This is a genomic window from Kluyvera sp. CHPC 1.2972, assembly GCF_036759925.1.
Lineage (GTDB): Bacteria > Pseudomonadota > Gammaproteobacteria > Enterobacterales > Enterobacteriaceae > Kluyvera.
Window position 1 is genome coordinate 1 of sequence record NZ_JAPKIB010000013.1, and the last position, 57671, is coordinate 57671.

Annotated in this window: 51 protein-coding genes and 1 riboswitch (1 of these 52 running past the window's edge); of the genes, 25 read left to right on the forward strand and 26 right to left on the reverse strand. The window is 55.5% G+C overall.

What is annotated here, in order from left to right:
- Nucleotides 1–201: 201 nt before the first annotated feature.
- Together murI and btuB are read right to left on the reverse strand one after the other, a co-directional pair.
- Complete coding sequence (murI, locus tag V6944_RS17645) at nucleotides 202–1059, reverse strand: glutamate racemase (protein ID WP_333499905.1); 858 nt, start codon at nucleotides 1057–1059, stop codon at nucleotides 202–204.
- Nucleotides 1004–2887 carry a TonB-dependent vitamin B12 receptor BtuB gene (gene btuB, locus V6944_RS17650; protein ID WP_333499906.1) on the reverse strand — a complete coding sequence of 628 codons (1884 nt, stop codon included), beginning with the start codon at nucleotides 2885–2887 and terminating at the stop codon, nucleotides 1004–1006. Before btuB ends, murI begins: the two co-directional genes overlap by 56 nt.
- Before the next feature lie 65 nt (nucleotides 2888–2952).
- A riboswitch (cobalamin riboswitch) is annotated at nucleotides 2953–3141 on the reverse strand.
- Between the two features lie 114 nt (nucleotides 3142–3255).
- Between btuB and trmA the strand changes: the two genes are divergently transcribed.
- Entirely contained in the window at nucleotides 3256–4356 is a 1101-nt protein-coding gene (trmA, locus tag V6944_RS17655) for a tRNA (uridine(54)-C5)-methyltransferase TrmA (protein ID WP_333499907.1), read from the forward strand.
- Between the two features lie 34 nt (nucleotides 4357–4390).
- On the opposite strand, the gene V6944_RS17660 is transcribed toward trmA, so the two are convergent.
- Both V6944_RS17660 and fabR read right to left on the reverse strand, forming a co-directional pair.
- The gene (locus tag V6944_RS17660; RefSeq protein ID WP_185668784.1) at nucleotides 4391–4747 is read right to left on the reverse strand and encodes a YijD family membrane protein; all 357 of its coding nucleotides are present in this window, start codon (nucleotides 4745–4747) and stop codon (nucleotides 4391–4393) included.
- 15 nt (nucleotides 4748–4762) lie between these two features.
- The gene (gene fabR / locus V6944_RS17665) at nucleotides 4763–5398 is read right to left on the reverse strand and encodes an HTH-type transcriptional repressor FabR (RefSeq protein WP_185668785.1); all 636 of its coding nucleotides are present in this window, start codon (nucleotides 5396–5398) and stop codon (nucleotides 4763–4765) included.
- 197 nt (nucleotides 5399–5595) lie between these two features.
- On the opposite strand from fabR, the gene sthA reads away from it, so the two are divergent.
- Complete coding sequence (sthA, locus tag V6944_RS17670; RefSeq protein ID WP_064540302.1) at nucleotides 5596–6996, forward strand: Si-specific NAD(P)(+) transhydrogenase; 1401 nt, start codon at nucleotides 5596–5598, stop codon at nucleotides 6994–6996.
- On the opposite strand, the gene oxyR is transcribed toward sthA, so the two are convergent.
- From oxyR to argC, 4 genes are all read right to left on the reverse strand, one after another.
- On the reverse strand, nucleotides 6979–7896 hold the full coding sequence (gene oxyR, locus V6944_RS17675; RefSeq protein ID WP_333499908.1) for a DNA-binding transcriptional regulator OxyR: 918 nt from the start codon (nucleotides 7894–7896) through the stop codon (nucleotides 6979–6981). The two genes, sthA and oxyR, sit on opposite strands and share 18 nt — an antisense overlap.
- Nucleotides 7897–8190: 294 nt before the next feature.
- On the reverse strand, nucleotides 8191–9564 hold the full coding sequence (gene argH, locus V6944_RS17680) for an argininosuccinate lyase (RefSeq protein ID WP_333499909.1): 1374 nt from the start codon (nucleotides 9562–9564) through the stop codon (nucleotides 8191–8193).
- A 111-nt stretch (nucleotides 9565–9675) separates the two neighbouring features.
- Nucleotides 9676–10449 (reverse strand): acetylglutamate kinase, encoded by a 774-nt coding sequence (argB, locus tag V6944_RS17685; RefSeq protein ID WP_185668789.1) that lies wholly within the window; start codon nucleotides 10447–10449, stop codon nucleotides 9676–9678.
- 12 nt (nucleotides 10450–10461) lie between these two features.
- A complete protein-coding gene (gene argC, locus V6944_RS17690) occupies nucleotides 10462–11466 on the reverse strand; it encodes an N-acetyl-gamma-glutamyl-phosphate reductase (protein WP_333499910.1) in 1005 nt (334 codons plus the stop codon).
- A gap of 153 nt (nucleotides 11467–11619) precedes the next feature.
- Between argC and argE the strand changes: the two genes are divergently transcribed.
- From argE to V6944_RS17705, 3 genes are all read left to right on the forward strand, one after another.
- Nucleotides 11620–12771 carry an acetylornithine deacetylase gene (argE, locus tag V6944_RS17695; RefSeq protein WP_333012782.1) on the forward strand — a complete coding sequence of 384 codons (1152 nt, stop codon included), beginning with the start codon at nucleotides 11620–11622 and terminating at the stop codon, nucleotides 12769–12771.
- A 311-nt stretch (nucleotides 12772–13082) separates the two neighbouring features.
- On the forward strand, nucleotides 13083–15734 hold the full coding sequence (ppc, locus tag V6944_RS17700; RefSeq protein ID WP_333499911.1) for a phosphoenolpyruvate carboxylase: 2652 nt from the start codon (nucleotides 13083–13085) through the stop codon (nucleotides 15732–15734).
- A gap of 164 nt (nucleotides 15735–15898) precedes the next feature.
- Nucleotides 15899–16738, forward strand: a complete 840-nt coding sequence (locus V6944_RS17705) for a helix-turn-helix transcriptional regulator (protein ID WP_333499912.1) — start codon at nucleotides 15899–15901, stop codon at nucleotides 16736–16738.
- Here the strand turns inward: V6944_RS17705 and V6944_RS17710 are convergent.
- From V6944_RS17710 to V6944_RS17720, 3 genes are all read right to left on the reverse strand, one after another.
- Nucleotides 16725–17081, reverse strand: a complete 357-nt coding sequence (locus tag V6944_RS17710; protein WP_442910752.1) for a PTS fructose-like transporter subunit IIB — start codon at nucleotides 17079–17081, stop codon at nucleotides 16725–16727. The genes V6944_RS17705 and V6944_RS17710 overlap by 14 nt on opposite strands.
- 92 nt (nucleotides 17082–17173) lie before the next feature.
- Nucleotides 17174–17494, reverse strand: coding sequence for a PTS fructose-like transporter subunit IIB (locus V6944_RS17715; protein ID WP_333499913.1), 321 nt, complete (start codon nucleotides 17492–17494; stop codon nucleotides 17174–17176).
- An 18-nt stretch (nucleotides 17495–17512) separates the two neighbouring features.
- Complete coding sequence (locus tag V6944_RS17720; protein ID WP_333499914.1) at nucleotides 17513–18592, reverse strand: PTS fructose transporter subunit EIIC; 1080 nt, start codon at nucleotides 18590–18592, stop codon at nucleotides 17513–17515.
- A gap of 312 nt (nucleotides 18593–18904) precedes the next feature.
- Between V6944_RS17720 and ptsP the strand changes: the two genes are divergently transcribed.
- Genes ptsP through gldA form a run of 3 tightly spaced genes read left to right on the forward strand, consistent with a single transcriptional unit; the run spans nucleotide 18905 to nucleotide 23193 of the window.
- Entirely contained in the window at nucleotides 18905–21406 is a 2502-nt protein-coding gene (gene ptsP / locus V6944_RS17725; RefSeq protein ID WP_333499915.1) for a phosphoenolpyruvate--protein phosphotransferase, read from the forward strand.
- 11 nt (nucleotides 21407–21417) lie between these two features.
- The gene (gene fsa, locus V6944_RS17730) at nucleotides 21418–22080 is read left to right on the forward strand and encodes a fructose-6-phosphate aldolase (RefSeq protein WP_333499916.1); all 663 of its coding nucleotides are present in this window, start codon (nucleotides 21418–21420) and stop codon (nucleotides 22078–22080) included.
- 9 nt (nucleotides 22081–22089) lie between these two features.
- On the forward strand, nucleotides 22090–23193 hold the full coding sequence (gene gldA / locus V6944_RS17735) for a bifunctional L-1,2-propanediol dehydrogenase/glycerol dehydrogenase (RefSeq protein WP_333499917.1): 1104 nt from the start codon (nucleotides 22090–22092) through the stop codon (nucleotides 23191–23193).
- A 141-nt stretch (nucleotides 23194–23334) separates the two neighbouring features.
- Here the strand turns inward: gldA and katG are convergent, their stop codons facing one another.
- The 3 genes from katG to V6944_RS17750 form a co-directional block, all read right to left on the reverse strand.
- Nucleotides 23335–25509, reverse strand: coding sequence for a catalase/peroxidase HPI (gene katG, locus V6944_RS17740; protein WP_333499918.1), 2175 nt, complete (start codon nucleotides 25507–25509; stop codon nucleotides 23335–23337).
- Nucleotides 25510–25843: 334 nt separating this feature from the next.
- On the reverse strand, nucleotides 25844–26731 hold the full coding sequence (gene metF, locus V6944_RS17745; RefSeq protein ID WP_185668801.1) for a methylenetetrahydrofolate reductase: 888 nt from the start codon (nucleotides 26729–26731) through the stop codon (nucleotides 25844–25846).
- Nucleotides 26732–26925: 194 nt separating this feature from the next.
- Complete coding sequence (locus V6944_RS17750; protein WP_333499919.1) at nucleotides 26926–28482, reverse strand: bifunctional metallophosphatase/5'-nucleotidase; 1557 nt, start codon at nucleotides 28480–28482, stop codon at nucleotides 26926–26928.
- Nucleotides 28483–28615: 133 nt separating this feature from the next.
- Here V6944_RS17750 and V6944_RS17755 point away from each other — a divergent pair, with 133 nt between their 5' ends.
- From V6944_RS17755 to malI, 3 genes are all read left to right on the forward strand, one after another.
- On the forward strand, nucleotides 28616–29734 hold the full coding sequence (locus V6944_RS17755) for a cytoplasmic protein (protein ID WP_333499978.1): 1119 nt from the start codon (nucleotides 28616–28618) through the stop codon (nucleotides 29732–29734).
- Between the two features lie 209 nt (nucleotides 29735–29943).
- On the forward strand, nucleotides 29944–31443 hold the full coding sequence (locus V6944_RS17760) for a PTS transporter subunit EIIC (protein WP_185668802.1): 1500 nt from the start codon (nucleotides 29944–29946) through the stop codon (nucleotides 31441–31443).
- A 90-nt stretch (nucleotides 31444–31533) separates the two neighbouring features.
- Nucleotides 31534–32550 carry a Mal regulon transcriptional regulator MalI gene (gene malI, locus V6944_RS17765; protein WP_333499920.1) on the forward strand — a complete coding sequence of 339 codons (1017 nt, stop codon included), beginning with the start codon at nucleotides 31534–31536 and terminating at the stop codon, nucleotides 32548–32550.
- Here the strand turns inward: malI and V6944_RS17770 are convergent.
- Entirely contained in the window at nucleotides 32523–33431 is a 909-nt protein-coding gene (locus tag V6944_RS17770) for a LysR family transcriptional regulator (RefSeq protein WP_333499921.1), read from the reverse strand. The two genes, malI and V6944_RS17770, sit on opposite strands and share 28 nt — an antisense overlap.
- Nucleotides 33432–33519: 88 nt before the next feature.
- On the opposite strand from V6944_RS17770, the gene V6944_RS17775 reads away from it, so the two are divergent.
- Nucleotides 33520–33900 carry a carboxymuconolactone decarboxylase family protein gene (locus V6944_RS17775; protein ID WP_333499922.1) on the forward strand — a complete coding sequence of 127 codons (381 nt, stop codon included), beginning with the start codon at nucleotides 33520–33522 and terminating at the stop codon, nucleotides 33898–33900.
- On the opposite strand, the gene V6944_RS17780 is transcribed toward V6944_RS17775, so the two are convergent.
- Both V6944_RS17780 and metB read right to left on the reverse strand, forming a co-directional pair.
- Nucleotides 33901–36333 (reverse strand): bifunctional aspartate kinase/homoserine dehydrogenase II, encoded by a 2433-nt coding sequence (locus V6944_RS17780; RefSeq protein WP_220439083.1) that lies wholly within the window; start codon nucleotides 36331–36333, stop codon nucleotides 33901–33903. It abuts the gene before it with no gap.
- A 2-nt stretch (nucleotides 36334–36335) separates the two neighbouring features.
- Entirely contained in the window at nucleotides 36336–37496 is a 1161-nt protein-coding gene (metB, locus tag V6944_RS17785) for a cystathionine gamma-synthase (protein ID WP_333499923.1), read from the reverse strand.
- 260 nt (nucleotides 37497–37756) lie between these two features.
- On the opposite strand from metB, the gene metJ reads away from it, so the two are divergent.
- Nucleotides 37757–38074, forward strand: coding sequence for a met regulon transcriptional regulator MetJ (gene metJ, locus V6944_RS17790; RefSeq protein WP_012907792.1), 318 nt, complete (start codon nucleotides 37757–37759; stop codon nucleotides 38072–38074).
- 307 nt (nucleotides 38075–38381) lie between these two features.
- Here metJ and rpmE read toward each other — a convergent pair whose 3' ends face one another.
- Nucleotides 38382–38594 carry a 50S ribosomal protein L31 gene (rpmE, locus tag V6944_RS17795; protein ID WP_234507856.1) on the reverse strand — a complete coding sequence of 71 codons (213 nt, stop codon included), beginning with the start codon at nucleotides 38592–38594 and terminating at the stop codon, nucleotides 38382–38384.
- 197 nt (nucleotides 38595–38791) lie between these two features.
- On the opposite strand from rpmE, the gene priA reads away from it, so the two are divergent.
- The 7 genes from priA to rraA all read left to right on the forward strand — a co-directional run bounded on the left by priA (nucleotide 38792) and on the right by rraA (nucleotide 46776).
- Nucleotides 38792–40987: a primosomal protein N' gene (priA, locus tag V6944_RS17800; RefSeq protein ID WP_333499924.1), complete on the forward strand. Its 2196-nt coding sequence runs from the start codon at nucleotides 38792–38794 to the stop codon at nucleotides 40985–40987.
- A gap of 150 nt (nucleotides 40988–41137) precedes the next feature.
- Nucleotides 41138–42160, forward strand: a complete 1023-nt coding sequence (gene cytR / locus V6944_RS17805; protein WP_185668808.1) for a DNA-binding transcriptional regulator CytR — start codon at nucleotides 41138–41140, stop codon at nucleotides 42158–42160.
- A gap of 98 nt (nucleotides 42161–42258) precedes the next feature.
- Nucleotides 42259–43230, forward strand: coding sequence for a cell division protein FtsN (gene ftsN, locus V6944_RS17810; RefSeq protein WP_333499925.1), 972 nt, complete (start codon nucleotides 42259–42261; stop codon nucleotides 43228–43230).
- A 101-nt stretch (nucleotides 43231–43331) separates the two neighbouring features.
- The gene (gene hslV, locus V6944_RS17815) at nucleotides 43332–43862 is read left to right on the forward strand and encodes an ATP-dependent protease subunit HslV (RefSeq protein ID WP_185668810.1); all 531 of its coding nucleotides are present in this window, start codon (nucleotides 43332–43334) and stop codon (nucleotides 43860–43862) included.
- Nucleotides 43863–43871: 9 nt separating this feature from the next.
- Nucleotides 43872–45203, forward strand: coding sequence for an HslU--HslV peptidase ATPase subunit (hslU, locus tag V6944_RS17820; protein ID WP_220439076.1), 1332 nt, complete (start codon nucleotides 43872–43874; stop codon nucleotides 45201–45203).
- A gap of 68 nt (nucleotides 45204–45271) precedes the next feature.
- Nucleotides 45272–46198, forward strand: a complete 927-nt coding sequence (gene menA / locus V6944_RS17825) for a 1,4-dihydroxy-2-naphthoate polyprenyltransferase (RefSeq protein ID WP_333499926.1) — start codon at nucleotides 45272–45274, stop codon at nucleotides 46196–46198.
- A 92-nt stretch (nucleotides 46199–46290) separates the two neighbouring features.
- Nucleotides 46291–46776 (forward strand): ribonuclease E activity regulator RraA, encoded by a 486-nt coding sequence (gene rraA, locus V6944_RS17830; RefSeq protein WP_035892355.1) that lies wholly within the window; start codon nucleotides 46291–46293, stop codon nucleotides 46774–46776.
- 82 nt (nucleotides 46777–46858) lie between these two features.
- Here the strand turns inward: rraA and pfkA are convergent, their stop codons facing one another.
- From pfkA to cpxP, 5 genes are all read right to left on the reverse strand, one after another.
- Nucleotides 46859–47821, reverse strand: a complete 963-nt coding sequence (pfkA, locus tag V6944_RS17835; protein WP_333499927.1) for a 6-phosphofructokinase — start codon at nucleotides 47819–47821, stop codon at nucleotides 46859–46861.
- 200 nt (nucleotides 47822–48021) lie between these two features.
- Nucleotides 48022–48915, reverse strand: coding sequence for a CDF family cation-efflux transporter FieF (gene fieF, locus V6944_RS17840; RefSeq protein WP_035892352.1), 894 nt, complete (start codon nucleotides 48913–48915; stop codon nucleotides 48022–48024).
- Between the two features lie 131 nt (nucleotides 48916–49046).
- On the reverse strand, nucleotides 49047–49385 hold the full coding sequence (locus tag V6944_RS17845) for a helix-turn-helix domain-containing protein (RefSeq protein ID WP_333499928.1): 339 nt from the start codon (nucleotides 49383–49385) through the stop codon (nucleotides 49047–49049).
- Nucleotides 49382–49723: a type II toxin-antitoxin system RelE/ParE family toxin gene (locus V6944_RS17850; protein WP_333499929.1), complete on the reverse strand. Its 342-nt coding sequence runs from the start codon at nucleotides 49721–49723 to the stop codon at nucleotides 49382–49384. The genes V6944_RS17845 and V6944_RS17850 overlap by 4 nt, the downstream gene beginning before the upstream one ends.
- A gap of 180 nt (nucleotides 49724–49903) precedes the next feature.
- The gene (gene cpxP / locus V6944_RS17855) at nucleotides 49904–50410 is read right to left on the reverse strand and encodes a cell-envelope stress modulator CpxP (RefSeq protein ID WP_185668815.1); all 507 of its coding nucleotides are present in this window, start codon (nucleotides 50408–50410) and stop codon (nucleotides 49904–49906) included.
- Nucleotides 50411–50559: 149 nt separating this feature from the next.
- Here cpxP and cpxR point away from each other — a divergent pair, with 149 nt between their 5' ends.
- Both cpxR and cpxA read left to right on the forward strand, forming a co-directional pair.
- Nucleotides 50560–51258, forward strand: coding sequence for an envelope stress response regulator transcription factor CpxR (cpxR, locus tag V6944_RS17860; protein ID WP_185668816.1), 699 nt, complete (start codon nucleotides 50560–50562; stop codon nucleotides 51256–51258).
- Complete coding sequence (gene cpxA, locus V6944_RS17865) at nucleotides 51255–52628, forward strand: envelope stress sensor histidine kinase CpxA (RefSeq protein ID WP_185668817.1); 1374 nt, start codon at nucleotides 51255–51257, stop codon at nucleotides 52626–52628. The genes cpxR and cpxA overlap by 4 nt, the downstream gene beginning before the upstream one ends.
- Before the next feature lie 42 nt (nucleotides 52629–52670).
- On the opposite strand, the gene yiiM is transcribed toward cpxA, so the two are convergent.
- Nucleotides 52671–53405, reverse strand: a complete 735-nt coding sequence (yiiM, locus tag V6944_RS17870; RefSeq protein WP_333499930.1) for a 6-hydroxyaminopurine reductase — start codon at nucleotides 53403–53405, stop codon at nucleotides 52671–52673.
- 6 nt (nucleotides 53406–53411) lie between these two features.
- Entirely contained in the window at nucleotides 53412–54032 is a 621-nt protein-coding gene (gene sodA, locus V6944_RS17875; RefSeq protein WP_035892347.1) for a superoxide dismutase [Mn], read from the reverse strand.
- A gap of 318 nt (nucleotides 54033–54350) precedes the next feature.
- Between sodA and V6944_RS17880 the strand changes: the two genes are divergently transcribed.
- From V6944_RS17880 to V6944_RS17890, 3 genes are read left to right on the forward strand one after another with little or no spacing between them, the layout of a single operon-like run.
- The gene (locus V6944_RS17880; protein WP_333499931.1) at nucleotides 54351–55331 is read left to right on the forward strand and encodes a TRAP transporter substrate-binding protein; all 981 of its coding nucleotides are present in this window, start codon (nucleotides 54351–54353) and stop codon (nucleotides 55329–55331) included.
- A 16-nt stretch (nucleotides 55332–55347) separates the two neighbouring features.
- Complete coding sequence (locus V6944_RS17885; RefSeq protein WP_333499932.1) at nucleotides 55348–55845, forward strand: TRAP transporter small permease; 498 nt, start codon at nucleotides 55348–55350, stop codon at nucleotides 55843–55845.
- A 1-nt stretch (nucleotide 55846) separates the two neighbouring features.
- Nucleotides 55847–57154, forward strand: coding sequence for a TRAP transporter large permease (locus V6944_RS17890; RefSeq protein WP_333499933.1), 1308 nt, complete (start codon nucleotides 55847–55849; stop codon nucleotides 57152–57154).
- 123 nt (nucleotides 57155–57277) lie between these two features.
- Here the strand turns inward: V6944_RS17890 and V6944_RS17895 are convergent, their stop codons facing one another.
- On the reverse strand, nucleotides 57278–57671 hold the 3' portion of the coding sequence (locus V6944_RS17895) for an oligogalacturonate-specific porin KdgM family protein (RefSeq protein ID WP_333499934.1). 278 nt of this gene lie beyond the right edge of the window; only the last 394 of its 672 coding nucleotides appear in the window; its start codon lies beyond the right edge, outside the window — the gene reads right to left on this strand; its stop codon occupies nucleotides 57278–57280.

A 57671-nucleotide genomic window follows, 5' to 3' on the forward strand; every position in this document is an offset into this window, starting at 1 on the left:
GGATGTGCATATTACGCTTTCCCGCTTGAGAGTCAAGCATTTATTTTCGCTTTCGCCTCTCGAGATTCTCAGGAGAACCTCGCTGACCCGGCGGCTTATTTGCCGTTGTTCCGTGTCAGTGGAGGCGCATTATAGGGAGTTCTGAGACGTTGACAAGCCCTGTTTTAAAAAAACTTTTCAACCGTCTCTTTTTTGCTCAAATCAGGCTGAAACAGGCAGTTTTTCGAGCGTTTCAAAGCCGTAACGCTGTAAAACGGGTAAAAGTTGCTCAGTTTCTGTCGTCAACGCCATGCAGTAAGCCAGATTTGCATCGCTGGATTTCGCATCCGGCGCTTCATGTTCCAGCAACCAGGCTGTACGACGCGCAATTGCCGCACCGGAATCTACCAATCGGGTACCTTCGGGAAGCACCTGCAGTAACTCATCCTGTAATAGAGGGAAGTGAGTACAGCCGAGCACGACGGTATCCGGCGGTTCCTGCATACGCAGCCATGGACGCAGAATACGGCGCAGCTCTTCCAGAGGAACCGGCTCACCGTGCAGCTTCGCTTCCGCTAACTCCACCAGCTCGGCAGAACCCAGCATCTCGATACGACACTCATTGGCAAAGCGCGCAATCAGTTCATGGGTGTAAGGACGTTTAACCGTACCCCGCGTTGCCAGTAAACCCACAATACGGTTAGCCGACAGACGCGCTGCCGGTTTGATAGCCGGCACAACGCCCACAACCGGGAAGGCAAACTTGTCACGCAGCGCGGGCAAAGAGACCGTACTGGCCGTGTTACAGGCAATCACCGCCAGGGAAAGCGGGTAACGTGCCTGTACCGCAGTGACAATTTCAACAACGCGCTCAACGATAAACGCTTCGCTCTTCTCCCCATAGGGGAAAGCGACGTTATCGAAGGCATAGATGTAATGGAGATCCGGCAAGAGATGCCGGATCTCATCGTAGACCGACAACCCACCGACACCGGAGTCAAACACCAGTACGGTAGGACGTGGTTCAGAAGGTGTAGCTGCCAGACAAGGTGTATTCCCGTCCTGCAGTTGGGTAGCCATATGCTGTCTCGTAATCTTTATCGAACAGGTTGGCTATTTTACCACGAACGGTCAGGTGTGAGGTGACAGGATATGACAATCCGATATCCCACAGACTTACACCGCCCATTTTAACCCGACTAGAGGTACTTGTTGTCTCGTCATAGTTGTTGTCATAGCGCTGACCTAAATATTGGTAAGCAATATTCCAGCCGAGATCGTAAACCTGCCCGGTTACCTCATACTTCACCTGCTGTTTCGCACGACGAGCAAGAACCTGATTGGTTTCATCATCACGCGGATCAACATATTGCAGCGTCAGGTGATGTTCTACCGGCCCCGTTGTGATGTTCCCCGTCCACTCCAGACCTTTGATGGTGGCCGACTTCACGTTGATATACTGGTTGAAGTTGTTCGAACTTTTATAATCAATCAGGTTTTGAATTTCATAGTGGTACGCAGAAAGCCTCCAATCCAGCGATCCCGTAATCCCGTCAATCCCCGCTTCCCATTGTTTAGACTCTTCCGGTTTCAGATTCGGGTTTGCTGCAATACCTGAATAATATGGCGATGCATAACGTGTCGCACCGAATTGCTGCCCCAGAGACGGCGCCAGGAAGCTGGTACCATAAGAAAGCGTTGCGCGATAGCCATCAACAAACTCCCAACCTGCAGCGGTCTGCCATGTACCGTGCCAGCCAAACTGTTCATCGTGGTCTTCACGACCCGATGCTTCAAGCGTGACGGTATCGATCTGCTGCTGCCCCGTCAGGTAAACCCCCGTGGTATCGCGTTTATAAACATCAGAGTTCGTCGTGCTGCTGGATGTCAGCTTTTCCTGCTTCCAGTCAACGCCACCGCTGATCGCGCCGTGTCCAACCTCAACGTTGTTACCCCACTGGATGTAACGCTGCTCCATGTTATCCAGCGTGGCTTGACCAGCGTAGCGCCCAAGATTGCTGCTGTAGTTATAGTCTTTAAGGTGCTGATAGTTAGCGATAAGCTGGGTAGAGTAGATGCCAGAATTATAACGCAGCCCGGTGTCCCAGGATTGATTATAGTTCTGCCCTTCATCATTACCTTCAGGAGAACCGTATTTCGTATCCTGATCGTAATCGTTATTTGCCGTGTATCCATAGCCACGGAAGAATCCCGAGAAGCTATCGTCAAATTTGTGCTGCACGGCACCCCAGAACAGTTTATTGCGATAACCATCGCGGTCGCTATCGCCACTATAAGGAGAGCCCGGTTTAACGTTAAAACCTTTGGTCGTCTGGTAAGCGCCTGCCGCCGTCACCATCGTGTCACCAAAACGTTTATTCACCGCGCCGTCATAAGTCTGGTAGCCATTCGACCCCATTCCGGCATTGATCTGCGCACGTTCATCGTCACTCATCGTAATGATGTTCACCACACCACCAATTGCCCCGGAACCATAAACTGCCGAACGCGGCCCGCGGATATATTCGACACGCTGCACCAGGGATACCGGAATCTGGCCAATATCAATAGCGTTACCAATACCTGCCCTTGCCATCGGAATACCGTCGATCAGCACCAGCACATGGCGCGCTTCAGTGCCGCGCACAAATAGAGAAGAGCTACTCCCCATCCCACCGGTCTGCGAAATATCCACCCCCGGCAGACGACGCATCACGTCATTGAGATCTTTAGACTGCCAGCGTTGAATATCCTCACGCGTGACCACATCAGTAGGCGCCAACACCGTATTGACCGGCTGCTGAAAACGGTTAGCGGTTACCACCATCGAGTCTGAATTGCTGTCTTGCGCCCAGCCGGAAAATGCCGTGACGGATAACGCCGTCATCAGCGAAGCTTTTTTAATCATTTTTAAAAGCATCCAAATAGAAAAGGGATGCCGCAGGTTTTATCAGTTGCTCGCGACGATAAAACCCCATGCGACGTTATCCGGCAGGTCTTCGGGCTTGGAGGCTATATATAAAGAGGCGATGACTTCCCACGGCACGCCGCAGTGTCTGCATTAAATGCGCTCATCTCTTACCTTCCTTACCGCTGCGCGTCAGCCCCAGATTTACACTGGGTTCCCTTTTAACTCACAGGACCGGTACAGGGATGCTACATTTAGTTACATATAGATGTCCAGACTGCTATTTATGATTTTCACCGTCATCGGCGCTGGACATCCCCTGAACAAGCCCTACAATCCCCGCGTACTTTTATTATTCAGGATGCATCATGACCCCCGAACATCTCCCAACCGAACAGTACGACGCTCAGCTCGCCGAGAAAGTCACTCGCCTGCAAACGATGATGACGCCGTTTAGCGCGCCTGCGCCGGAGGTGTTTCGCTCGCCGGTCAGCCACTACCGGATGCGCGCGGAATTCCGCATCTGGCACGATGGCGATGACCTGTACCACATTATGTTTGACCAGCAGACCAAGAGCCGCATCCGCGTAGACGCCTTCCCTGCGGCAAGCCAGCTTATCAACACGCTGATGACCGCCGTGCTTGATGCTGTGCGTGATAACCGCGCGCTGCGCCACAAGCTGTTCCAGATTGACTACCTCACCACTCTAAGCAATCAAGCTGTTGTCTCGCTGCTGTACCATAAAAAGCTCGATGACGAATGGCGTGAGCAGGCCGAAGCGCTGCGTGACGCACTGCGCGCCCAAGGGCTGAACGTGCACCTGATTGGCCGCGCAACCAAAACCAAAATTGAGCTGGACCAGGACTATATCGATGAACGTCTGTTGGTTGCAGGTAAAGAGATGGTCTACCGTCAGGTGGAAAACAGCTTTACCCAGCCGAACGCTGCCATGAATATTCAGATGCTGGAGTGGGCGCTGGATGCTACGCAGAATTCACACGGTGACCTGCTGGAGCTGTACTGCGGTAACGGTAACTTCTCGCTGGCGCTGGCACGCAACTTTGACCGCGTTTTGGCAACTGAAATTGCCAAACCGTCCGTAGCTGCCGCGCAGTACAACATCGCCGCTAACCAGATAGACAACGTGCAGATCATCCGCATGGCGGCAGAAGAGTTTACTCAGGCGATGAACGGCGTGCGGGAATTTAACCGTCTGCAGGGCATTGACCTGAAAAGCTACCAATGTGAGACGATTTTCGTCGATCCGCCGCGTAGCGGGCTGGACAGCGAAACCGAGAAGATGGTGCAGGCGTATCCGAACATTCTGTACATCTCCTGTAACCCTGAGACGCTGTGCCAGAACCTGGAAACGTTGAGCCAGACGCACAATGTGACACGCCTGGCGCTGTTCGATCAGTTCCCGTATACCCATCATATGGAATGCGGTGTGCTGTTAACGAAGAAGTAAGACTGAAAGCAGGCCGGATAATCCGGCCTACAACTTATTGCTGTTCCTGCTTGCGGCTCCGCAACTTCACGCCAATCCAGAAGACCATCGCCACCGACAGTACCGCCGGGAAGAAATTAGAACCGATATCCGGGTACTCTGCGCGTACCACGGTGCTGTACAACAGCACGCCAAGAATAAAACAGGCGGCCGCCAGGCCCGGTAACCCGACCGGCATCGTACGATTCTGGTAACGTTGATGCAGGCAGTAAACCGTCAGCACCAGCGCAATAATAGGGAATATAGAGAAAGGTACGATGGAGCTGAACAGTGCCGCAAACGTCCCGTTAATCGATAAGCCAGCCAACAGCGCCAGCAGCAGCGTACCTTTATCTTGACCTGACTGTTTCATTGCTCGTCTACCACCTTATTCGGATTGATGTGTCATCTTCTCTTGTTCACGGCGATACCAGTAGTATGCGCCCTTGGAGATCATCCGTAACTGCAGCACCAGCCGCTCTTCCAGCTGTCGGCGCTGCTCAGGGCTTACATCCAGAGCCTCTGCACCCGCGCTAAATACAATAGTCACCATCGCCTCAGCCTGCGCTTCCGTGAACGCACGAGGCATATGGTTTTCGATTTCCAGATAGTCGGCAAGTTCCGCGATAAAATGCTGAATTTCGCGGGCGACCGCGGCACGAAATGCCGCAGAGGTGCCTGAACGCTCGCGCAGCAGCAGGCGGAAGGCGTTCGGGTTATTGCCGATAAATTCCATAAAGGTTGAGACGGAGGTGCGGATAACGCTGCCGCCTTTGGCGATACGCTGGCGCGCCTGGCGCATCAGTTGACGCAGCATCAGGCCGCTCTCGTCGACCATGGTCAGCCCAAGCTCATCGACATCGCGGAAATGACGATAAAAGGAGGTTGGCGCAATTCCCGCCTCGCGCGCGACTTCGCGCAGGCTCAGGCTGGCAAAGCTACGTTCGGCGCTCAATTGACTAAATGCCGCTTCCACCAGCGAACGCCGGGTTTTTTCTTTTTGTTGCGCTCTAACACCCATCACGATGACTGAATCCTTCCACAAGCCGTGCTGGCACTATACCAGAGATTAAAACGAATCGACTTACGCAGCTTTGTTAATGATTGTTTACATGCTATTTATGCTATTTCGTATGAAAAAAGCCCAACGATAATTGGGTTATTACTTCTATGATGTTATGATTCTGTTGCTTTTATGTATAAGAACAGGTAAGCCTTACCATGCCACATTCCTACGATTATGATGCAATAGTAATTGGTTCCGGCCCCGGCGGCGAAGGTGCTGCTATGGGTCTGGTGAAGCAAGGAGCCCGTGTCGCCGTTATTGAGCGTTATCATAATGTCGGCGGCGGCTGTACCCACTGGGGTACCATCCCGTCCAAAGCCCTTCGCCACGCCGTTAGCCGTATTATCGAATTCAACCAGAACCCTCTCTACAGCGACCACAGCCGACTTCTCCGCTCCTCATTTGCCGACATCCTGAATCATGCCGATAGCGTAATCAATCAGCAAACGCGCATGCGCCAGGGTTTTTATGAGCGTAATCACTGTGAAATGCTGCAGGGCGACGCTCGCTTCGTCGATGAACACACCATCGCGCTGGAGTGCCCGGACGGTTCCGTCGAAACGCTCACCGCTGATAAGTTCGTGATAGCCTGCGGCTCACGCCCTTATCGCCCGGCGGACGTCGACTTTACCCACCCGCGTATTTACGACAGCGACTCGATTCTCAGCCTGCACCACGAACCTCGCCACGTGATTATCTACGGTGCAGGGGTTATCGGCTGCGAATATGCGTCTATCTTCCGCGGAATGGACGTTAAGGTTGATCTCATCAACACCCGCGACCGTCTGCTGGCCTTCCTCGACCAGGAAATGTCAGATTCGCTCTCTTACCACTTCTGGAACAGCGGCGTCGTGATTCGCCACAACGAAGAGTACGAGAAGATTGAAGGCGTGGACGACGGCGTGATCATGCACCTGAAGTCCGGCAAGAAGCTCAAAGCGGACTGCCTGCTGTTCGCCAACGGTCGCACCGGTAACACCGATTCGCTATCGCTGGAAAACATCGGGCTACAGGCCGATGGCCGCGGTCAGTTGAAAGTGAACAGCATGTACCAGACCGCGCTGCCGCACGTCTATGCCGTCGGCGACGTTATCGGTTATCCGAGCCTGGCTTCTGCTGCCTACGATCAGGGCCGTATTGCCGCGCAGGCGCTGATGAAAGGTGAAGCCACCGCGCATCTGATTGAAGACATCCCGACCGGTATCTATACCATTCCGGAAATCAGCTCCGTCGGTAAAACCGAACAGCAGCTGACCGCGATGAAAGTGCCGTATGAGGTAGGTCGTGCGCAGTTTAAACACCTGGCGCGAGCGCAAATCGTCGGTATGAGCGTGGGAAGCCTGAAGATCCTGTTCCATCGTGAGACCAAGGAGATCCTCGGTATTCACTGCTTTGGCGAGCGAGCGGCCGAAATTATTCATATCGGCCAGGCGATTATGGAGCAGAAAGGTGGTGGTAACACCATTGAGTACTTCGTTAACACCACCTTTAACTACCCAACCATGGCGGAAGCCTATCGGGTAGCGGCGCTAAACGGCTTAAACCGCCTGTTTTAACGCGTTGTCAAAATGGCCGTCCATCGTTTCGCGGACGGCCTCTGCCAGCTGCTCATAGCGGCCGCGTAGAGGCGAACCCGGGCGATAGACCAGGCCAACGGTGCGGCGTGGTTCCGGCTTAATGCACGGCAGGTACACAACGCCATCGCGTTGGCGTTCCTGCGGCACGGCTAGCGCTGGCAGCAGCGTAATCCCGCTTCCCGCCGCCACCATATTGCGCAGCGTTTCCAGGCTGGTTGCGCGGAAATGCGTATCTTCATCCGCACCCGCCTCAAAGCAGAAGCCCATCGCCTGGTCACGCAGGCAGTGCCCGTCTTCCAGCATCAGCAGCTTCTCACCGGCAAGATCCGACATCGGCACGCGATCGCGCTCCGCCCATGGGTGATCGGCATAGATCGCCAGCATCATCGGCTCGTCGAACAGCGGCACCTCAATAAAGGCTTCACTCTCTTTCACCAGCGCCAGAATCGCACAGTCCAGCTTACCGCTGTCGAGCTGCGCCAGCAGTTGATGGGTCTGCGCTTCATGCAGGTACATTTCGAGCTTCGGGAAGGTCTGGTGCAGCATGGGAATAATATGAGGCAGCAGATACGGGCCAACGGTTGGGATCAGGCCGATATGCAACGGGCCGGACATCGTCTCCCCCTGCTGACTTGCCATCTCCTTCAGCACTTTGACCTCGCGTAACACGGTACGCGCCTGGTCCACCAGCAGCAGCCCCGCCTGGGTGAACAGCACTTTGCGGCTGGTTCGCTCCAGCAGCATGACGCCCAGTTCATCTTCCAGCTTACGAATCTGCCCACTCAGGGTTGGCTGACTGACATGGCAGGAATCTGCCGCCCGGCGGAAGTGCCGGTGTTCAGCTAACGCCACCAGGTATTCAAGATCACGAATATTCATTATTCATCCTCCATCGCCACGATAGTTCATGGCGATAGATAGAATAGCAATGAATGATTATCCCTATCAAGCGTTCTGTTCAATAATACAGCACAGAAACAGGTGACCCTTGTTTAACCCTTGAAGTCGTCACACTGATTCGGAGTTTCTCTCAAACTCGACAAATAAAGCCAACATGAACGTTTGCGGGCCCCGTGCCCGCTTTTTTTTGGCCGTAAAAAACCCGGCGTCGCTGCGCTCGGCCGGGCTACATGCTCCCCTCGCCCTGTGGGAGAGGGACTGGGGCGCAGAGGATTAACCCAAGCGCGTCTTCGCGTCGCTAATCGCCTGCGCCACCTGCTTCGGCGACACGCCGCCTTTTGCTGCACGCTTATCAAGGCAGGATTGCAGCGACAGAATTGGGTAAACATCGTCGCCAATCACCGCGCTGAATTTTTGCAGATCAGCCAGCGCCAGATCCTCCAGCGGTTTGCCCTGAGCAATGGCTTCGACCACCGCTTCGCCCACGATATGGTGCGCTTCACGGAACGGAACGCCTTTCGCCACCAGATAATCCGCCAGTTCGGTGGCGTTCGCATAACCCTGCTGCGCCGCTTCCTGGCAACGTGGACGCTTCACCTGAATACCGTCCAGCACCAGCGCCGCCATATGCAAGCAGTCCATCCAGGTATCGAGCGCATCGAATACGCCCTCTTTGTCTTCCTGCATATCTTTGTTGTAGGCCAGCGGCAGACCTTTCAAGGTCATCATCATGCCGGTCAGCGCACCCTGTACGCGACCACACTTACCGCGGATAAGCTCGAGCGCATCCGGGTTTTTCTTCTGCGGCATCAGGGAGGAACCTGAAGTCACGCGGTCAGACAGCTCAACAAAGCCCGCTTCACCGGTATTAAAGAAGATCAGATCTTCAGCAAAGCGCGACAGGTGCACCATGCCGATGGACGCATCAGACAGCAGTTCCAGCACGTGGTCACGGTCAGACACGCTGTCCAGGCTGTTACGGGTGGCAGACGCAAAGCCCAGCCAGCCTGCCAGCTGTTCACGGTCGATTTCATAGGCGGTACCCGCCAGCGCGCCGCAGCCCAGCGGGCTCACGTCCAGACGCTTGAGGGTATCCTGCAGACGGCTTTCGTCACGCGCCAGCATCTCAACGTAGGCCAGGCACCAGTGCGCGAAGGTCACCGGCTGCGCACGTTGCAGGTGCGTATAGCCCGGCATCACCGCATCCTGGTTGGCCTGCGCGGTATCGACTAGCGCGCTTTGCAGCTGGCGAATAGCCGTCAGCAGCTCAGCAACGGTATCTTTGCACCACAGTTTGAGGTCGGTCGCGACCTGGTCGTTACGGCTACGGCCGGTGTGCAGCTTTTTACCCAACTGGCCCACTTTGTCGATAAGCTTGCCTTCTACCCAGCTATGGATATCTTCAGCATCGCTTTGCAGAATCTGCTGCGGGTTTGCCCGCACTTCTTCCAGCAGCACGCCCAGCGCGGCTTCCAGTTGAGATTGCTCTTCCGCCGTCAGAACGCCGACCGTCACCAGCGCTTTGGACCAGGCAACAGAGCCAACGATATCCTGCTCCGCCAGGCGATAGTCAAAGCGTAAAGAGTCGTTGAACTGTTTGAACCGCTGATCCGCTGCCTGAGTAAAACGCCCACCCCAAAGTGCCATAACATGCTTCCTTAAATTCGTTTATTTATGCCGGGTAGTCTCCGGCCTGAAAACAACCCTCACCCCGGCCCTCTCCCTGAGGGGAGAGGGTTAGGGTGAGGGGAAAATCACTTAAGCCAGAATACGCGTGCCAATCGGTGTGCCGTTAAACAGCGCCGGCAGTTGCTCCGCGTGACGCCATGAGGCGATATCCACCGGGCGGCCCAGGGTACGTGCCGCATCAAGCGCCGCGTTCACCTTCACAATCATCCCGTCGGTAATAATGCCCTGCTCGATCAACTGTTCTGCCTTCGCTGCGGTCATTTCCGCGATACGCTGGCCTTTACCGTCGAGAATGCCGCTCACGTCGGAGAGCAGAATCAGGTCTGCGCCAAGCGTAGCCGCCAGCGCGGTTGCCGCCTGGTCAGCGTTGACGTTCATCAGTTGCCCTTCGGCGGTCACGCCGATAGAGCTCACCACAGGCAGGAAACCACCTTCCAGCAGCAGATTAATCAGTTTAGGCGAACCCGGCTGCGCCAGACCCACGTGGCCCAACTCTTCATCCAGTTTGCTCACCTGCACGCTGTCGCCGTCGCCGAGGAACAGGCCAACGGAGGCGATATCATGCTTCTTCGCCCATGCCAGCAGCGTTTTGTTGGCGGTACCCGCCAGCGCGCCGGTAATAATGTCGATTTGATCGGCAGGCGTGACGCGCAGACCATTTTTCTTTTTCACCGGCAGGTTGAGCTGTTTCATCAGCTCATCCACTACGCAGCCGCCGCCGTGGACAATCACCAGCGGGCGCTGATGCGACTCGCGGTAGTTCACCAGTGCGGTAAACAGACGCTCCAGCGCCTCTTCGCTATCCAGTAACACACCGCCCAGTTTGATAATTAATGGATTCATCGTCATCACACCTTAAATAAGAGACTGCGTCTCAGCGAAGCCGAAACGGATATTGGCGCACTGCACGGCCTGTGCGGCAGCGCCTTTCAATAGGTTGTCTTCGGTCGCCACAACGATCAGGTGCTCGCCCTGCACGGCAAAACCGATATCGCAGAACGGCAGGCCGACCACGTTTTTCAGTGCCGGAACGCCCTTCTCGTATAAACGTACCATCGGCTTGTCACCGTAGGCCTGTTGTAAGGTTTCTGCCACCTGCGCGTAGGTCACGCCCGGCTTCAGACGACAGGTAATCGTCTCCAGAATACCGCGCGGGAAGTTGCCCAGATGCGGGGTGAAAATCACCTCTGTGCCCAGGTGGCTGGCGATTTCTGGCTGATGGCGATGAGTGAACACGCCGTACGGCTGCAGGCTCACTTCGCAGAAGCTATTGGAGATAGCGGCTTTGCGCCCGGCACCGCTCACGCCGGAAGTGGCGTTGATCACTGGCCACTGGTTGAGATCCAGGAGATCGGCATCAATCAGGGGTTTCAGGGAAAGCTGCGCCGCCGTCGGGTAACAGCCCGGCACCGCAATCAGGTTCGCCTCTTTCAACGCCTCGGCGCTCCACTCGGCCAGGCCGTACACCGCCTGCGCCAGCAGCTCAGGGTGCTGATGGATAAAGCCGTAGTATTTTTCATAGAAGGCGCCGTCGTTGACGCGGAACGCACCGGAAAGGTCGAATACTACGCAGCCTGCCGCGAGGAACTGCGGGGCCAAATCGTGACTCACTTCGTGGGCGGTCGCCAGGAACACCACATCAACACCGGCGCTGAATTCGCTGATGTCGGACATCGGCTGCAGCGGCAGATCGACAATCCCTTTCAGCTGTGGATGCAAATCGGAGATTAACTTTCCTGCATCATTGCTTTGCGCTGAGACCGTCAAAGCGGTTATGTTCATATGAGGATGGCGATTTACATAGGTCACAAGCTCTGCGCCAGCGTAACCGCTCGCGCCCACAATCAGCGTATTCAACATCGGGGCTGCTCACCTTCTTATGTCTGTTTGCCTGATTAAGCGTTTTCTATTCACCCTACCGTTGGTGGGTTTTCTTACGCCTAATGATAATGTATTTTTATTCACAAATACTGCATGAATATTGATACTATCATGACCCGAGGTGTGTCAACAATGAAAAACAATTTACCCCCATTTATCGAGATTTACCGTGCGTTGATCGGCACTCCTTCCATCAGCGCAACCGAAGAAGCGCTCGATCAGAGCAATGCGTCTTTAATCACTCTGCTTGCTGACTGGTTTGCCTCGTTAGGCTTCAACGTTGAGGTGCAGCCGGTTCCCGGCACGCGCAATAAATTCAACCTGCTGGCCAGCACCGGACACGGCGCGGGCGGGCTACTGCTGGCCGGTCATACTGATACCGTACCATTCGACGACGGGCGCTGGACCCGTGACCCGTTTACCCTCACCGAGCATGACAACAAGCTCTACGGTCTGGGCACCGCCGACATGAAAGGCTTCTTCGCCTTTATTCTGGATGCGCTGCGTGATGTTGACGTGACGACGCTGAAAAAGCCGCTCTATATCCTGGCCACCGCCGATGAAGAGACCAGCATGGCGGGGGCTCGCTACTTCTCCGAATCCACCGAACTGCGCCCGGACTGCGCCATCATCGGTGAACCCACCTCACTGCAGCCGGTGCGCGCGCATAAAGGTCATATGTCGAACGCCATCCGCGTGATGGGCCAGTCCGGCCACTCCAGCGATCCGGCGCGCGGCGTCAATGCCATTGAGATCATGCATGACGCGATTGGCCGCGTGATGCAGCTGCGCGACTCACTGAAAGAGCGCTATCACTACGACGCGTTCACCGTGCCGTATCCAACGCTCAACCTCGGCAGCCTTCACGGCGGTGACGCCTCTAACCGCATCTGCGCCTGTTGCGAACTGCACATGGACATCCGTCCGTTGCCGGGCATGACCTTGAACGATCTGAACGGCCTGCTCGACGAAGCCCTTGAGCCGGTCAGCGCGCAGTGGCCGGGCCGTCTGACCATTAGCGAACTGCATCCGCCGATTCCAGGCTACGAATGCCCGCCGGATCACCAGTTGGTTCAGGTGCTGGAAAAACTGCTCGGTACCAGGACCGAAGTGGTGAACTACTGCACCGAAGCGCCGTTTATCCAGACCTTGTGTCCAACCATCGTCCTGGGTCCAGGCTCAATTAACCAGGCGCACCAGCCGGACGAATATCTGGAAACGCGCTTTATTAAGCCGACGCGCGAGTTAATTACCCAGGTCGTGCATCACTTCTGCTGGCACTAATGAATTTTGCCCGGGGGCACCATGCTTACCGGGCCTACCCCACCTGTGGGCCGGATAAGCGCAGCGCCATCCGGCACCTTTCCGCCCCCGCGTTCCCGCGATCTCCTTCACATTTTCATAAGCATTTCTTATCTGGCACGATGCGAATTAACTTTCATAAATTGCCGCGATTTATTCGTTTGCTGAAGCGATTTCGCAGCAATTGACGTACGGGTTTTTACGTGGCTTTATAAAAGAGGTGTCTTTATCTCGCCCTTACGTTCCAGGGGTTGGGATATAACAAAATAAAATGAGATGGGGTGTCTGGGTTAATGAACGAACAATATTCCGCGTTGCGTAGTAATGTCAGTATGCTCGGTAAAGTGCTAGGCGATACCATCAAGGATGCGCTTGGTGAGAACATTCTTGACCGTGTAGAAACGATCCGTAAGTTGTCCAAATCTTCTCGTGCGGGCAATGAAGCCAATCGCCAAGAGCTGCTCACCACGCTGCAGAACCTGTCCAACGATGAGCTGCTGCCGGTCGCGCGCGCGTTCAGTCAGTTCCTGAACCTGGCCAACACCGCCGAGCAGTACCATAGCATTTCGCCGAAAGGCGAAGCGGCAAGCAACCCGGAAGTGATTGCTCGTACCCTGCGTAAACTCAAAGACCAACCCGATCTCAACGAAACGATCATCAAAAAAGCCGTTGAATCCCTGTCGCTGGAGCTGGTGCTCACCGCGCACCCAACTGAAATCACGCGTCGTACGCTGATTCACAAAATGGGTGAGATCAACAACTGCTTAAAGCAGCTCGATAATACCGATATCGCCGACTACGAACGCAATCAGGTGATGCGCCGTCTGCGCCAGCTGATTGCCCAATCCTGGCACACCGATGAAATTCGTAAACACCGCCCAAGCCCGGTTGATGAAGCCAAATGGGGCTTTGCGGTAGTGGAAAACAGCCTGTGGGAAGGCGTACCAAACTATCTGCGTGAGCTGAACGAACAGCTGGAAGAGAACCTCGGCTACCAGCTGCCGGTTGATTTCGTGCCGGTACGCTTCACCTCCTGGATGGGCGGCGACCGCGACGGCAACCCGAACGTGACCGCAGAAATCACCCGCCACGTCCTGCTGCTCAGCCGCTGGAAAGCGACCGACCTGTTCCTGAAAGATATTCAGATCCTGATTTCTGAACTGTCGATGGTTGAGTGCACCGACGAACTGCGCGAACTGGTTGGCGAAGCGGGTGCTACCGAGCCGTACCGTTTCCTGATGAAAAACCTGCGTACCCGTCTGCTGGCGACCCAGGCGTGGCTGGAAGCGCGCCTGAAAGGTGAGCGTCTGCCGAAACCGGCGGGCCTTATCAGCCAGAACGAGCAGCTGTGGGAACCGCTGTACGCCTGCTATAAATCACTGCAGGCCTGCGGGATGGGCATTATCGCCAACGGCGAACTGCTCGACACCCTGCGCCGCGTGAAGTGTTTTGGCGTGCCGCTGGTGCGTATCGACGTGCGCCAGGAAAGCACCCGTCACACCGAAGCGCTGGGCGAACTGACCCGCTATCTGGGCATCGGCGACTACGAAAGCTGGTCTGAAGCCGACAAGCAGGCCTTCCTGATCCGCGAACTGAATTCCAAACGTCCGCTTCTCCCGCGTAGCTGGGAGCCAAGCAACGAAACCCGCGAAGTCCTCAATACCTGTAAAGCGATTGTCGATGCGCCTATCGGCTCGGTCGCCGCCTACGTTATCTCCATGGCGAAAACGCCGTCCGACGTGCTGGCCGTTCACCTGCTGCTGAAAGAAGCGGGCATTACCTTCGCGCTGCCGGTGGCTCCACTGTTCGAAACCCTCGACGACCTGAACAACGCCGACGACGTCATGACTCAGCTGCTGAGCATCGACTGGTATCGCGGCTTTATTCAGGGCAAGCAGATGGTCATGATTGGCTATTCTGACTCCGCCAAAGATGCGGGCGTAATGGCGGCATCCTGGGCGCAGTACCAGGCGCAGGACGCCTTAATCAAAACCTGTGAGAAAGCGGGCATCGAGCTGACGCTGTTCCACGGTCGCGGTGGCTCTATCGGCCGCGGCGGCGCCCCGGCGCACGCGGCACTGCTCTCTCAGCCTCCGGGCAGCCTGAAAGGCGGCCTGCGCGTGACCGAACAGGGCGAGATGATCCGCTTCAAATACGGTCTGCCGGAAATCACCGTCAGCAGCCTGTCGCTGTACACCAGCGCCATTCTGGAAGCGAACCTGCTGCCACCGCCGGAGCCAAAAGAAGAGTGGCGCGGCATCATGGACGAACTGTCGGATATCTCCTGCGAGATGTACCGCGGCTACGTGCGTGAAAACAAAGATTTCGTACCGTACTTCCGCTCCGCCACGCCGGAGCAGGAGCTGGGCAAACTACCATTGGGTTCACGCCCGGCAAAACGTCGCGCTACCGGCGGCGTCGAGTCACTGCGTGCGATTCCATGGATCTTCGCCTGGACGCAAAACCGCCTGATGTTGCCAGCCTGGCTGGGTGCCGGCGCGGCGCTGCAAAAAGTGGTTGAAGACGGTAAACAGAGCAAACTGGAAGCCATGTGTCGCGACTGGCCGTTCTTCTCTACCCGCTTGGGCATGCTGGAGATGGTCTACTCGAAGGCTGACCTGTGGCTGGCGGAATACTACGATCAGCGTCTGGTGAAAAAAGAGCTGTGGGGTCTGGGCACCGAGCTGCGTGAGCAGCTGGAAGCCGACATCAAAGTGGTGCTGGATATCGCCAACGATGCGCATCTGATGGCCGACCTGCCGTGGATTGCCGAGTCTATCCAGCTGCGTAACGTCTACACTGACCCGCTGAACGTTCTGCAGGCCGAACTGCTGCACCGTTCACGTAAAGCGGAAGAAGAAGGTCTGGAGCCAAACCATAACGTTGAGCAGGCGCTGATGGTCACCATCGCGGGCGTTGCTGCGGGTATGCGTAACACCGGTTAATCTCCCCCCATGTAGCCCGGCCGAGCGAAGCGACGCCGGGAATATGCACGGTGCAGCCCCGGCGTCATCCGGGCGATCTGCACGCCAAAAGGCCACATTCTTTGTGGCCTTTTTTTATCCCCTCGGTTAAGGTTTCTGCGTTGTTCACCACGACAGGGAGCCCCATGCTTTTCGATATCAACCCGCTGCTTTCCCACATCGCCTCAGGCGCCACGCCGCTGCAAAAAATCTGGTTTGCCGGGAATCACGCGCCGGTGCCGGAGATGGCGTTTCAGGTTGACTTCCCCCGGCTGGAGATCCTGCTTGAAGGGCAGCTCACCGATGCTGCGCTGGGTGAGTCTATGCAGGCGCTGGATGCGCTCTACGTTCCCGCTGGCGGCTGGAATTTCCCGCAGTGGCAGAGTCCGGTCACCACGCTGAGCATCCTGTTTGGCAAGCAACAGCTGGGGTTTAGCGTGCAGCAGTGGGATGGGCATCAGTTGAAGAACATGACTAAGCAGCACGTCGCCCGCCGAGGCCCGCGCGTCGGCTCTTTCCTGCTACAAACCATGAGTGAAATTCAGATGCAGCCGCAGGAGCAGCAAACCGCCCGGCTGATTGCCACTAGCCTGATCAGCCACTGTGCCGACCTGCTCAGCAGCCAGATCCAGACCGCCTCGCGTAGCCAGGCGCTGTTCGACGCCATTCGCGAACATATCGATAGCCACTTCGCTGAGCCGCTGACCCGCGAATCAGTGGCGCAGGCGTTCTACATCTCCCCCAATTATCTGTCACATCTGTTCCAGAAAAGCGGAGTAATGGGATTTAACGAATACCTTAACCATACCCGACTGGAGCACGCCAGACGGCTGTTGAAGGGCTATGACCTGAAAGTCAAAGAGATTGCCCACGCCTGTGGGTTTGTCGACAGCAACTACTTCTGCCGTCTGTTCCGCAAGAATACTGACCGGTCGCCGTCAGAGTACCGCCGTCAGTACCATAGCCAGCTGACTACGACAGAATAATGTGCGTGTGCCGGGGCGCGGAGAGCAGCTTACGCACAGCGCTCATTACCTTTTGCGGTTCACGTAAAAAGGCGCTGATCCCAGACTGCACGTAGCGGCTCTGGATAAAACGGTCTGCGCCGTTGAGCTCAATATCGGTAATCAGCAGCACCGCATCAGCCCGGCGGATGTCGTCTTCCGTCAGCGCATTTTCAATGCCGAGTGCCCCCTGCGTTTCTATCTTTATGGTCCATTTTTCCTGCTGACAGAGTTTTTCCAGACGTTCCGCTGCCATGTACGTGTGGGCCACCCCGCTGACGCAGGCTGTTACCGCTACCAGCATTCTTCCGCTCATTACCGTCATCGTCTCCTCCTTGCAGAAAACAAACGCTGGCGGGCGCAAAAAATCCTTTCGCGCCCGCCAGTAGCTAAGTGTCTATTGTATCGGGATAAAACTTAGGCGCTCTGCGCTAAGTGTGCCTCGATCTTATTCATAATAGCGTCGGCGCGTTTAACCGCATCGCTAATATTAACCCGCACAATGGTTTTCCCGGCAAAACGCTCTTCCGCCTTGATGCCGATGTCTTTGGTCAGAATCACCATATCCGCTGCCGCCACATCGCTCTCCGTCAGCTCATTTTCCTGACCAATAGACCCCTGCGTTTCCACCTTCACGTTCCAGCCTTTTGATTTCGCTGCACTCTCCAGCGCTTCCGCTGCCATGTAGGTGTGTGCCACGCCGGAAGGACAAGCCGTTACCGCAATAATACTGGTCATAATCTTCTACCTTCTCAATTAGTTAATTTCGAAATCTAAATCCAGGTCGTCTTCTTTTTCGACAACCGCTTTCTTGTTCTTACGCGCCAGGCTCTTCAGGACGTTGACGCTCACCGCCGTCACCACCGCACCGACCACAATCGCCAGCAGGTAGCCCAGTTTGCCTTCAACCACCGGCAGGACAATCAGACCGCCCCACCCGGCGTAGCACTGCGCTCCCATCAGCGCGGCGGTCACCGTGCCACAGACAGAGCCCAGCATAATGGAAGGGATCACGCGCAGTGGGTCGGCAGCGGCGAACGGAATCGCCCCTTCGGTGACGCCAACGCAGCCCATGACCAGCGCAGCTTTACCCGCTTCACGCTCTTCGTTACTGAAGTTCTTACGATTAATCAGCGTTGCCAGGCCCAGGCCCAGCGGCGGAACGCAGATCCCCACGGCAGCAATCGCGACGACGGTATAGACGCCCTGAGAGACGCAGATCAGCATGAAGGCGTAGGCCACTTTGTTGACCGGGCCGCCCATATCGAATGCCAGCATCAGGCCCATAATCACCGCCAGAACCACAATGCTGCCAGCCTGCATCCCTTGCAGCCACTGCGTCAGGCTGGAGGTCAGCAGACCCACCGGCTCACCCAGCCCCCACATCATGATGCCTGCGGTAATAAAGGTGCCGACGATAGGAATCACGAAGATAGGCATCACCGAGCGCAGCACTTTGTGCACCGGGATCTTCTTCAGGTAGTGGACCACGATGCCGCCGATAATCCCGGCAATCAGCGCGCCGAAGAAACCCGCGCCAAAGCTGTTACCGACCCACGCGCCGATGGCGCAGGGCGCTAGCGCCGAACGTTCAGCAATGGAGTAACCGATGTAAGCCGCCAGGAACGGCACCATCAGCGTCAGGCCCGCGACGCCGATATCAAAAAGTTTTTTCAGGCTAGGGTCGGTTGCAGCATCAGGTACGGCCCCTTTGCCGTACAGCATGACGGAGACGGCCAGTAAAATACCGCCCGCAACCACAAACGGGATCATGTGCGACACGCCAGTCATCAAATGCTGACGGGTGTTTTTGAGTATTTGCACCAATTCTTTCATCAGTCGCTCCTGGGCTTCTTTGGCCCATGTCTATTAGGGTGTTGTGGCAAACAATAGGCAATTGGCGGAGAGACAGACAGTGGATAAAAAGTGCATTTACTGGATTTTTGTAATATCAAAAGAAAAATGCGAGCGACCTCAAAAGTTGGCATAAGAACCGCCTTAATACGCATGACGTGGAACCTGTGAGGTTGCTCGCATTTTCCAGTAGACCATACATTTATCCAGTTTTTGACATAAATGTCAGATAGCACGGCCCTTCACAAGCCCCCTATTCTGTTACCCATATCGAATGATTTGGGAGATAAGGTTATGGCGTTGGTTGTTGAATTTGTCTGCGAATTACCGAACGGCGTGCATGCTCGCCCCGCCAGCCACGTTGAGACGCTGTGCAACACGTTTAGCTGCGATATTGAATGGCATAACCTGCGTACGGATCGCAAAGGCAACGCTAAAAGCGCGCTGGCAATTATCGGCACCGACACGCTGTCGGGCGATAGCTGCCGCCTGCTGTTGAACGGTGCGGATGAGCAGAGCGCGCATCAACGTCTCTCTGCCTGGATGAAAGAGGAGTTTCCGCTGTGCGACGCGCCGCTGGCGCAGGTTGCCAACGTAGAGCAGGAAGCGCTGCCAGAATCCCTGACCCGCCTCAACCCAACGCTGTTCCGCGCACTGCCGGTCTGTAACGGCAGCGCGGGCGGCGTGCTCACACGTCTGGCCGCGCTGGATCTCAATAACCTCGGTGAACTTCCGCCCGCGAAAAATGCGGAACAGGAACAGTCGGCGCTGGATAGTGGCTTGACGCGACTGGTCAGAACGCTGGAGCTGCGCCTGCTGGACAGCGACAGCACCGCCAGCGCTATCCTCGAAGCACACCGTTCGCTGGCGACTGATACCTCACTGCGCCAGCATTTACTGGCCGGGGTGAATAACGGCTTGAGCTGCGCGCAGGCCGTCGTTGAAAGCGCCAACCACTTCTGCGCCGAATTTGCCCGCTCCAGCAGCAGCTATTTACAAGAGCGCGCGCTGGACGTACGCGACGTCGGCTTCCAGCTGCTGCAGCATATTTATGGTGAAGACCGCTTCCCAGCACCGGGCCAGCTGACCCAGCCGTCCATCTGCGTGGCGGAAGAATTGACCCCAAGCCAGTTCCTCGAACTGGACAAAACCCTGCTCAAAGGCCTGCTGCTGCAAAGCGGCGGTACCACTTCGCATACGGTGATCCTCGCCCGCTCCTTTAATATTCCGACCCTTGTGGGCATGGAGATTGATGCGCTGACGCCGTGGCAGAACCAGCCGGTTTACCTCGACGGTAACGCGGGTGCGGTCATTGTCGCCCCAACCGAGGCTATCACCCGCTACTACCAGCAGGAAGCCCGCGTGCAGGCCGCCATTCACGAACAGCAAAGCGTGTGGCTGCATAAAGAGGCGCGCACCGCCGACGGCATTCGCCTTGAGGTTGCCGCCAACATTGCCCACTCCGTTGAAGCGCAGGCCGCCTTCGGCAATGGCGCGGAAGCCGTCGGCCTGTTCCGCACCGAAATGCTCTATATGGACAGGGCCAGCGAGCCGAGCGAGAGCGAGCTGTATAACATTTTCTGTCAGGCGCTGGAGTCTGCCGAAGGACGTAGCATTATTATCCGCACCATGGATATCGGCGGCGATAAGCCGGTGGATTACCTCAATATTCCGGCGGAAAACAACCCGTTCCTCGGCTACCGCGCGGTGCGTATTTATGAAGAGTATTCCGCGCTGTTCACCACCCAATTGCGCGCCATCCTGCGTGCTTCCGCCCACGGCAGCCTGAAAATCATGATTCCGATGATCTCCTCCATGGAAGAGATTTTGTGGGTCAAAGAGAAGGTGGCCGAAGCCAAACAGCAGCTGCGCAGCGAACACGTGCCGTTCGATGAGCGCATTCCGCTGGGCATCATGCTGGAAGTGCCGTCGGTGATGTTCATCATCGACCAGTGCTGCGAAGAGATAGACTTCTTCAGCATCGGCAGCAACGACCTGACCCAGTACCTGCTGGCGGTCGACCGCGATAACGCCAAAGTGACTCGCCACTACAACAGCCTGAATCCGGCCTTCCTGCGTGCCCTCGACTTCGCCGTGCAGGCGGTGCACCGTCAGGGGAAATGGATTGGTCTGTGCGGCGAGCTGGGCGCTAAAGGCTCGGTACTGCCGCTGCTGGTTGGGCTGGGAATGGATGAAATCAGCATGAGCGCCCCGTCGATTCCGGCGACCAAAGCGCGTCTGGCGCAGCTCGACAGCCGCGCCTGCCGCCAGTTGCTCAACCAGGCGATGGCCTGCCGCACCTCGCTGGAAGTGGAGCATCTGCTCGCCCAGTTCCGTATGAGCCAGCAGGATGCGCCGCTGATTACCCCGCGCTGCATTTCGCTCGATAACGACTGGCGCAGCAAAGAAGAGGTCATCAAAGGGATGACCGACAACCTGCTGCTCGCTGGGCGCTGCCGCTACCCGCGCAAGCTGGAAGCCGACCTGTGGGCGCGAGAAGCGGTCTTCTCCACCGGGTTGGGCTTCAGTTTTGCCATTCCGCACAGCAAATCAGAACATATTGAGCAGTCGACCATCAGCGTCGCACGCCTGCCCGCGCCGGTAGCCTGGGGCGATGACGAGGCACAGTTCATCATTATGCTGACGCTGAACAAACATGCCGCCGGAGACCAGCATATGCGCATCTTCTCGCGCCTGGCCCGCCGCATTATGCATGAAGAATTCCGTAGCGCTCTGGTTAACGCCGCTTCTGCCGACGCTATCGCCAGCCTGCTGCAACACGAACTGGAACTTTAAGAGGAAATAGCATGGAACTGTATCTGGATACCGCCAACGTGCAGGAAGTGGAACGTCTGGCCCGTATTTTTCCGATTGTCGGCGTGACCACTAACCCAAGCATCGTGGCCGCCAGCCGCGAATCCATCTGGGACGTGCTGCCGCGCCTGAAAAAAGCGGTGGGCGAAAACGGCACGCTGTTTGCCCAGACCATGAGCCGTACCGCCGAAGGCATGGTGGCCGAAGCGCGTAAGCTGAATGATGCCGTGCCGGGGATAGTCGTGAAAGTCCCGGTCACCGACGAAGGTCTGGTGGCGATTAAGCTTCTGAAACAAGAGGGTATTCCAACGCTTGGCACCGCTGTCTACAGTGCCTCTCAGGGGCTGCTTGCCGCACTGGCGGGGGCAAAATACGTGGCGCCGTATGTCAACCGCGTCGACGCCCAGGGCGGTGACGGTATCCGCATGGTGCAGGAGCTGCAATCGCTGCTGGAGCTGCACGCGCCGGAAAGCAAAGTGCTGGCCGCCAGCTTTAAAACCCCACGTCAGGCGCTGGACTGTTTATTGGCAGGATGTGAAGCCATCACCCTTCCTTTAGATGTAGCGCAACAAATGCTCGGCACACCCGCTGTAGAGTCAGCTATTGAGAAGTTTGAGCAAGACTGGAAAAACGCATTTGGGAATCTGAACCTGTAGGAGAAATGTATGGATCGCATTATTCAATCACCAGGTAAGTATATTCAGGGTGCCGACGTCATCACTCGTCTTGGTGATTATCTGAAGCCAATGGCCAATAGCTGGCTGGTCGTGGGCGATAAATTCGTGCTGGGATTTGCCGAAGAGTCTCTGCGCAAAAGCCTGACCGGCGCGGGCCTGTCCGTTGAAATCGCGCCGTTCGGTGGCGAATGTTCACAGAACGAAGTTAACCGTCTGCAGGACGTGGCGAACAGCGCCAAATGCAGCGCTATTTTAGGTATCGGTGGTGGGAAGACGCTGGATACCGCCAAAGCGCTGGCCCACTTTATGAATCTGCCGGTGGCGATTGTTCCCACCATCGCGTCTACCGATGCCCCGTGCAGCGCGCTCTCCGTGCTGTACACCGATGACGGTGAATTCGACCGTTACCTGATGCTGCCGCACAACCCGAACATGGTTATCGTCGATACCAAAATCGTCGCCGGTGCGCCTGCGCGCCTGCTGGCTGCCGGGATTGGCGATGCGCTGGCAACCTGGTTTGAAGCCCGCGCCTGCTCGCGCAGCGGCGCCACCACCATGGCGGGCGGGAAATGCACCCAGGCCGCGCTGGCGGTCGCTGAGCTTTGCTACAACACGTTGATTGAAGAAGGCGAAAAAGCCATGCTGGCCGCCGAGCAGCACGTGGTGACGCCAGCGTTGGAGCGCGTCATTGAAGCTAACACCTACCTGAGCGGCGTCGGCTTTGAGAGCGGGGGCCTGGCGGCAGCGCACGCGATTCACAACGGCATGACGGCGATTGCGGACGCACACCACTACTACCACGGTGAGAAAGTCGCATTTGGTACCCTCACCCAACTGGTGTTGGAAAACGCGCCGGTGGAAGAAATTGAAACCGTGGCAGCGCTTTGCCATAGCGTTGGTCTGCCAATCACCCTGGCACAGCTGAGTATCAAAGAGGATATTCCGGCGAAAATGCGCCTGGTAGCGGAAGCGGCCTGTGCGGAAGGCGAGACCATCCACAACATGCCGGGCGGCGCGGATCCTGACCGCGTTTACGCGGCGCTGTTGGTGGCTGACCAGTACGGGCAGCGTTTTCTGCACGAGTGGGAGTAATGAGATAAGGTAGCCCGGCCGAACGAAGTGACGCCGGGATCTCCCCGGAGTCGCCGCTAACGCGCCTCGTCCGGGCTACCTTAAACCCACAAACAAAAATCCCCGCTTTCGCGGGGATTTTTTTATCCCTTCACGCCCACCTTACAGCAGGTCGAAACGGTCCAGGTTCATCACTTTCACCCATGCCGCCACGAAGTCTTTCACAAACTTCTCTTTCGCATCGCTGGAGGCATAAACCTCCGCCAGTGCACGCAGTACGGCGTTAGAGCCAAAGACCAGGTCAGCGCGCGTGGCGGTGTATTTCACCTCACCGCTCGCACGGTCACGGCCTTCAAACAGCTCAGACGTTTCGTCGGTTGCTTTCCACTCGGTGCGCATATCCAGCAGGTTGACGAAGAAGTCAGTGCTGAGCGCGCCCACGTTGTCGGTAAAGACGCCGTGATTGCTGCCGTCGAAGTTTGCACCCAGTACGCGCATGCCGCCAACCAGTACGGTCAGCTCCGGCGCGGTCAGAGTCAACAGCTGTGCTTTGTCGATCAGCAGAGATTCCGTGGTTGCTTCGCCCGGTGCCGCACGATAGTTACGGAAACCATCGGCAAGCGGTTTGAGCAGCTCAAACATCTCGATGTCCGTCTGATCCTGACGCGCATCTACGCGGCCCGGCGTGAACGGCACTTTAACGTCAACGCCAGCCGCTTTCGCCGCCTGCTCAACGCCCACCACACCGGCCAGCACGATAATGTCGGCCAGAGAAGCTTTGTGCGCTGACTTATAGATGCCTTCAAGCACCGGCAGTACGCGAGCCGCCGTGGCGTTCACTTCCCAATCACGCTGCGGCGCAAGCGCCAGACGCGCACCGTTAGCCCCGCCGCGCTTATCACCGCCGCGGAAGGTTGAAGCGGAAGCCCAGGCGACCGACACCAGCTCACCGACGGAGAGGCCGGATGCCGCAATCTCAGCCTTCAGGCTTTCGAGATCTTCGGCGGTCGGGTTGAAGAACGCATGCGGCAGCGGATCCTGCCAAATCAGATCTTCACGTGGCACTTCTGGCCCGATGTAACGCGCTTTTGGCCCCATATCACGGTGAGTCAGTTTGAACCACGCGCGGGCAAAGGCTTCGTTAAAGGCCTGCGGGTCGTTCAGGAAGCGGCGAGAAATTTTATCGAAGTCCGGATCGAAGCGCAGCGTCAGGTCGGTCACCAGCATGGTTGGCTTACGTTTTTTCGACGGGTCGAACGGATCCGGAATGATGTCCGGCGCATCGACCGCTTCAAACTGAATAGCGCCAGCCGGGCTGCGGGTCTGCACCCATTCGTATTTGAACAGGTTCTCGAAGAAGTAGTTGCTCCACTGGGTAGGCGTCTGTGTCCAGACCACTTCCAGACCGGAGGTGATGGCATCTTTACCTACGCCGCTGCCGTAGCTGTTTGCCCAGCCCAGACCCTGAGATTCAATTGGTGCCGCTTCCGGATCCGGACCGACGTGCGTAGCCGAAGCCGCGCCGTGGGTTTTACCCAGCGTGTGACCACCGGCAATCAGCGCCACGGTCTCTTCGTCGTCCATCCCCATGTTACCGAAGGTGGCGCGAATCGCCGCTGCCGCAGACAGCGGTTCACCGCTGGCGTTTGGCCCTTCTGGGTTCACGTAGATAAGGCCCATTTCGGTCGCCGCAAGCGGGCGTTTCGCCAGCTCTTCCGGATCACGGTGCGCCAGCCAGGCTTTTTCATCACCCCAGTTTACGTCCTGATCCGGTTCCCACACGTCTTCGCGTCCGGCACCAAAACCAAAAGTACGGAAGCCAGAGTTTTCCAGCGCCACGTTACCCGCAAGGATATACAGATCGGCCCAGGAGATTTTCTGCCCATATTTCTGTTTGATTGGCCACAGCAGACGACGCGCCTTATCCAGGCTCACGTTATCCGGCCAGGAGTTGAGCGGTGCAAAACGCTGTTGGCCGCGCCCTGCGCCACCGCGACCGTCGGTAGAACGGTAAGTACCCGCACCGTGCCACGCCATGCGGATAAACAGCCCCACATAGCTACCCCAGTCTGCTGGCCACCAGGATTGCGAATCCGTTAACAGCGCACGAATATCACCCTTCAGTGCGGAGTAATCTAATTTGCTGAATTCTTTGCGATAATCGAAATCTTCACCCAGCGGGTTAGATCGATTGGAATGCTGATTAAGTAGATCAACGCGAAGCTGCTTCGGCCACCAGTCCTTGCTACTGGTGCCAGCGCCGGCGCTTAAATCGTGACCACCACCGTGGTGGAAAGGACATTTACCTGCGTTCTGGATATCGTCTGGCGTGCTCATCACTATGCTCCCTTACAGTATTTATCGTTAAGATATACACCCCTGCTGATAAGTTATAGCTGAAATGACCCACGGATTTGATAGTTAATTCCTCTTATTTTTCCCTTGTCAGAGAGGAATTTCTGCGCAGGTCGAGCCTATCCTTACACAATTTAGGGGAAGTTGACTGTGATCGATCGGGAGAAATGACAAGAAACCCCTCAAAATATAAGGAGTTTCTTATGTCTAAGCGGGGAATTTGAACGCGAGGCATTGCCCGGTGGCGCTTCGCTTACCGGGCCTACAAAGTGCCAGAAACGTAAGCCGGATAAGCGCAGCGCCATCCGGCAAAATATTACGCCGGGCGCACACCCAGCGTGTGGCAAATGGCGTAGCTCATTTCCGCACGGTTCAGCGTGTAGAAGTGGAAATCTTTCACCCCTTCACGGCTCAGGATTTTAACCATGTCCATCGCGATGTTGGCGCCCACCAGCTTGCGGGTTTCGGCATCATCGTCCAGGCCGTCGAACATCGTCGACATCCAGGCAGGAATGCGCACGTTGGTCATGTCGGCAAATTTCTTCGCCTGTTTGAAGTTCGAGACCGGCAGGATGCCCGGAATAATTTCTACATCAATACCCGCCGACACGCAGCGGTCACGGAAGCGCAGATAGCTTTCGACGTCGAAGAAGAACTGAGTGATGGCGCGGTTTGCCCCGGCTTCCACTTTACGTCTCAGGTTAAGCAGATCCGCCTGAGCGCTTTTCGCTTCCGGATGCACTTCCGGGTAGGCCGCTACGGAGATATCAAAATCCGCCACGTCTTTCAGCAAAGTGACCAGGTCGGAGGCATACATTTCCGGTTTACCGCTGCCCGGTGGCAGGTCACCACGCAGGGCGACGATATGACGGATGCCGTTGTTCCAGTAGTCCTGGGCGATGGCGCGCAGCTCGTCGCGCGTGGCATCAATGCAGGTCAGGTGCGGCACGGCTTCCAGACCGGTGCGGTCTTTAATGCCTTTAATAATGCTGTGCGTGCGGTCGCGCTCACCGGAGTTCGCCCCGTAGGTAACCGAGACGAATTTCGGCTTCAGGCTGCTTAGGCGATCGATAGAGTTCCACAGGGTTTGCTCCATTTCACTGGTGCGCGGCGGGAAAAACTCGAAAGAAACGTTAATCTGCCCTTGAACCTCGGCCAGACTCTGATTCAGCGCTTCCCGCTGGTTGGCGTGAAAAAAGCTCATACCTTACCTCTATCAATCACGTGTCATTATTGTTGTGTTGTGAACATCTATCCGTTTAGACGTCTGGATGTAAAAATGCCGCAAAAACGGACGCCCGTCAATAGAAAAATCCGCGTAAAAAGTGAGTAATTTGCAAGGGCAATGAAAAAAGCGCATCTGCTGCTGCGGCGAAGCGAACACCGCAGCAAACAGGCTTATTGCTTCACATCTCTCACACGCATACCGTTCAACATTTCATCGGTTAGCGCACCGCCCGTTTTAAAGTAATCGACGACCGCATTGGAGACATAGTAGCCGCCCGATGTATTGCGCGCACTGCCTTCGGTAAAGGCCGTAAATCCATCACCACCATCGGCAAGGAAACTATTGGTGGCGACGTGATAAACCGCAGTATCTTCTATCGGTTTACCGCTCAGGCTAAATACCTTAACCCGCTGTCCTACAGGCTTGCTGCTGTCATACTGCATCTCCAGCCCTTTAGACACCTGCAATACGCCGTTGCTCAACCCTGCGCCATGCTCCATCAAAAGACGCAGTTGCTTTCCAGTCAACTCCATGGTGACCAGTTCGTTAGGGAACGGGAAGGTGCTGATGATGCCGCCCATCGTGACCGCCCCCGCAGGTATTTCATTACGGATCCCCCCTGAGTTAGTCAGTGCAAGCTGGGTATCTTTACCAGCAGCCGCCAGCAATGCGTCGGCCGCCAGATTGCCCAGCGAGGACGATTCGCCGTAAGCGCGAGTCAGTTCAACGGGTGCCTGTGTTACCGTCTGTTGCACCACTTTATCGAGTTTTTTATTCCAGCCATCGATGACCCGCTTAGTCTCCGGATCCGGCTGCCATTCATCGGCAAAAATAGTTTTCAGCTCAAAGTGTTTTACTGAGAAGTCATGCGGTTTCTCTTTGTAGTCCAGCACCAGTTTGCCGACGTCAATACCGCCGCTATCGGTGGATAAGATCAGCGTTTTGCCAACCTTAATCGGCTCCGGCGTGCCGACGTGCGCATGGCCGGTAATTAAAATATCCAGCCCTTTCACCTGACTTGCGGTCTGAATATCTTTATCCAGCGCTCGGCGCACATCGGTATTCCCCTGGCTGGACTGGCGCGCAGGCGTACCCTCATGAATCAGCGCCACCGTCAGATCCACTTTGCCCTTTAGCTCATCAATATAGCGCTGTAGCCATTTCACCTCATCGCGTGCTTCTATACCCACTCGGGTCGCCGCTGAAACCGTATCATCAAAAGCAAACACGCCATGCAGCCCGATAACACCGATTTTTACCCCGTCCTTTTCAATGATGGTGTACGGTTTATCCCAGAACATCTTGCTGCTGTTTTGATAGAAAATATTGCCCTGCACAATCGGAAAATGCGCCTGACTCAGCTGCAATAGCGTGTTGTCCCAGCCGTGGTCGAACTCATGATTTCCCATCGTCACCGCATCAAACGGCATGGTGTTCATGATATCGATAATCGCCTTACCCTTCGTCAGGCTACTGATATACGGCCCGGTAAAGTAATCCCCCGCATCAAAAAACCACGTGGCTTTATTTTTTGCTTTCTCCTGCTTCACCAGCGTAGTGATATTTGCCCAACCACCGATATCACGTTTTCCATCCGCTATCCACGGCACCTTATAGGGCTCTACGTGCGCATGAAGATCGTTGGTATAGATAATGGTGACATCCTTCGCGCACGCCCAGAACGGCAACGTCAACAGAATACCGGCAGCAATAGTTTTTAGCTTCATAATCAATCCCTTTCAGTCATATAAGGAATCGCTACGTTACGTTCTGAAAGGTTTTTTTATGTGAGTAGAATCACAGCGACAGGCGATAGTCGTAGCGGAAAATTAACGACCCACTGAAATCGTTGGTCACATGATGGATTCACTCTTTACGATTAACACCTGCAAAACGTATGGATGCCGTAATTTAGGCTTAGCCACGTCGCCAGACTACCAATGGCCGGATTACCGACTTGGCTACCCGGCCCTGCATTGCCAGGCCTGTGGAAGCTATCCGCCACTCTTCAACAAAGAGGAGTTTCAGCACTGGGCAACGACATACCTCTCACGCCATGCTCAGGAACACGGCCATTTTTGCCCCGCTTGTTTTCGAACCGGGATAATTCGCTATGGGCACAACCCCGGCGGCAACCAGCGGTTGCAGTGTCAGCATTGTAGAAAGGTATGGACGCCAAAACGGCAACGGATCACGCCGACTACGCCCCCGGAAGCCATTTGCAGCGTACCGTTTATCGTCGATTTCCAGGGCGCACTCACGGCGCAGAAGCTTTATTTTCTTTTCAGTTTCGACGCTATTCGCGGCAATATCATTCATTTATCCAGCAATTTTTCACCTGATAAGCCCGGAGATTCCTTGCACTACCGCTGGAAAGGCATCTACCCCATCGCCTCCGATCATCACAATATTATTCAGCGTGTTGCCCTCAAAGAGAGACAGTTTCTCCAGCGCAGCCAATTTGACGAGATCCAATACGGCCCAGCCGACCTGAAGCGCAACGCCAGAGGTGCTTTTCTTCGGCCCGTCATTACGGCGCACGCCCATTTTCGCGTGCTAAAAATCCGTTTTCCTGACGTCAGCATCCATGTTGTTGCGCATGAGTGTTTTCTACGCGGCGCGGTGATTACCGCCTGGTCAGAGCAATTTCGACACCGCCGGGCTTCGCTCTGGTTTGTTGAAGATAATATCGTCGATGAAAATAGTACGGATGCCTGGCGGCTAATGGGGAAAACCTGGCATGGGTGGTGGCAAAATCAGTGGCAGCTCTGGCAGCAGGGCCAGAATCAGAAAATGGTCTGCCTCCTTACCGATACCCATCAGGAAAAAGGCGGCGAGATAGACCTCACGGCCAGTCGTCTCTTTTTTCATTGGCTGTCGCAGCAGGTTGAATTTCAGCAAGCCCCCCGCTATTCCGCCGCGCACCTTACCCACCGGATGCAGGCATTGGCAGAGCAATACAATGCCCGGTTTGTGTAGCCAGGCAATAAAAACGCCGATTTTATACCGCTATAAATTGCGATCTGCATCTCATATTTCTCATACGTCGTAGTTCTGAACAAAAATTCCATTGCAGACGTTAATGACTTGTTTCACGATAAGTAGAACGTTCTACTATAACGTTATACCTAATATAAACAGGGTTACTAAAAGCACGCACGAAGAGGCGTCTATCGGGGGAAATCAGTATGAGTCTGATTCAAAGTGTTGTTAAATCGCTTTCCAAACTGTCGATGATTGGCCGCGCGCTGATGCTGCCGATCTCGCTTCTGCCCGCAGCGGGCTTGCTGCTGGCGTTCGGGGATAAATTCCATCTGCCGCTGATGATGAACGCCGGTGGGATTATCTTCGACAACCTGCCAATGCTGTTTGCCATCGGCTCTGCCGTCGGCCTGGCCTCCGAATCCGGCATCGCGGCGCTATCTGCCGCCGTCTCCGTGTTTGTCACCAACATCACCATCAGTACCGTGCTTGGCATTACGCCGGAAATGGCGGCGCAAGGCGGGAAATACGCCATGGTGGTAGGTATTCCTACCCTGCAGATGGGCGTCTTTGGCGGCCTGATTTGCGGCATCCTGGCGGCGTGGTGCTTTAACCGCTTCCACAAAATGCAGCTGCCTGAGTTCCTCGGCTTCTTCTCCGGCAAACGCTTCGTGGCGATTGCCACCGCGCTGCTGTCGTTCGCCCTCGGCTTGATCCTGCCGTACATCTGGCAGCATATTCAGGCGGGCATCGACGCGCTGTCGGTGGTGATCAACGGTGATAACCAGGCGGCCTCGACCTTTATCTTCGGGCTGGTTGAACGTGCGCTGATTCCACTCGGCCTGCACCACATCTGGTATCCGTCTTTCTGGTACTCCTTCGGCGACTACACCACCCACGCCGGTCAGGTGATCCACGGCGACCAGACAATCTGGTTCAAAATGCTGGAAGAAGGGGTAAAATCCTTCAGCAGCGATACCTACCAGAACGCCGGTAAATTCATGCAGGGCGAGTTCCCGCTGATGCTGTTCGCGCTGCCTGCCGCCTGTCTGGCGATGTACCACGAAGCACATACCAAGAATAAAAAGATCGCCGCCGGTATTCTGTTCTCCGCCGCGCTGACCTGCTTCCTGACCGGGATCACCGAACCGGTTGAGTTCACCTTTATCTTTGTGGCGCCGATTCTCTACGTCTTCAACGCCATCATGGCCGGTCTCTCCTACATGGTGATGTACCTGCTGCATGCGCATATCGCCAAGTCGTTCTCGGCCGGGCTTATCGACTACATCTCCTTCGGGATCCTGCCGTCGTTTAACGGCTACCAGACCAACTTCCTGAATGCGATTATCGTCGGTATTCCGATGGGGCTGATTTACTACTTCACCTTCCGTTTCGTCATCCGCCGTTTCGATGTTAAAACACCGGGCCGCACGGAAACCACGGTCAGCGCCAACGACAAAACCGATGAAGACCTGGCAACGGAGATTATCGACCTGCTGGGCGGTGAGCATAACATCGCGTCCGTAGGCTCCTGCATTACCCGCCTGCGTCTTGAAGTGGCGGATAAAGGGCCGGTGGACAAAGATGGGCTGAATAATATCGGTGCTCGCGGCGTCGTTTTCGTCGGCGATCACGGCATTCAGGTGATATTTGGCGCGCGAGCGCAATTTATCGCGGAAACCATGTCGACGATGATTGGCAAATAATCATAAGATTATGATCGGTTGGAGGTTCCCGTTTCTGATGGGGACCTCCTTATTTTGTGTGGATTGGCTCGACGGCTCAGGGAGTGATTTTTGAAGAAGGTCAGCATAATAGATGTGGCAAAACGGGCGGGCGTTTCCGTCTCCACCGTGTCCCTGGTGCTTCGCCAGAAAGGCAAAATTTCCGATGCCACCATCGAAAAAGTGCAGGCCGCCATTCATGAGCTGGGCTACGTTCACAACGTCGCCGCCGCCAACCTCCGTTCGAATACCTCCAACCTGATTGGTCTGATCCTACGCGACTTCAGCGATAGCTTTTCCATCAAAGTGATGGCAAGCATCGTGCAGGAGCTGGAAGCGCAGGGCTACATGGTCTTTCTCGGCCAGCCGCTGAACGAACACGAGCATCTCGAGCGCTGCCTGCTGTCGTTTAAACAGCAAGGCGTTGCCGGTGTGATTTATCTGGCATCCGATGTCCGCAGTGATAACCTGCCCGCGCAAATTCGTCAGTGCCCGCTGCCGCTGGTCGTCGTTTCACAATCACCGATTAAAGACGAGTGCAACCGAGTGCTGCGCGATAACCAGCAGGCGGCCAGTCTGGCGACACGCTATCTGCTGGAGCGCGGTCATCGCTATATTGCCTATCTTGGCGGCCTGGAAAACGATCTCATCCGCCAGCAGCGTCTGATGGGCTTTCGCAGTACCCTCACCCGCCTTGGGATCGGTTATCGCGAAGAGTTCAGCCCTGCCTGCGGCAACGATACCTATGCCGCGAGCGTGGCCACGCGCCAACTGCTGGAAAATAACAACGCCATTACCGCGCTGCTGTGTCATTCACCGGATGCCCTGATCGGCTGTATTGATGGGATTCATAAGGTGGGACGTACGGTAGGTAAAGATGTCTTCCTGACGCAGCAGGTCGCGCTGATTGGCTTTGAGGACATGCTGCACATCAACCTCACCTCACCGGCCTTTACCTATGTCTCTTCCGCCAGCGAAGAGAGCGGACGGCAGGCGGCAACGCTGATGATCCGCAAGCTCAAAGAGCCTGCGTTAGAGAATCAGTCAATTACGCTTTCCGGTCAGTTGGTAACGCGCGAATCGGCCTGAACCACCTCCCGCAGCCAGGCAAAACGCGCCGCGTTTTCCGGTAACGTCACCAGACCACACTGCACGCAGAGCGTCGTTTCATCAATCGGCCTGAACACCACGCCCTGACGCTGAATGGCGGAAAAAGAGGCGGGAAACAGGCTCAGCCCTTCGCCGCGAGCAATACGCGCCAGCAGCACATCGTGTTCCAGAGGTTCTTCCAGGCAGGCGGGGGCATAGCCCGCACGGCGGAAAATATCGCGGGTAAAGTCGAAGAACGCCGGATTACGTTCGCGTTTAAACCAGAATAACGGTTTGCCGTTGAGCGTGCTCAACGTCAGCCGTTCTTGTTCCGACTCCGGCCATTGCGCGGGCAGCGCGGCAATCAGCGGCTCCTGCCGATTGAGCCACGTCACGCTGAGCTCCGAGGCCTCCAGCGGTAGTGCGACCAGCGCGGCATCCAGTTTCCCCCAACGCACCTGACGCACCAGCTCCGGTGAACCATGGCGCACCACGTGCAGCGTCTCCACCTGCGCCGCCAGCACGGCTTCCAGTGAAGCAAAAACCCCCTGTTCAAACGCAGTGGTTAGCCCCACACGCAGCGACGGTGCTTCAGCCTGAGCAAGCTGGCTCAAGGCGGCATAGGTCTTAGCCTGCTGCGCTAGCAGCGGGCGAATAATCTCCAGCACTCGCAGCCCCTCAGCCGTTAACGTCAGCCCTTTGCTATGCCGGACAAAAAGGGTCACCCCCAGCCGTTCTTCAAGCTGGCGAATGTGGCGACTTAGCGGCGGCTGCGACATATACAGTCGGTCAGCCGCGCGGCGCATATTGTTCTCTTCCGCCACCACGGCAAAGTAGCGCAGCAGGCGGATATCCAGAGCATGTAAGGGCGACGTAGTCATACCGAAAAGGTATCACGAAAACGGTATTATCCAAATGGATCCACGCGCTCTATCTTCTCGTCATACGCTAACTCACGAGGGGTTTATCATGGATTCAGAACGCTATATTACCGGTCAGAAAATGCTGCAACAGGTTGATGGAAAAGGAGGGGATGCCGTTGTCGATAGCCTGAAGGATATCGCCCCGGACTTCGCCCGCTACCTGCTTGAATTCCCATTTGGCGATATTTATGCACGCCCGGGGCTGGATTTGCGCAGCCGGGAAATTGCCACCGTCGCCGCGCTCACCGCGATGGGTAACGCCGCACCGCAGCTTAAGGTACACATCGCCGCTGCGCTGCACGTTGGCTTAACGCAGGAGGAGATTATTGAAGTGATGATGCAGATGGCGGTTTATGCGGGATTTCCAGCGGCGCTAAACGGCCTGTTCGCCGCAAAAGAGGTGTTTGCGGCGAACAGCAAGCGCTAATTACAGCAACTGCGCCAGGCGGTTGATATCCGACTGAATTGCCCCAGCCGTCACGTCGCGCCCAGCGCCCGGCCCGCGAATCACCAGTGGGTTATCGCGGTACCAGCGGCTTTCAATCGCAAAGACGTTATCGCACGGCAACAGCGACGCCAGCGGGTGTTCCTGACGCACGGCTTCCACCCCAACGCGGGCTTTGCCGTTCGCATCAAACCGCGCCACGTAACGCAGCACCAGCCCCATCTCCTGCGCCGCTTCCAGGCGCTGGAGCATCTGCTCGTTCAGCTCATCGCCATTTTCAAAGAAGTGGTCGATTGAGCCCTCTTCACAGTGCGCAGGAACCAGAGACTCTACGCGTACCTGATCCGGCTCGATGTCGTAGCCCGCTTCGCGCGCCAGAATCACTAGCTTACGCATCACGTCTTTACCCGAGAGGTCTACACGCGGATCGGGCTCGGTCAGCCCCTGCTGCCAGGCCTGATCCACCAGCTCGGTAAACGGCACGCTGCCGTCGAACTGCAGGAACAGCCAGGAGAGCGTGCCGGAGAAGATACCGCTAATGGCCAGAATGCTGTCGCCGCTATCGATCAGATCTCGCACGGTGTGGTTCACCGGCAGACCCGCGCCAACGGTCGCGTTATACAGCCAGTGGCGGCCGGTTTTATCGAACGCGTCGTGGATCTGGCGATATTTATCGCTGCTGCTGGCCCCGGCCAGTTTGTTGGCGCTGATCACGTGGAAACCGTGGCTGGCAAAATCAAGGTACTGATCGGCCAGCTGCGGGCTGGCGGTCACATCCAGCACCACGAGATCGTCGTACGGGTGGGCGCGCATCCACAGGAACAGCGACTCCTCATCCTGCTCGATGGCTTCATCGTCGAAGAAGGCCAACGCGCGGCTGGCATCCAGCCCTTCATAGTTCAGCAGGCTGCGGCGACTATCCACCACCCCGGCCAGCACAAACTCAAAGCCGGTGCGGGCAGAGAGCGTGCTCTGCTCACGGGCAAACAGCTCCAGCCAGCGGGAACCGATGTTGCCTTTACCGAACAGCATCAGGCCGATACGCTTTTCCGCGCGGAACAGCGACTGGTGCAGGCCCTGAATCAGGCTTTCAGTTGGCCCCGCACGTAGCACGGCGACCAGGCTGATGCCCTCTTCCGACTGCCAGGTAAACTCCACCGGCTGGCCTTTCAACTGCTGCCAGAAACGGTGGCAGTGCAGCGGGTTACGGGTGACGCCCGCACCCACCATCGCCACCAGCGCCAGACCCTGACGCAGGCGAAGCTCGCCCGGCAGGCCCGCTTCATCGAGAATTTTCAACGCGCTGTCGGCCACTTCCGAGGTGTAGCAGAACTGCAGCAGCTTATGGTCAGCGTGCACGCCTACCGCCAGTGGGCGAATTTGTGCGCGCTTAAGCAATTGGTCGATTTCTTTATGCGCCAGCTTAAAGTCCTGGCTTGCCGGAACGCGGAACTCAATCAGACAGACATCATCATGGCTGGTGACGATACGCGCGCCGGTGCCGGAAGCGAGCACGCGCTCAATGCGCGTCGAGCCCTGATCCGGCGAATAGCTACAGCGTAATTGCAGGTCGATATCGCTGCCGGAAACTGGCTGCAGCGTACGGGCGTGCAGCACCGGGGCGGCAAGACGCGCCAGCTCGCTGGCTTCGTCCAGACGCAGCAGCGGCAGCAGGCAGGCATCTTTGACTTTACGCGGGTCGGCGCTGTAGACCCCGGCCACGTCGCTCCAGATGGTGACGCGGGAAACGCCCGCCAGCGCGCCGATTTGCGTCGCGGAGTAGTCCGAGCCGTTACGCCCCAGCAGCACGGTTTCACCCGCGTTGTTGCGGCTGATAAAGCCGGTCACCACCAGACGTTTACCCGGATGCTGTGCCAGAAGCTGTTGCAGCAGCGGATAAGAGAGGCCTTCGTCTACCTGCGGCTGCGCGGAGCGCTCGGCGCGTAAGAACGCACGCGCATCCAGCCATGCGGCGTCCAGGCCTTGCAGCTTAAGGACTTCCGCCATCAGACGCGCCGACCACACTTCACCGTGACCGACCACTTCTGCATATACCGCGTCGCTTACGCCGTTATCTAAAAGCTCAGCCAGACGCTCCAGGTCATGAATAAAATCAGCGATCATGCCGTCGGCAATTTCGGCAGGCAGCAGGCCGCTAATCAGCTCAGACTGATAGCGGCGCAGCGTCTGCTGAACCTGATGCGCAGAAAGGCGATCGGTCTGGCTGAGCTTCAGCCAGCTAATCAGCTGGTTGGTGGTGCTCCCTGCGGCGGAAACGACCATCATATCGCCGGGCTGAGAGTACTCAGTCATAATGCCGGCAACGCGCAGGTAACACTTCACATCCGCCAGACTACTTCCACCAAATTTATGCAGCTGACGCTCATTCGCCCCTGCCTGCGCAATCACACTCATGTTTACCCCTCGGCTGCGACCCGGAATCCATTTTCCAGATCGGCAATTAAGTCCTGGCTATCTTCAATACCGGTTGAGATACGCAGCAGCGTCTCAGAAATACCTGCGGCCGCGCGCGCTTCCGGGGCCATGCCCGCGTGGGTCATGGTCGCCGCGTGAGAAATCAGGCTTTCAACCCCACCCAGCGATTCCGCCAGCGTGAAGAGTGACAGCCCGCTCAGGAAGCGACGCAGCGTCTGTTCATCACCGTTCAGTTCAAAGCTCAGCATCGCACCAAACCCTTTCTGCTGGCGAGCGGCAATTTCATGCCCCTGATTATCCGGCAGAGAAGGATGATACAGCTTTTTCACCAGCGGCTGGGTTTTCAGGAAATCGACAATCGCCTGGGCGTTACGCTGCGCCACGTCCATACGGGGTACCAGCGTGCGCAGACCGCGCAGCAGCAGATAGCTGTCGAACGCGCCGCCGGTGACGCCGATATTATTCGCCCACCATGCCAGTTCCGTGACCGTTTCAGGATCTTTTGCAATCACCACGCCCGCCACCACGTCAGAGTGACCGTTCAGGTATTTGGTGCAGGAGTGCAGGACCAGATCCGCGCCCAGCGCCAGCGGATTTTGCAGCGCCGGGCTCAGGAAGGTGTTATCGACCACGCTAACCGCACCGGCCTCACGTGCCAGTTGGCAAATTTTGGCGATATCCACCACGCGCAGCAGCGGGTTGCTTGGGCTTTCCACCAGCACCAGCTTCGGTTTTTCAGCCAGCGCCGCTTTTAACGCTTCATCATTGCCCTGATCGACAAACAGCACGCGATAGCAGCCACGTTTTGCGAGACTATCGAACAGACGGTAGCTGCCGCCGTAGCAGTCGTGTGGCGCCACCAGCAGGTCGCCAGGCTTGAGGAATACGGTGGTGACCAGGTGAATCGCCGACATGCCCGTGTTGGTCAGAACCGCGCCTGCGCCCCCTTCCAGCTCGGCCAGCGCCCGCTGAACCACATCACGCGTCGGGTTACCGCGACGAGAGTAGTCATGCGCACGCGGCTCGTTAAAACCGGTAAAGTTATAGGTACTGGAAAGATGAATGGGCGGGACAACACAACCATACTGCTCGTCGTCATTTAATCCGCTACGCACTGCGATGGTGGCCTGTTTACGGGTCATGAGGATTCGTTCCTGGCAAGGTCTGTGAAAAGTCAGACCCCAGAGTAAACATTGTTGCCATAGCCGTCAATACATCTAGACTTCTAAACTTCTTTGCGTATAGATTGAGCTATTGGCAAATAGCCGTTAAAATTATACGCATTAGCGCACATCTGCGAAGCCTAAGCTCGTGTCACATCAGGCCTCTCTACGGTAAACTACGCGCGATCACGGCCGTAACCCGGCCTGTTAACTTATGACTAGAGGATTAAAGGTATCTCATGGCTGAATGGAGCGGCGAATATATCAGCCCATACGCTGAGCACGGTAAGAAGAGTGAGCAAGTAAAAAAAATTACGGTTTCCATTCCTCTGAAGGTGTTGAAGATCCTCACCGATGAACGCACGCGTCGTCAGGTGAACAACCTGCGTCACGCTACCAACAGCGAACTGCTGTGTGAAGCGTTCCTGCATGCATTTACCGGTCAACCGTTACCTAACGATGAAGACCTGCGTAAAGAGCGCAGCGATGAAATTCCGGAAGCGGCAAAAGAAATTATGCGTGAGCTGGGGATTGACCCGGAGACGTGGGAATACTGATTGGCAGGCATAAAAAAAGCAGAAAGTAATTTCTGCTTTTTTTTCGAATTTTTTCAGCGTCTTAGAAGCGTGTTACTTCAGGATGCAGTTCAGACATAGAGATCAGGTAAGAAACAAAAACGTTTTTGATTGCGGTCAGCATAGTCACACCTTTACCCATAGTTATTTTGTGGTCGTTTGATGGGCAAATAATAAGCTTATCCGCAGTGCGGTGCAATATTTTCGTGACGCACATCACAAAAAAATGGCGACTGCCGAAATTCAGAGACAAAAAAAGCGCCCTGAGGCGCTTTTTTCGTTAGGCAACTTACTTGCTGCCTGGGATGCTGAAGCGCTTGTTGAAGCGGTCAACACGGCCACCGGTAGCAACATCACGCTGCTTGCCAGTATAGAACGGGTGGCATTTACCGCACACGTCCAGGTTCAGATCGTGACCTACGGTAGAGCGGATTTTCATGATGTTACCGCAAGAGCAAGATGCAGTAATTTCTTCGTATTTCGGGTGAATATCTTTTTTCATGGGGAAAACCTCGGTTAAGGCCGCGTCGCTCTTCCAGCCCTAACGCCAGACACCACGCGATGTTAATAGTATAGGTCAGTGATACAAAGATGTATCAAAGGCGGCGAATCATACAGAATTTGACCAGCAGATGCAAACTGATCCGCACTCCTACAATGTGTATACTGTCTCGCCAGATTTCAAGTCAGGAAGAAAACATGCCCGTTGCTCACGTTGCCCTGCCTGTTCCATTGCCCCGTACGTTCGACTACCTGCTGCCTGACGCTTTCAGCGCTAAAGCGGGCTGTCGCGTGCGCGTGCCGTTTGGTAAACAAGAGCGCGTTGGCATCGTGGTTTCGGTCAACGAAAGCAGCGAACTCCCACGCGATGAACTGAAAGCGGTGATTGAGGTGCTGGACGGTGAGCCGGTCTTTTCTACCTCTGTCTGGCGGCTGCTGCTTTGGGCGGCAGATTATTACCATCATCCTATTGGCGACGTACTGTTCCACGCGCTGCCGATTATGCTGCGTCAGGGCAAACCCGCCAGCGCAACGCCGCAGTGGTTCTGGTTTGCGACCGAGCAGGGCCAGGCCGTTGATATCAATACGCTGAAACGATCGCCGAAGCAGCAGCAGGCGCTGGCCGCGCTGCGTCAGGGGAAAATCTGGCGCCATCAGGTGGCAGAGCTGGAATTTAATGAAAGCGCGTTGCAATCGCTGCGCACCAAAGGGCTTTGCGAACTGGGTAGCATTGCGCCGGAAACCACCGATTGGCGCACCACTTATTCGGTACCAGGCGAACGCCTGCGGCTCAACACCGAGCAGGCCACGGCGGTAGGCGCGATTCATAGCGCGTCCGATGCGTTCTCCGCCTGGCTGCTGGAAGGGATCACCGGCTCCGGGAAGACGGAAGTCTATCTTAGCGTGCTGGAAAACGTGCTGGCGCAGGGCAAACAGGCGCTGGTGATGGTGCCGGAAATCGGCCTGACGCCGCAAACCATCGCCCGCTTTCGCGAGCGCTTTAATGCGCCGGTCGAAGTGCTGCACTCGGCGCTGAACGACAGCGAACGTATGGCCGCCTGGCTCAAGGCAAAGAGCGGCGAAGCCGCGATTGTCATCGGCACCCGCTCCTCGCTGTTTACACCGTTTAAGAATCTCGGCGTGATCGTCATCGACGAAGAGCACGACAGCTCCTATAAACAGCAGGAAGGCTGGCGCTATCATGCCCGCGACCTCGCAGTTTGGCGCGCTCATAGCGAACAGATTCCGATAATCCTCGGCTCAGCCACGCCGGCGCTGGAGACATTGCTCAACGTGCGCCAGCATAAATATCACCTGCTGCGTTTAACCCGGCGCGCGGGCAACGCACGCCCGGCAACGCAGCACGTGCTCGATTTAAAAGGTCAGCAGCTACAGGCCGGGCTCTCACCGGCGCTGATCAACCGCATGCGTCAGCATTTGCAGGCCGACAATCAGGTGATTTTGTTCCTCAACCGCCGAGGATTCGCCCCTACGCTGCTGTGTCACGACTGCGGCTGGATTGCCGAATGCCCACGCTGCGACAGCTATTACACCCTGCACCAGGCACAGCATCATCTGCGCTGTCACCACTGCGACAGCCAGCGTCCGATCCCACGTCAGTGCCCTTCCTGCGGCTCGACGCACATGGTGCCGGTGGGTCTGGGAACGGAACAGCTGGAGCAGGTGCTGGCGCCGATGTTCCCCGGCGTGCCGCTATCACGTATCGACCGCGATACCACCAGCCGTAAAGGCGCGCTGGAGCAGCATCTGGCGGAAGTGCATCGCGGCGGCGCGCGTATCCTGATTGGCACCCAGATGCTGGCAAAAGGCCACCACTTCCCGGACGTGACACTGGTAGCCCTGCTGGACGTTGACGGCGCGCTCTTCTCCGCCGATTTCCGCTCGGCAGAGCGCTTTGCCCAGCTTTATACCCAGGTCTCCGGCCGCGCCGGACGCGCAGGTAAACAGGGTGAAGTGGTTCTGCAGACGCACCATCCGGATCACCCGCTGCTGCAAACGCTGCTCTATAAAGGCTATAACGCCTTTGCCGAGCAGGCGCTGGCCGAACGCCAGACCATGCAGTTGCCGCCGTACACCAGCCATGTGCTGATTCGCGCCGAAGATCATAACAACCAGCAGGCGCCGGTCTTCCTGCAGCAGTTGCGTAATCTGATACAGGCCAGCCCGCTGGCGGACGATAAGCTGTGGGTGATTGGCCCGGTTCCGGCGTTAGCGCCGAAGCGCGGCGGCCGCTACCGCTGGCAGATACTGCTGCAGCATCCCTCACGCATTCGCCTGCAGCACATCGTCACAGCCAGTCTGGCGCTCATCAATACGCTGCCGGAATCCCGCAAGGTGAAGTGGGTTCTCGACGTTGACCCTATCGAAGGTTAATGCAGAGTTGCGAGCCGGATCTAGAAATCAAACAAACATCACATTTCTGATGAAAATTCTGTAACGGATCCCCCTAACTATCTGATAAAAGTGTGTCAGATGTCAGGTCACATAGGACGTGCCTGCGCCAGTTAGCGAGGAGAAAATCAGGTGAAGGCTAAAAAACCGGTTGTTGCCGCAACCATGAAGGATGTTGCCCTACAAGCGAATGTCTCTACGGCAACCGTATCTCGTGCATTGATGAACCCCGAGAAAGTCTCGCAGGCGACGCGTAACCGCGTTGAGCAGGCCGCCCTGGAAGTGGGTTACCTCCCGCAGATGCAGGGGCGTAACATGAAGCGTAATGAATCGCGCACGATTCTGGTCATCGTCCCGGATATCTGCGATCCCTTCTTTAGCGAAGTGATCCGCGGGATCGAAGTCACCGCCGCAGCACAGGGCTACCTGGTACTGATTGGCGACTGCGCGCATCAGAACCAGCAGGAAAAAACCTTCATCGATTTAATCATCACCAAGCAAATTGACGGCATGCTGCTGCTGGGCTCGCGTCTGCCGTTTGATGCCAGTATTGAAGAGCAGCGCAACCTGCCGCCGATGGTGATGGCTAACGAATTTGCTCCGGAGCTGGGGCTGCCTACGGTACATATCGACAACCTCACCGCCTCGTTCGATGCCGTTAACTATCTCCACGAACTCGGCCACCAGCGCATCGCCTGTATCGCCGGGCCGGAAGAGATGCCGCTGTGCCATTATCGCCTGCAAGGCTACGTGCAGGCGCTGCGTCGCTGCGGTATCACCGTCGACCCTCACTACATCGCCCGTGGCAACTTTACCTACGAAGCCGGTGCCAACGCGCTGGAACAGCTTCTAGCACTGCCGCAACCGCCAACCGCCATCTTCTGCCACAGCGATATTATGGCGCTGGGCGCGCTCTCTTATGCCAAACGCCAGGGGCTGAAGGTGCCGGACGATCTGTCCATTATTGGCTTCGATAACATCTCGCTGGCAGAGTTTTGCGACCCGCCGCTCACCACGGTTGCCCAGCCGCGTTTTGATATTGGTCGTGAAGCCATGCTGCTGTTGCTGAACCAGCTGAGCGGGCAGTTTGTTGATAGCGGTTCGCGTCTGCTGGATTGCGAACTGATCATTCGCGGCAGTACAAGCAAAATTTGATGTAAAGCCGGGTGCTTTAGGACTTGCTTGTCTGGTCAAAGCCCCGTCGCTTAAGTAACATGTCGGGCTAACTAACGGAAAAAGACAGCGAAACGATAGTGGCACAACGAGACTATGTACGCCGCAGCCAACAGGCACCTTCGCGGCGCAAGAACAGCGCTTCACGGAATACACGGAAAAAGCAAAGTAACTTTCCGGCAGTCTCTCCTGCCATGGTGGCGATTGCTGCTGCAGTCGTCGTCGCCTTTATCGGCGGTTTGTACTTCATCACGCATCATAAAAAAGAAGAGTCTGAAGCACTCCAGAGCCGCCAGGTGACCGGGAACGGCCTTCCGCCGAAGCCGGAAGAGCGCTGGCGCTATATCAAAGAGCTGGAAAGTCGCCAGCCGGGCGTGCGTGCGCCAACCGAACCGTCTGCGGGCGGGGAAGTGATCAACCCGAATCAGCTTACCGACGAGCAGCGCCAGCTGTTGGCCCAGATGCAGGCGGATATGCGCCAGCAGCCAACGCAGCTGACGGAAGTGCCGTGGAACGAACAAACGCCAGCACAGCGCCAGCAAACCTTGCAGCGTCAGCGTCTGGCACAGCAGGCTCAGCAACAGCAATGGTCTCAGCAACAGGTCGTGCAGCAGCCGCAAACGCGCACCGCGCCACCGGTTCAGCAACCGCACCAAACCCAGACCCAGCAGCCACCTAAGGCAACGGCCTCCAACAAGGCGCCGTATCAGGATCTGTTGCAGACACCAGCGCACACCGCCGCCTCGCAGCCAAAAGCGCAGAGCAATAACGGTATCCCGGAAGTGCGTGAAGTGACGCCACCGCCGAAACCAGAGAAAAAAGACGATCGCCGCTGGATGGTGCAGTGCGGCTCCTTCAAAGGTGCCGAGCAGGCGGAAACCGTTCGTGCGCAGTTGGCGTTTGAAGGCTTTGATTCCAGAATCACCACCAACAACGGCTGGAATCGCGTGGTCATCGGCCCGGTCAAAGGCAAAGAGAACGTCGATAACACTATCGCCCGTCTGAAGCTGGCAGGTCACGGAAACTGCATTAGGCTCGCCTCCGGGGGTTGAAACCCCCAAAAACCCCCCCATCTATACTTACATTCTGCCCCGTACGCGTAACCGCGATACGGGGCCCCTACATATCGTATTTGCAACAAAGGGGTCTGCTCGTGACAACAATAGTAAGTGTTCGCCGTAACGGCCACGTCGTAATCGCCGGTGATGGTCAGGCCACGTTGGGCAATACCGTCATGAAAGGCAACGTGAAAAAAGTTCGCCGTCTGTATAACGACAAAGTGATCGCCGGCTTCGCGGGCGGCACTGCGGACGCCTTCACGCTGTTCGAACTGTTTGAACGTAAACTGGAAATGCACCAGGGTCATCTGGTCAAAGCCGCCGTTGAGCTGGCGAAAGACTGGCGTACCGACCGTATGCTCCGCAAGCTGGAAGCCCTGCTGGCGGTCGCGGACGAAACCGCGTCGCTTATCATCACCGGTAATGGTGACGTCGTGCAGCCAGAAAACGACCTGATTGCTATCGGCTCTGGCGGCCCGTACGCCCAGGCCGCTGCCCGTGCCCTGCTGGAAAATACCGAGCTTGGCGCACGTGAGATTGCTGAAAAAGCGTTGAGTATTGCAGGCGACATCTGCATCTATACCAACCATTTCCACACCATTGAAGAATTACCATCTAAGGCGTAAGGATCTCCCATGTCTGAAATGACCCCACGCGAAATTGTCAGCGAGCTGAACAAACACATCATCGGTCAGGACGCCGCTAAGCGTTCCGTGGCTATCGCCTTACGTAACCGCTGGCGTCGTATGCAGCTCGATGAAGAGCTGCGCCACGAAGTCACGCCGAAAAACATTCTGATGATCGGCCCAACCGGCGTCGGTAAAACCGAAATTGCCCGTCGCCTGGCGAAACTTGCCAACGCGCCGTTCATCAAAGTGGAAGCCACCAAGTTCACCGAAGTGGGCTATGTGGGTAAAGAAGTGGACTCTATCATCCGCGATCTGACTGATTCTGCTATCAAAATGGTACGTGTTCAGTCTATCGAGAAGAACCGCTACCGCGCAGAAGAGATGGCGGAAGAGCGCATTCTCGACGCGCTGATCCCACCGGCAAAAAACAACTGGGGCCAGGCTGAGCAGCCGTCTGAGCCATCTGCTGCACGTCAGGCATTCCGTAAAAAACTGCGTGAAGGCCAGCTGGACGACAAAGAGATTGAGATCGATCTCGCGGCGGCACCGATGGGCGTTGAAATCATGGCGCCTCCTGGCATGGAAGAGATGACCAGCCAGCTGCAGTCCATGTTCCAGAACCTGGGCGGCCAGAAACAGAAACCGCGTAAGCTGAAAATCAAAGATGCGATGAAGCTGTTGATTGAAGAAGAAGCGGCGAAGCTGGTCAACCCGGAAGAGCTGAAGCAGGACGCGATCGATGCGGTTGAGCAGCACGGTATCGTGTTCATCGACGAAATCGACAAAATCTGTAAGCGCGGCGAATCCTCCGGTCCGGACGTTTCCCGTGAAGGCGTTCAGCGCGACCTGCTGCCGCTGGTAGAGGGCTGCACCGTCTCCACCAAACACGGTATGGTCAAAACTGACCACATCCTGTTTATCGCTTCCGGTGCATTCCAGGTAGCGAAACCGTCTGACCTGATCCCTGAACTTCAGGGTCGTCTGCCGATTCGCGTAGAATTGCAGGCGCTGACCACCAGCGACTTCGAGCGTATCCTGACGGAGCCAAATGCCTCCGTTACCGTTCAGTACAAAGCGCTGATGGCCACCGAAGGCGTGAACATCGAGTTCACCGAATCCGGTATCAAGCGTATCGCTGAAGCGGCATGGCAGGTTAACGAAACCACCGAGAACATCGGTGCTCGTCGTCTGCATACCGTGCTGGAACGTCTGATGGAAGATATCTCCTATGACGCCAGCGACCTCAACGGACAAAGCATCACAATTGATGCGGAATACGTGAGCAAACATCTGGATGCATTAGTCGCAGATGAAGATCTGAGCCGTTTTATCCTATAATCGCGTTCACTGCATTTTCATCTTTAATTGATGGGGCTGAAAAGCCCCATTTTTATTGGCTAATTATTATGACAAATACACCTGTAAGCCGCTCTCAGGCCTGGCTGGAAAGTCTGCGCCCGAAAACGTTACCTCTGGCCTGCGCGGCGATTATCGTCGGTACCGCGCTATCGTGGTGGCAGGGGCACTTCAATGCGGGCGTTGCCGTACTGGCGCTGATCACCGCAAGCCTGCTGCAAATCCTCTCTAACCTCGCCAACGACTATGGCGATGCGGTGAAAGGCAGCGATAAACCGGACCGCATTGGGCCGCTACGCGGGATGCAAAAAGGGGTGATAACCAAAGAACAGATGAAGCGCGCGCTGATTATTACCGTCGGGCTTATCTGCATCTCTGGTCTTGCTCTGCTGTTCACCGCTTCGCAGACTCCCGGCGACTTTATCGGCTTCCTGGTGCTGGGGCTGTTGGCGATTATTGCCGCCATCACCTACACCGTCGGCACGCGCCCGTATGGCTACATTGGCCTTGGCGATATCTCGGTGCTGATCTTCTTCGGCTGGCTGAGTGTGATTGGCAGCTGGTACTTACAGACGCATACTCTGAGCAGCGCGATTATTCTGCCCGCTACCGCCTGCGGCCTGCTGGCGACGGCGGTACTCAATATCAATAACCTGCGTGATATCGACAGCGACCGCGAAAACGGCAAGAACACGCTGGCCGTGCGTTTAGGGCCGGTTAACGCCCGCCGCTACCACGTCTGTCTGCTGATGGGGACGCTAGTTTGCCTGGCGCTGTTCAACCTGCTCTCGCTGCATAGCCCGTGGGGCTGGCTGTTTATCCTCAGCGCGCCGCTGCTGGTGAAACAGGCGCGCTTTGTGATGCGCGAGCGCTCGCCGCAGGCGATGCCGCCGATGCTGGAACGGACGGTGAAAGGGGCGTTATTAACTAACCTGCTGTTCGTCATCGGAATTGTGCTCAGCAAGGCGCTGGCTTAACTGACAAATATCAATTAACAATTGATGATTTTGCCAACAATGCATAGAGCGCGATATACTAAAATCACTCGCAGCAACTGAGCGTTAATCCTATGAAATACGATACTTCCGAGCTTTGCGACATCTACCAGGAAGATGTCAACGTAGTAGAACCCCTGTTCTCTAACTTTGGCGGGCGGCTGTCGTTCGGTGGGCAAATCATCACCGTAAAATGTTTCGAGGATAACGGGTTGCTGTACGATCTGCTCGAACAGAACGGTCGTGGCCGCATTCTGTTAGTCGACGGCGGCGGTTCTGTCCGTCGCGCGCTGATCGACGCCGACCTCGCCCGTCTGGCCACTCAAAACGAGTGGGAAGGCATTGTGGTGTATGGCGCAGTGCGTCAGGTTGATGATTTAGAAGAGCTGGATATCGGCATTCAGGCGATTGCCGCCATTCCGGTTGGTGCAGCGGGCGAAGGCATCGGCGAAAGCGACGTACGCGTCAACTTCGGCGGCGTAACCTTCTTCTCCGGCGACCATCTGTATGCCGATAACACCGGCATTATCCTGTCGGAAGATGCGCTGGATATCGAATAAGCGCCTGACGTATACAAAAAAGCCTTCTCAATGAGAAGGCTTTTTTTTCGCTCGTATCTCCCCGTTACCGGGCAAACGCGGCTTAGTACAGCTGTTTAGCGCATTCCAGCCAGTCACCTTTGAACGGACGCTTCATATTTTCGATAGCGTCGATGATGTCATGGTGAACCAGTTTTTCGTTCTGAATACCGACGCAGCGGCCACCGAAGCCCTGCTGCAGCAGTTCAATCGCGTAGGCGCCCATACGGGATGCCAGGATGCGGTCGTAAGGAACCGGGGAGCCGCCGCGCTGGATGTGGCCCAGAACGGTTGCACGGGTTTCACGACCGGTTTCAGCTTCGATGAAGTGAGCCAGTTCGTCAACGTCGCACATGTGCTCAGTAATCGCCACGATGGCGTGTTTCTTACCTTTAGCGATGCCCGCTTTGATTTCAGACACCAGGTCATCACGTTTGAATTCCACTTCTGGCACCACGATAAATTCGCAGCCGCCCGCGATAGCCGCGGCCAGAGTCAGGTCGCCGCAGTAACGGCCCATCACTTCAACAACGGAGATACGCTGGTGAGAAGAAGAGGTGTCACGCAGACGGTCAATCGCTTCAACGACAGTGCTCAGTGCGGTGAAGAAACCGATGGTGTAGTCGGTGCCTTTGATATCGTTATCAATGGTGCCCGGCAGGCCGATGCATGGGAAGCCCATTTCGGTCAGGCGCACGGCGCCCATGTAGGAACCGTCACCGCCGATAACGACCAGCGCATCGATACCACGTTTTTTCAGGTTTTCGATAGCCACGGCACGGATGTTTTCATCACGGAATTCCGGGAAACGCGCGGAGCCCAGGAAGGTGCCGCCGCGGTTAATCATGTCTGACACGCTGTAACGGTCGAGCTGTACCATACGATCTTCGTACAGGCCCAGATAACCGTCATAGACGCCCATGACTTCAATGCCTTCCGTCAATGCTGCGCGTACGACACCGCGAATGGCGGCGTTCATACCCGGCGCATCACCGCCACTTGTCAACACACCGATTTTCTTAATCATGACTACCTCTGAACTTAGGAATGCTAAAAATTAATTCTTCTGCCCGAAGCGCTCCCGCAATGTAGGGGGGAGAGAACGACTCTATGTAGAGATAGTATATCAAGCGCTTCTTGCTGAATTGATTCAGGTCAGGCTAACCGGCGGTTATTTATACAAATAATGCCGACTTAGCTCACATTTCATACAACCACTGCGAAAGTTCAAACGTCTCTGTTTGCCTGCAGCATAACAGAGCATGGATCCTGATGAATAATCACGTCGGACCCAGGAAAACGATGCAAAATCGCCTGCTCCACCTGATCGGCAACGTGATGTGCCTGAACCAGCGGCAGGTTGTCTTCCATTTCAATATGAATCTGAATAAAGCGGGTCGGCCCTGACTGCCGCGTTCGGAGATCGTGAGCACCGCTCACACCTGGCCAGGTGGTCACGATGTCGAAAATTTCCTGACGTTCTTCATCGGGCAGCGCGCGATCCAATAACGATTGCACCGCTTCGTACCCCATGCGTAACGCGCTATATAGAATATAGATGCCAATTCCTAATGCAAACAGCGCATCGGCGCGATGCCAGCCGTACCAGGAGAGGCCGAGCGCGACAAGAATCGCGCCGTTCATCATAACATCAGACTGATAATGAAGCATATCCGCGCGTACGGCCTGGCTCTGGGTTTTTCTGACCACCCAGCGCTGAAACGTCACGAGAACTAATGTACTGATAAGCGCAATCACCGTCACCACCACCCCGATGCCCGGCTGGCTCATCGGCGTTGGCCGCGCCAGATGCTGAATCCCGGTCAAGAACAGGAACAGCGCCGAACCGGAAATAAACATGCTTTGCGCCAGCGCCGCCAGCGATTCGGCTTTGCCGTGCCCAAAGGTGTGTTCCTCATCCGCCGGCTGCAGCGAATAGCGCACCACCAGCAGGTTGGTCAGCGAGGCAGCGATATCCACCAATGAATCGACCAGCGCCGCCAGAATACTGACTGACCCGGTATACCACCACGCAAAAATTTTAATCACCAGCAGCACGGAAGCCATGACCGTCGCGGCGATTGCAGCACGACTTACCAGTCGTCCATAAGATTGATTCATAAACACTCCTGCTTTCGATCTGCGTAGTATAGCGGAATGTATGAGGGGTGCGCGGTGACGAATTTAAGACAAAAAAAGCACAACGGAAACCGCCATCATGCGTTTTTTCAATCTCGTGGTATCACCCGCCGTTACTCGATAATCAGGTGTACTTTTTTACCAATCAGCGTCGCCATGCCAACCAGCGTATCCAACGTGAATTTTTCGGTTTTCTTATTCACCACATCCGATACCCTCGGGCGAGAAACGCGCAGCACCTTCGCTGCATCCAACTGTTTATAACCTTCGCGCTTCATCCAGGCAGCAATTTCACCCATCAGCTGTTTTTTAAGCGCGTCCGTTCTGGCCATCTCGGCACGAGATTCTGCGAGGAGCTTTGTTGCTTCTTCAGGCGCAAATCCGAGGTCGGCAAATACGTTGCCGTCAGCCTTCGTCACATGGCGAACTTTAGTATCAATACCTTTCGTCATTTTGCTCTCCTCCGCTGCGCAACAGCCTCTTTATATCGACTCGTAATGATGAAAACATCTCTCGGGCTGGTTTTCTGCGTCTTCTTCTGAAACCCATGGAGCACGCATACTGCATCGTCAAATTTGGCAACGTACACAACGCGATACTCACCATCTTCACCATGCAGCCTAATCTCAATAACCCCTGAGCCCCAGTCATTAATCGATTTCCAATCTGACGGCTCCTTCCCGTTTTGCACTTTATCCCGTTCAAATCCAGCCTCACGCCGGACATCAACCGGGAAAGCGATGAGATCGTCCAGAGACGTTCCCATCCACTCAATCTGCTTCGTCGCCACCCTGCGATACCTTCTCAACCCTGAAAACGTATAAAATATTATACAACAAAGGGCAAAAAACGAACAGCGTGATAATCATGAAAGATCGAACAGAAAGTGCCGGAAAAAGGACAAAAAAAACCCCCTCATCATGAGGGGGAAGACAGGGATGGTGTCTATGGCAAGGAAAAACAGGGTTTGTTACTGGTTGCTACGGGTATTGCTACTAAACAGGTTCTGACTCGGTACTGAACCTTGCTGCATCCGTGCAACGTCACGCAGCTGCTCCATACGCTGCTGGTGATTCTCATTTAAAGCCGCTTGCTGCTCCGGCGTTAACAGGCGGTACATCTGGTTGCGTACCCGCGCCATTTCTACCTGGCGGTTTACCTGCTCCTCGGCCATTTTCTCGGCCTGGGCTCGCACGGCGGCTTCATCAAATTTTTCTGCGGTGACAAGGCGATGCATTGTCTCCATTTCGCTAACATTAACAGGTGGACGATCGTGTCGTGCCCTTTGCATCAGATCGCGCATCTGTTGGCGTTGATGTTCGGTTAAACTAATACCGTCGAACATATGGCCCTGGCCGTTCCGCAGCGTATTGCTTTCCGCTGGGTGCCAGTTAACGCTGGTGACGACTTCATCGGCCTGGCTATATGCACTGAATGCCAGCGTTGAGGCCATGACGGCAGCGATAACATTGCGCATCACATGCTCCCAAAAACTTTAGTGTCGCGATTCAACGAGAGACAGTTTACGATTCAGGCTGCAAACATGCGTCAGGGGGTGTAAAACAACGTAAAGTCATGGATTCGCTGGCTCTGATGACGTAATTTCTGCCTCGGAGGGATGAAAATATGAATAAAATTTTATTAGTTGATGATGACCGCGAGCTGACTTCCTTGCTCAAGGAACTTCTTGATATGGAAGGCTTTAACGTCCTTGTTGCCCACGATGGCGAACAGGCGTTATCGCTGATTGACGACAGCATCGACCTACTTTTACTCGACGTGATGATGCCGAAGAAAAACGGTATCGACACGCTGAAAGAATTGCGACAAACACACCAGACTCCCGTCATTATGTTAACTGCTCGCGGAAGCGAGTTGGATCGCGTGCTGGGCCTTGAGCTGGGCGCGGATGACTATCTGCCTAAACCGTTTAACGATCGCGAACTGGTCGCGCGCATTCGCGCTATTTTGCGCCGTTCACACTGGAGCGAACAGCAGCAAAGTAGCGATACCAGTTCACCAACCGTAGAAGTTGACGCGCTGAGCCTGAACCCAGGTCGTCAGGAAGCCAGCTTTGATGGTCAAACGCTCGAACTGACCGGTACTGAATTTACCCTGCTCTATCTGCTGGCGCAGCACCTGGGCCAGGTGGTTTCTCGTGAACACCTGAGTCAGGAAGTGCTGGGTAAACGCTTAACGCCGTTCGACCGCGCGATTGATATGCACATCTCTAACCTGCGACGGAAGTTGCCGGAGCGCAAAGACGGTCATCCGTGGTTTAAAACCCTGCGTGGTCGCGGCTATCTGATGGTCTCCGCTTCATGATAGGAAGTTTAACCGCTCGCATCTTCGCCATTTTCTGGTTAACGCTAGCGCTGGTGCTGATGCTGGTTTTGATGTTGCCAAAGCTCGACTCCCGTCAAATGACCGAGCTGCTCGATAGCGAGCAGCGTCAGGGCCTGATGATTGAGCAGCATGTTGAAGAAGAACTGGCCAACGATCCGCCCAACGATTTGATGTGGTGGCGTCGGCTGTTCCGCGCAATTGATAAGTGGGCACCGCCGGGCCAGCGTTTGTTGCTGGTGACTAGCGAAGGCCGCGTGATCGGCGCGGAACGCAACGAAATGCAGATCATTCGTAACTTTATCGGCCAGTCTGATAACTCCGATCATCCGCAGAAGAAGAAGTACGGCCGCGTTGAGTTGGTTGGGCCGTTCTCCATTCGTGACGGGGAAGATAACTACCAGTTATACCTGATCCGTCCGGCAAGCAGTTCACAGTCCGACTTTATCAACCTGCTGTTCGATCGGCCTTTACTGCTGCTTATCGTCACCATGCTGGTCAGCGCCCCGCTACTCTTGTGGCTGGCGTGGAGTCTGGCAAAACCGGCGCGTAAGCTGAAAAATGCCGCGGATGAAGTCGCTCAGGGCAACCTGCGTCAGCATCCTGAGCTTGAGGCCGGGCCGCAGGAGTTCCTGGCCGCCGGTGCCAGCTTTAACCAGATGGTGATGGCGCTTGAGCGCATGATGACGTCGCAACAGCGGCTGCTCTCCGACATCTCTCACGAACTGCGTACGCCGTTAACGCGTCTGCAGCTTGGCACGGCGCTGCTGCGTCGTCGCAGCGGCGAGAGTAAAGAGCTGGAGCGCATTGAAACCGAGGCACAGCGTCTGGACAGCATGATCAACGACATGCTGGTGATGTCGCGTAATCAGCAGAAAAGCGCGCTGGTCAGCGAAACCCTGAAAGCTAATCAGCTGTGGGGCGACGTGCTGGACAACGCCGCGTTTGAAGCAGAACAGATGGGCAAATCGTTCAGCGTCGATTATCCGCCGGGACCGTGGCCGCTTTACGGAAACCCGAACGCACTGGAAAGTGCGCTGGAGAATATCGTGCGCAACGCCCTGCGTTACTCGCACACCAAAATCGCCGTCAGTTTCTCGGTGGATAAGGATGGCGTTACCGTTCACGTGGACGACGACGGCCCAGGCGTAAGCCCGGAAGACCGCGAGCAGATTTTCCGTCCGTTCTATCGTACCGATGAGGCGCGTGACCGTGAATCTGGCGGGACGGGGCTGGGGCTGGCGATTGTAGAAAGCGCCATGCAGCAGCACCGCGGCTGGGTGAAGGCCGACGACAGCCCACTCGGCGGGTTGCGGCTCACGCTGTGGCTACCGCTTTATAAGCGAACCTAAAAACCATCGGCCTGCTTATGCAGGCCGATTTTTTTGTATCGTCTAGCCCCACAATCTTCTGCTGTTATCTTCAATCTTGCCGCTCAGGCGACGCTTCTGCATGGTTCTGCTCCAGCTCACCGACAGCCCCGCCGCGCTCAGCAGGCGGTGATACTGGTCGTCATCAAACGGCATATGCCAGGCAATCGCGGCGGCGTCATACACCGAAACATCGCTCAGACGCGATACCAGTTCCAGCGGAGCATCAGTAGAGACCTTACCCGGCGCAATCACCCGGTACAGCCAACCGACCTTGCCGCTGTTTTGCATCAACGATGCCATATCGCTGATAGCAAAGTGGAAATTGAGCTTAAAGCACGGAGAACGTGGCTGGGTAACCTGGATCAACGTCTCACCCCAGCGGTAAATATCACCGATAAAAACGTTATGCTCGGTCATACCTTCCGTCGACAGGTTTTCACCAAACGCCGGGGCGCAAAACAGGGCGGCCTGCTCGGGGAAGTCACGAATCAGGTCGACGTAATGTTCACGGGGAAACTGACACAGCGCGCGGTCGGGGCCGCCGTGGATTTTTTTCTCAGCCTGTTCATCACCCAACAGTCCCAGCTCGGTGAGTTCCAGTTCGCCATCCATCTGGACCTTCGCGATGGCGCTCGGGCGGCTGCCGTCATAGTCGCGGATTTTGCCAATAAACACATCAACCGGAAAATGCATCTGCTGCTCCTTAGGCGGATACAAAAAAAGCGAGTCATCAGACTCGCTTCTACAGACCGGCAATGCAAATTATTTTTTAGCGGCGAAACGCGCTGCTGCTTCGTCCCAGTTCACCACGTTCCAGAACTCTTTGATGTAGTCCGGGCGGCGGTTCTGGAATTTCAGGTAGTAAGCGTGTTCCCAAACGTCCAGGCCCACGATTGGGAAACCGGAAGCGCCGGAAACGGCTTCGCCCATCAGCGGGGAGTCCTGGTTTGCGGTAGAAACCACAGCCAGTTTGTCGCCTTTCAGCACCAGCCACGCCCAGCCAGAGCCGAAGCGAGTTGCTGCTGCTTTTTCAAATTCAGCTTTGAAGTTATCAACGGAACCGAAATCACGCTCGATAGCCGCTTTCAGGTCACCCTGCAGGGTGGTGCCTTTTTTCAGGCCTTTCCAGAAGAAGCTGTGGTTAGCGTGGCCGCCCGCGTTGTTACGCAGAACGGTTTTCTTGTCAGCCGGCAGTTGGTCCAGTTTCGCGATCAGCTCTTCAGCAGACAGCGCAGCGAATTCCGGCAGGCTTTCCAGCGCTGCGTTAGCGTTGTTGACGTAGGCCTGGTGGTGTTTGCTGTGATGGATTTCCATCGTCTGTTTGTCGAAGTGCGGTTCCAGGGCATCGTACGCATAAGGCAGTGATGGCAGGGTATAGCTCATAATCATCTCCATTATTGTCGGGCGGCAAACCTGTAAACGCCGCGTAATCAGTTGGTTCATTATAGTTAATTAAATGATATTGAAAATGATTATCAATGCCGTAGTTTTTATAAGGTTATAACATTTTGTTATGTTCCTGAAATTATGCGTGCTTTACGTTAGTCGTATTGATGAATTCCGAAAATTTCACACTTTGACATAACCATATACAAATACGTTTTTTTTGCCACCCGACGCCAGAGGCTGGCAATAATCACAAGGTCTTTGCATGGCGTAACGCGTAATTTCGCCTCGAAACTATCAAACGTTGAGGGCTATATGAAATTACTACGGACAGTCAAAATACTTCTGCTGTGCTGCCTTTCGCTCCCTGCATTTTCGCATGCTGAGACGGTACTGCGTCTCGCCTATGCCGAAAACAGCCAGCCGGTGAAAGATGCGCTGCGCTTCCTGGGCAACCAAATAGAAGAGAAGACCCAAGGCGATATCAAAGTGATGTACTTTCCAGATGGCCAGTTGGGCGGCGAGCGCGAGCTGGTCGAGCTGACTCAGGTTGGCGTTGTGGATATCACCAAAGTGTCATCCGGCCTAATGGAAAGTTTTTCCCCGATGTACGGAGTTTTCTCTCTTCCCTACCTCTTCGCCGATCGTAATGAATACTACAAAGTAATGGATAATCCCGACGTAATGATGCCGGTTTATCAATCCACTCAAGCTCAGGGCTTCGTCGGCGTTGGCTGGTATGACTCCGGCGCGCGTAACTTCTATATGAGCAAAGGGCCCGTACGCAGCATTAACGATCTGAAAGGGAAAAAGATCCGCGTGATGCAGAGCGACACAGCCATTCGCACGCTTAAGCTGCTGGGAGCCTCCCCCATCGCCATGAGTCAGGCGGAGGTCTATACCTCACTACAGCAAGGCATTCTGGACGGCGCTGAAAACAACGAGTTCGCACTGACTATCGCCCGCCATGGCGAGGTGGCTCGCTTTTACACCTACGACATGCACACCCGTATCCCTGACATCCTGCTGATGAGCTCATTAACGCTAGAAAAACTGTCTCCCGAACAACAACGCATCGTCAACGAGGCAATTCTGGCCTCGATTGAATATGAAAAATCGGCGTGGGATGCCGAAATCGAAAAAACCAAACAGCAGGCGGTTAAGGACTTTAACGTCGAATTTTTCGATATCGATATCAAACCCTTCCAGCAGGCCGTGCAACCCATTTATGCCGACCTGGGAAGCAGACCAGAGCTGGATACGCTCTATCAGAAAATTCAGGCCGCAAAGAACTGATAAATAAGGATTTAAAATGGAAATAATCAGAAAAGGACTAGATAGACTACTGGAAATCCTCTGCTGCCTGGTTCTGGCGGTGATGGTTGCCGTATCGTGCTGGCAGGTCATTAGCCGTTATATCGTCGGCCAGCCCAGTACCATTACCGAAGAACTGCTACGCTTCTCCCTGGTCTGGATCTCAATGCTAGGCATGGCCTATGTTGCAGGTAAGCAACAACATATCAGCCTGACCATTTTGATCGATAAGGTCTCTGAGAAAGTGCGCCTTATCTGGATGATTATCCTGCAACTGACCTTTATGGCCTTCTCCACGTGGATTTTAATTATCGGCGGTCTGAAAATCTCCGCAATTTCAATGCTGCAAATATCTCCCGCGCTGGGCATTCCAATGGGTCACGTTTACTACGCGCTGCCGATTGCCGGCGCGTTAATCATTATCTACAGCGTGCTAAATATCATTGATTCACTGCACGCTCTGCCCCGCTCTTCCTCGCAGCACGTGGAGAAATAACATGATTGATCCGATTACCGCTTCGTTAACGCTGATTAGCGTATTTATCGTTCTGCTGGCTATGGGAGCGCCGATTGGTATCTGTATCGTTATCGCCTCTTGCAGCACAATGATGTTGGTGCTTCCGTTTGATATCTCCATGTTCGCTACTGCGCAGAAAATGTTCTCCAGCCTCGATAGCTTCGCGCTGCTGGCTGTGCCGTTCTTCGTGCTCTCTGGGGTGATCATGAACAGCGGCGGTATTGCTGCCAGACTGGTTAACTTCGCCAAGCTGTTTACCGGCCGTCTACCAGGTTCGCTCTCCTACACCAATATTGTTGGCAATATGATGTTCGGCGCTATCTCCGGTTCCGCCATCGCAGCATCGACATCAATTGGTGGCGTACTGGTGCCGATGAGCGCCAAAGAGGGCTATAACCGTAACTTCGCTGCGGCAGTCAATATCGCCTCTGCGCCGACCGGCATGCTGATTCCGCCAACTACCGCGTTTATCCTCTACGCCTTAGCCAGTGGCGGCACCTCGATTGCAGCGCTGTTCGCTGGCGGCCTGGTCGCTGGCATGCTATGGGGTATTGCCTGTATGGCAGTCACCTGGGTCGTGGCGAAACGCAATAACTACCGCGTCTTTTTCGCTGTACAGAAAGGGATGGCGCTGAAGGTCACCCTGGAGGCGGTACCTAGCTTGTTACTGATCGTCATCATCGTCGGCGGTATTGTGCAGGGTATCTTTACGGCGATTGAAGCCTCGGCAATTGCAGTGGTCTACACCTTATTCCTAACCTTAGTGTGTTATAAGACTCTGAAGCTCAAGGATATGCCGTCGGTATTTATTCAAACAGTAGTAATGACCGGGGTGATCATGTTCCTGCTGGCGACCTCCTCGGCAATGTCGTTCTCCATGTCAATTACCAATATTCCGTCCGCATTAAGCGAGATGATCCTTGGGTTATCTGAAAGCAAGACATTGATTTTACTTGCAATAACACTCTTTCTCTTGGTGATCGGCGCATTTATGGATATTGGCCCGGCAATTCTTATTTTCACCCCAATTCTGCTACCGATTATGATCAAGCTGGGTATCGATCCGGTTCACTTCGGCATCATCATGATCTACAACCTGGCAATTGGCACCATTACACCACCAGTCGGCAGCGGTTTGTACGTGGGGGCAAGCGTGGGTAAAGTGAAAGTGGAGGAGGTGTTGAAACCGCTGATGCCGTTTTATATCGCGATCATCACCGTGCTGCTACTGGTTACCTATCTGCCGGAACTGACGCTGTTCCTGCCGCGTTTACTCGGCGTGATGTAACACGCAGGGATCTCCCGGCCAAGCATAGCGACGCCGGGATGGATAAAATTATATTGCCTGATAAAAAAACGGCTACCCTATGGATAGCCGTAAAAAAGCAAAGGAAAACAGCGGATAAAATAATTAGAAGGTATAACCAACGCCCACGCGGAAACGAGTTTGACGTTCATCACTGGTGCTGCGGACGGAAACGTTACCCACTTCCACAAATGGCGACCATTGACCAATCATATAAGCCGTTCTGAAATTATATTCATAGTTATCTTTACCATTATCAAACAGATTATACTTATCGGCTTTCTTATAAATTCCTTCCAGCGTCCAGTCAAAATTACCCCATTTATAACCCGCCCAGGCATCAACACGATTAGTCGTATCATCTTCGCGACTATCAGAAGAACGGCGAACATATTCAAAGCGATAACGAGCGCCCACCCACCAGCTTTCATTTAATATCCAGGTCGCACGTAAATAAGGTTTGTAGTTTGAATACCCATTTCCTGTTTCCAGAACAAAG

Bases quoted from the DNA above. Each gene is read 5' to 3' on its own strand.
- pfkA (WP_333499927.1), bottom strand. From the start codon at position 47,821: ATGATTAAGAAAATCGGTGTGTTGACAAGTGGCGGTGATGCGCCGGGT.
- V6944_RS17710 (WP_442910752.1), bottom strand. From the start codon at position 17,081: ATGACGGTAATGAGCGGAAGAATGCTGGTAGCGGTAACAGCCTGCGTC.
- argH (WP_333499909.1), bottom strand. From the start codon at position 9,564: ATGGCACTTTGGGGTGGGCGTTTTACTCAGGCAGCGGATCAGCGGTTC.
- V6944_RS17720 (WP_333499914.1), bottom strand. From the start codon at position 18,592: ATGAAAGAATTGGTGCAAATACTCAAAAACACCCGTCAGCATTTGATG.
- fsa (WP_333499916.1), top strand. From the start codon at position 21,418: ATGGAACTGTATCTGGATACCGCCAACGTGCAGGAAGTGGAACGTCTG.
- V6944_RS17705 (WP_333499912.1), top strand. From the start codon at position 15,899: ATGCTTTTCGATATCAACCCGCTGCTTTCCCACATCGCCTCAGGCGCC.
- V6944_RS17890 (WP_333499933.1), top strand. From the start codon at position 55,847: ATGATTGATCCGATTACCGCTTCGTTAACGCTGATTAGCGTATTTATC.
- ppc (WP_333499911.1), top strand. From the start codon at position 13,083: ATGAACGAACAATATTCCGCGTTGCGTAGTAATGTCAGTATGCTCGGT.
- priA (WP_333499924.1), top strand. From the start codon at position 38,792: ATGCCCGTTGCTCACGTTGCCCTGCCTGTTCCATTGCCCCGTACGTTC.
- metB (WP_333499923.1), bottom strand. From the start codon at position 37,496: ATGACCCGTAAACAGGCCACCATCGCAGTGCGTAGCGGATTAAATGAC.
- hslU (WP_220439076.1), top strand. From the start codon at position 43,872: ATGTCTGAAATGACCCCACGCGAAATTGTCAGCGAGCTGAACAAACAC.
- menA (WP_333499926.1), top strand. From the start codon at position 45,272: ATGACAAATACACCTGTAAGCCGCTCTCAGGCCTGGCTGGAAAGTCTG.
- V6944_RS17715 (WP_333499913.1), bottom strand. From the start codon at position 17,494: ATGACCAGTATTATTGCGGTAACGGCTTGTCCTTCCGGCGTGGCACAC.
- gldA (WP_333499917.1), top strand. From the start codon at position 22,090: ATGGATCGCATTATTCAATCACCAGGTAAGTATATTCAGGGTGCCGAC.
- katG (WP_333499918.1), bottom strand. From the start codon at position 25,509: ATGAGCACGCCAGACGATATCCAGAACGCAGGTAAATGTCCTTTCCAC.
- metJ (WP_012907792.1), top strand. From the start codon at position 37,757: ATGGCTGAATGGAGCGGCGAATATATCAGCCCATACGCTGAGCACGGT.
- sodA (WP_035892347.1), bottom strand. From the start codon at position 54,032: ATGAGCTATACCCTGCCATCACTGCCTTATGCGTACGATGCCCTGGAA.
- trmA (WP_333499907.1), top strand. From the start codon at position 3,256: ATGACCCCCGAACATCTCCCAACCGAACAGTACGACGCTCAGCTCGCC.
- rpmE (WP_234507856.1), bottom strand. From the start codon at position 38,594: ATGAAAAAAGATATTCACCCGAAATACGAAGAAATTACTGCATCTTGC.
- argC (WP_333499910.1), bottom strand. From the start codon at position 11,466: ATGTTGAATACGCTGATTGTGGGCGCGAGCGGTTACGCTGGCGCAGAG.
- V6944_RS17770 (WP_333499921.1), bottom strand. From the start codon at position 33,431: ATGACTACGTCGCCCTTACATGCTCTGGATATCCGCCTGCTGCGCTAC.
- V6944_RS17660 (WP_185668784.1), bottom strand. From the start codon at position 4,747: ATGAAACAGTCAGGTCAAGATAAAGGTACGCTGCTGCTGGCGCTGTTG.
- V6944_RS17885 (WP_333499932.1), top strand. From the start codon at position 55,348: ATGGAAATAATCAGAAAAGGACTAGATAGACTACTGGAAATCCTCTGC.
- V6944_RS17880 (WP_333499931.1), top strand. From the start codon at position 54,351: ATGAAATTACTACGGACAGTCAAAATACTTCTGCTGTGCTGCCTTTCG.
- V6944_RS17760 (WP_185668802.1), top strand. From the start codon at position 29,944: ATGAGTCTGATTCAAAGTGTTGTTAAATCGCTTTCCAAACTGTCGATG.
- V6944_RS17780 (WP_220439083.1), bottom strand. From the start codon at position 36,333: ATGAGTGTGATTGCGCAGGCAGGGGCGAATGAGCGTCAGCTGCATAAA.
- cpxA (WP_185668817.1), top strand. From the start codon at position 51,255: ATGATAGGAAGTTTAACCGCTCGCATCTTCGCCATTTTCTGGTTAACG.
- murI (WP_333499905.1), bottom strand. From the start codon at position 1,059: ATGGCTACCCAACTGCAGGACGGGAATACACCTTGTCTGGCAGCTACA.
- rraA (WP_035892355.1), top strand. From the start codon at position 46,291: ATGAAATACGATACTTCCGAGCTTTGCGACATCTACCAGGAAGATGTC.
- V6944_RS17750 (WP_333499919.1), bottom strand. From the start codon at position 28,482: ATGAAGCTAAAAACTATTGCTGCCGGTATTCTGTTGACGTTGCCGTTC.
- btuB (WP_333499906.1), bottom strand. From the start codon at position 2,887: ATGATTAAAAAAGCTTCGCTGATGACGGCGTTATCCGTCACGGCATTT.
- fieF (WP_035892352.1), bottom strand. From the start codon at position 48,915: ATGAATCAATCTTATGGACGACTGGTAAGTCGTGCTGCAATCGCCGCG.
- V6944_RS17845 (WP_333499928.1), bottom strand. From the start codon at position 49,385: ATGACGAAAGGTATTGATACTAAAGTTCGCCATGTGACGAAGGCTGAC.
- sthA (WP_064540302.1), top strand. From the start codon at position 5,596: ATGCCACATTCCTACGATTATGATGCAATAGTAATTGGTTCCGGCCCC.
- ptsP (WP_333499915.1), top strand. From the start codon at position 18,905: ATGGCGTTGGTTGTTGAATTTGTCTGCGAATTACCGAACGGCGTGCAT.
- argB (WP_185668789.1), bottom strand. From the start codon at position 10,449: ATGAATCCATTAATTATCAAACTGGGCGGTGTGTTACTGGATAGCGAA.
- argE (WP_333012782.1), top strand. From the start codon at position 11,620: ATGAAAAACAATTTACCCCCATTTATCGAGATTTACCGTGCGTTGATC.
- cpxP (WP_185668815.1), bottom strand. From the start codon at position 50,410: ATGCGCAATGTTATCGCTGCCGTCATGGCCTCAACGCTGGCATTCAGT.
- oxyR (WP_333499908.1), bottom strand. From the start codon at position 7,896: ATGAATATTCGTGATCTTGAATACCTGGTGGCGTTAGCTGAACACCGG.
- V6944_RS17775 (WP_333499922.1), top strand. From the start codon at position 33,520: ATGGATTCAGAACGCTATATTACCGGTCAGAAAATGCTGCAACAGGTT.
- V6944_RS17755 (WP_333499978.1), top strand. From the start codon at position 28,616: ATGGATTCACTCTTTACGATTAACACCTGCAAAACGTATGGATGCCGT.
- cpxR (WP_185668816.1), top strand. From the start codon at position 50,560: ATGAATAAAATTTTATTAGTTGATGATGACCGCGAGCTGACTTCCTTG.
- metF (WP_185668801.1), bottom strand. From the start codon at position 26,731: ATGAGCTTTTTTCACGCCAACCAGCGGGAAGCGCTGAATCAGAGTCTG.